The organism is Streptomyces sp. NBC_01454 (genome assembly GCF_036227565.1).
Classification (GTDB): Bacteria; Actinomycetota; Actinomycetes; order Streptomycetales; family Streptomycetaceae; genus Streptomyces.
This window is the reverse complement of the sequence record NZ_CP109460.1, coordinates 1817153-1873473: the sequence shown is the minus strand read 5'-3', so window position 1 is coordinate 1873473 and position 56321 is coordinate 1817153. Positions and strand designations below refer to the sequence as shown.

General features: G+C 72.9%; 47 protein-coding genes and 4 pseudogenes (2 of these 51 running past the window's edge). 25 read left to right on the top strand and 26 right to left on the bottom strand.

The genetic code is table 11. The features are described 5' to 3' along the window. Positions 1-3, bottom strand: the start of a protein-coding gene (locus OIU81_RS08090; RefSeq protein WP_329145349.1) for a thiolase family protein. The gene continues 1194 nt to the left of window position 1, outside the view; the window shows 3 of its 1197 coding nt (coding positions 1-3); the start codon lies at positions 1-3; its stop codon lies beyond the left edge, outside the window. Positions 4-237: 234 nt separating this feature from the next. On the opposite strand from OIU81_RS08090, the gene hemG reads away from it, so the two are divergent. Together hemG and hemQ are read left to right on the top strand one after the other, a co-directional pair. Further along, positions 238-1698: a protoporphyrinogen oxidase gene (gene hemG / locus OIU81_RS08085; RefSeq protein ID WP_329145347.1), complete on the top strand. Its 1461-nt coding sequence runs from the start codon at positions 238-240 to the stop codon at positions 1696-1698. A 2-nt stretch (positions 1699-1700) separates the two neighbouring features. Next, complete coding sequence (gene hemQ, locus OIU81_RS08080; RefSeq protein WP_443073943.1) at positions 1701-2462, top strand: hydrogen peroxide-dependent heme synthase; 762 nt, start codon at positions 1701-1703, stop codon at positions 2460-2462. Between the two features lie 73 nt (positions 2463-2535). Here hemQ and OIU81_RS08075 read toward each other — a convergent pair whose 3' ends face one another. The 4 genes and pseudogenes from OIU81_RS08075 to OIU81_RS08055 all read right to left on the bottom strand — a co-directional run bounded on the left by OIU81_RS08075 (position 2536) and on the right by OIU81_RS08055 (position 7749). After that, the gene (locus tag OIU81_RS08075) at positions 2536-4224 is read right to left on the bottom strand and encodes an alpha/beta hydrolase (RefSeq protein ID WP_443073942.1); all 1689 of its coding nucleotides are present in this window, start codon (positions 4222-4224) and stop codon (positions 2536-2538) included. Between the two features lie 84 nt (positions 4225-4308). Further along, positions 4309-5121 carry a TIGR04222 domain-containing membrane protein gene (locus OIU81_RS08070; RefSeq protein WP_329145342.1) on the bottom strand — a complete coding sequence of 271 codons (813 nt, stop codon included), beginning with the start codon at positions 5119-5121 and terminating at the stop codon, positions 4309-4311. A 138-nt stretch (positions 5122-5259) separates the two neighbouring features. Continuing rightward, a pseudogene (locus OIU81_RS42295) lies at positions 5260-6598 on the bottom strand (DUF692 domain-containing protein). A 203-nt stretch (positions 6599-6801) separates the two neighbouring features. Beyond that, positions 6802-7749: a LysR family transcriptional regulator gene (locus OIU81_RS08055; protein WP_329145335.1), complete on the bottom strand. Its 948-nt coding sequence runs from the start codon at positions 7747-7749 to the stop codon at positions 6802-6804. A gap of 113 nt (positions 7750-7862) precedes the next feature. Here OIU81_RS08055 and OIU81_RS08050 point away from each other — a divergent pair, with 113 nt between their 5' ends. The 3 genes and pseudogenes from OIU81_RS08050 to OIU81_RS42290 form a co-directional block, all read left to right on the top strand. Continuing rightward, positions 7863-8756 carry an NAD(P)H-binding protein gene (locus OIU81_RS08050; protein ID WP_329145333.1) on the top strand — a complete coding sequence of 298 codons (894 nt, stop codon included), beginning with the start codon at positions 7863-7865 and terminating at the stop codon, positions 8754-8756. 80 nt (positions 8757-8836) lie between these two features. Beyond that, positions 8837-9202, top strand: coding sequence for a darcynin family protein (locus tag OIU81_RS08045; RefSeq protein WP_329145331.1), 366 nt, complete (start codon positions 8837-8839; stop codon positions 9200-9202). A gap of 57 nt (positions 9203-9259) precedes the next feature. After that, a pseudogene (locus OIU81_RS42290) lies at positions 9260-9396 on the top strand (DNA-binding response regulator); the annotation flags it as partial. Between the two features lie 34 nt (positions 9397-9430). On the opposite strand, the gene OIU81_RS08040 reads toward OIU81_RS42290, so the two are convergent. Further along, the gene (locus OIU81_RS08040; protein WP_329145329.1) at positions 9431-10168 is read right to left on the bottom strand and encodes a peptidyl-tRNA hydrolase; all 738 of its coding nucleotides are present in this window, start codon (positions 10166-10168) and stop codon (positions 9431-9433) included. Positions 10169-10446: 278 nt separating this feature from the next. Here OIU81_RS08040 and OIU81_RS08035 point away from each other — a divergent pair, with 278 nt between their 5' ends. Together OIU81_RS08035 and OIU81_RS08030 are read left to right on the top strand one after the other, a co-directional pair. Beyond that, entirely contained in the window at positions 10447-11412 is a 966-nt protein-coding gene (locus OIU81_RS08035; RefSeq protein ID WP_329145327.1) for an ABC transporter ATP-binding protein, read from the top strand. Then, positions 11409-12077 (top strand): ABC transporter, encoded by a 669-nt coding sequence (locus OIU81_RS08030; protein ID WP_329145325.1) that lies wholly within the window; start codon positions 11409-11411, stop codon positions 12075-12077. Before OIU81_RS08035 ends, OIU81_RS08030 begins: the two co-directional genes overlap by 4 nt. A gap of 186 nt (positions 12078-12263) precedes the next feature. On the opposite strand, the gene zapE is transcribed toward OIU81_RS08030, so the two are convergent. Continuing rightward, positions 12264-13385, bottom strand: coding sequence for a cell division protein ZapE (gene zapE / locus OIU81_RS08025; RefSeq protein WP_329145323.1), 1122 nt, complete (start codon positions 13383-13385; stop codon positions 12264-12266). Between the two features lie 67 nt (positions 13386-13452). Between zapE and OIU81_RS08020 the strand changes: the two genes are divergently transcribed. Together OIU81_RS08020 and OIU81_RS08015 are read left to right on the top strand one after the other, a co-directional pair. Next, positions 13453-14277: a pyrimidine reductase family protein gene (locus tag OIU81_RS08020; protein ID WP_329145321.1), complete on the top strand. Its 825-nt coding sequence runs from the start codon at positions 13453-13455 to the stop codon at positions 14275-14277. A 139-nt stretch (positions 14278-14416) separates the two neighbouring features. Next, positions 14417-14914: an indole-3-glycerol phosphate synthase gene (locus tag OIU81_RS08015; RefSeq protein ID WP_329145319.1), complete on the top strand. Its 498-nt coding sequence runs from the start codon at positions 14417-14419 to the stop codon at positions 14912-14914. A 17-nt stretch (positions 14915-14931) separates the two neighbouring features. On the opposite strand, the gene OIU81_RS08010 is transcribed toward OIU81_RS08015, so the two are convergent. Together OIU81_RS08010 and OIU81_RS08005 are read right to left on the bottom strand one after the other, a co-directional pair. Beyond that, complete coding sequence (locus OIU81_RS08010; protein WP_329145318.1) at positions 14932-15618, bottom strand: ABC transporter ATP-binding protein; 687 nt, start codon at positions 15616-15618, stop codon at positions 14932-14934. After that, positions 15615-16715, bottom strand: coding sequence for an FtsX-like permease family protein (locus OIU81_RS08005; protein WP_329145315.1), 1101 nt, complete (start codon positions 16713-16715; stop codon positions 15615-15617). Before OIU81_RS08005 ends, OIU81_RS08010 begins: the two co-directional genes overlap by 4 nt. 205 nt (positions 16716-16920) lie before the next feature. On the opposite strand from OIU81_RS08005, the gene OIU81_RS08000 reads away from it, so the two are divergent. The 4 genes from OIU81_RS08000 (at position 16921) to msrB (ending at position 20763) form a co-directional block, all read left to right on the top strand. After that, a complete protein-coding gene (locus OIU81_RS08000; RefSeq protein WP_329145313.1) occupies positions 16921-18165 on the top strand; it encodes a sensor histidine kinase in 1245 nt (414 codons plus the stop codon). Next, complete coding sequence (locus OIU81_RS07995) at positions 18162-18803, top strand: response regulator transcription factor (RefSeq protein WP_329145311.1); 642 nt, start codon at positions 18162-18164, stop codon at positions 18801-18803. The genes OIU81_RS08000 and OIU81_RS07995 overlap by 4 nt, the downstream gene beginning before the upstream one ends. Before the next feature lie 140 nt (positions 18804-18943). Next, complete coding sequence (gene murC, locus OIU81_RS07990) at positions 18944-20341, top strand: UDP-N-acetylmuramate--L-alanine ligase (protein WP_329145309.1); 1398 nt, start codon at positions 18944-18946, stop codon at positions 20339-20341. Between the two features lie 14 nt (positions 20342-20355). Further along, positions 20356-20763, top strand: a complete 408-nt coding sequence (gene msrB, locus OIU81_RS07985; protein ID WP_329145307.1) for a peptide-methionine (R)-S-oxide reductase MsrB — start codon at positions 20356-20358, stop codon at positions 20761-20763. A 56-nt stretch (positions 20764-20819) separates the two neighbouring features. Here the strand turns inward: msrB and glpK are convergent, their stop codons facing one another. Beyond that, positions 20820-22334: a glycerol kinase GlpK gene (gene glpK / locus OIU81_RS07980; protein WP_329145305.1), complete on the bottom strand. Its 1515-nt coding sequence runs from the start codon at positions 22332-22334 to the stop codon at positions 20820-20822. A gap of 36 nt (positions 22335-22370) precedes the next feature. Beyond that, entirely contained in the window at positions 22371-23138 is a 768-nt protein-coding gene (locus tag OIU81_RS07975; protein WP_329145303.1) for an IclR family transcriptional regulator, read from the bottom strand. Between the two features lie 168 nt (positions 23139-23306). On the opposite strand from OIU81_RS07975, the gene OIU81_RS07970 reads away from it, so the two are divergent. Next, complete coding sequence (locus tag OIU81_RS07970) at positions 23307-23729, top strand: ATP-binding protein (RefSeq protein WP_329145301.1); 423 nt, start codon at positions 23307-23309, stop codon at positions 23727-23729. A gap of 23 nt (positions 23730-23752) precedes the next feature. Here the strand turns inward: OIU81_RS07970 and OIU81_RS07965 are convergent, their stop codons facing one another. From OIU81_RS07965 to OIU81_RS07950, 4 genes are all read right to left on the bottom strand, one after another. Continuing rightward, entirely contained in the window at positions 23753-25027 is a 1275-nt protein-coding gene (locus OIU81_RS07965; RefSeq protein ID WP_329145299.1) for an NPCBM/NEW2 domain-containing protein, read from the bottom strand. A gap of 320 nt (positions 25028-25347) precedes the next feature. After that, positions 25348-26007, bottom strand: a complete 660-nt coding sequence (locus OIU81_RS07960) for a 4'-phosphopantetheinyl transferase family protein (RefSeq protein WP_329145297.1) — start codon at positions 26005-26007, stop codon at positions 25348-25350. After that, positions 26004-26948 carry a metallophosphoesterase family protein gene (locus OIU81_RS07955; RefSeq protein ID WP_329145295.1) on the bottom strand — a complete coding sequence of 315 codons (945 nt, stop codon included), beginning with the start codon at positions 26946-26948 and terminating at the stop codon, positions 26004-26006. Before OIU81_RS07955 ends, OIU81_RS07960 begins: the two co-directional genes overlap by 4 nt. Before the next feature lie 61 nt (positions 26949-27009). Then, positions 27010-28620: a PucR family transcriptional regulator gene (locus OIU81_RS07950; protein WP_329145293.1), complete on the bottom strand. Its 1611-nt coding sequence runs from the start codon at positions 28618-28620 to the stop codon at positions 27010-27012. 238 nt (positions 28621-28858) lie between these two features. Between OIU81_RS07950 and OIU81_RS07945 the strand changes: the two genes are divergently transcribed. From OIU81_RS07945 to OIU81_RS07935, 3 genes are all read left to right on the top strand, one after another. Continuing rightward, positions 28859-29392 carry a type 1 glutamine amidotransferase domain-containing protein gene (locus tag OIU81_RS07945; protein ID WP_329145291.1) on the top strand — a complete coding sequence of 178 codons (534 nt, stop codon included), beginning with the start codon at positions 28859-28861 and terminating at the stop codon, positions 29390-29392. A 771-nt stretch (positions 29393-30163) separates the two neighbouring features. Then, a complete protein-coding gene (locus OIU81_RS07940; protein ID WP_329145290.1) occupies positions 30164-30955 on the top strand; it encodes an IPT/TIG domain-containing protein in 792 nt (263 codons plus the stop codon). 151 nt (positions 30956-31106) lie between these two features. Beyond that, positions 31107-32624 (top strand): IPT/TIG domain-containing protein, encoded by a 1518-nt coding sequence (locus tag OIU81_RS07935; RefSeq protein WP_329145288.1) that lies wholly within the window; start codon positions 31107-31109, stop codon positions 32622-32624. Positions 32625-32694: 70 nt separating this feature from the next. On the opposite strand, the gene OIU81_RS07930 is transcribed toward OIU81_RS07935, so the two are convergent. Continuing rightward, complete coding sequence (locus OIU81_RS07930) at positions 32695-33375, bottom strand: hypothetical protein (protein WP_329145285.1); 681 nt, start codon at positions 33373-33375, stop codon at positions 32695-32697. 262 nt (positions 33376-33637) lie between these two features. Beyond that, positions 33638-35419, bottom strand: coding sequence for a malto-oligosyltrehalose trehalohydrolase (gene treZ / locus OIU81_RS07925; protein ID WP_329145283.1), 1782 nt, complete (start codon positions 35417-35419; stop codon positions 33638-33640). A gap of 188 nt (positions 35420-35607) precedes the next feature. Between treZ and OIU81_RS07920 the strand changes: the two genes are divergently transcribed. After that, positions 35608-36153 (top strand): DUF1707 and FHA domain-containing protein, encoded by a 546-nt coding sequence (locus OIU81_RS07920; RefSeq protein ID WP_329145281.1) that lies wholly within the window; start codon positions 35608-35610, stop codon positions 36151-36153. Positions 36154-36258: 105 nt separating this feature from the next. On the opposite strand, the pseudogene OIU81_RS07915 reads toward OIU81_RS07920, so the two are convergent. The 3 genes and pseudogenes from OIU81_RS07915 to glgX form a co-directional block, all read right to left on the bottom strand. Next, a pseudogene (locus OIU81_RS07915) lies at positions 36259-36596 on the bottom strand (GTP-binding protein); the annotation flags it as partial. A 188-nt stretch (positions 36597-36784) separates the two neighbouring features. After that, positions 36785-39244: a malto-oligosyltrehalose synthase gene (treY, locus tag OIU81_RS07910; protein ID WP_329145279.1), complete on the bottom strand. Its 2460-nt coding sequence runs from the start codon at positions 39242-39244 to the stop codon at positions 36785-36787. Between the two features lie 133 nt (positions 39245-39377). After that, the gene (glgX, locus tag OIU81_RS07905; RefSeq protein ID WP_329145277.1) at positions 39378-41585 is read right to left on the bottom strand and encodes a glycogen debranching protein GlgX; all 2208 of its coding nucleotides are present in this window, start codon (positions 41583-41585) and stop codon (positions 39378-39380) included. 241 nt (positions 41586-41826) lie between these two features. On the opposite strand from glgX, the gene OIU81_RS07900 reads away from it, so the two are divergent. From OIU81_RS07900 to OIU81_RS07890, 3 genes are all read left to right on the top strand, one after another. Further along, the gene (locus OIU81_RS07900; protein WP_329145274.1) at positions 41827-42642 is read left to right on the top strand and encodes a Tat pathway signal sequence domain protein; all 816 of its coding nucleotides are present in this window, start codon (positions 41827-41829) and stop codon (positions 42640-42642) included. Between the two features lie 40 nt (positions 42643-42682). After that, positions 42683-44014, top strand: coding sequence for a copper amine oxidase (locus OIU81_RS07895; RefSeq protein ID WP_329145272.1), 1332 nt, complete (start codon positions 42683-42685; stop codon positions 44012-44014). A gap of 100 nt (positions 44015-44114) precedes the next feature. Then, positions 44115-45365 (top strand): SAV2148 family HEPN domain-containing protein, encoded by a 1251-nt coding sequence (locus tag OIU81_RS07890; RefSeq protein WP_329145271.1) that lies wholly within the window; start codon positions 44115-44117, stop codon positions 45363-45365. A 70-nt stretch (positions 45366-45435) separates the two neighbouring features. On the opposite strand, the gene OIU81_RS07885 is transcribed toward OIU81_RS07890, so the two are convergent. Then, entirely contained in the window at positions 45436-46236 is an 801-nt protein-coding gene (locus tag OIU81_RS07885) for an SDR family NAD(P)-dependent oxidoreductase (protein ID WP_329145268.1), read from the bottom strand. 199 nt (positions 46237-46435) lie between these two features. Here OIU81_RS07885 and OIU81_RS07880 point away from each other — a divergent pair, with 199 nt between their 5' ends. Next, the gene (locus OIU81_RS07880) at positions 46436-47155 is read left to right on the top strand and encodes an exonuclease domain-containing protein (protein ID WP_329145266.1); all 720 of its coding nucleotides are present in this window, start codon (positions 46436-46438) and stop codon (positions 47153-47155) included. A gap of 98 nt (positions 47156-47253) precedes the next feature. On the opposite strand, the gene OIU81_RS07875 is transcribed toward OIU81_RS07880, so the two are convergent. Together OIU81_RS07875 and OIU81_RS07870 are read right to left on the bottom strand one after the other, a co-directional pair. Then, positions 47254-48144, bottom strand: a complete 891-nt coding sequence (locus OIU81_RS07875; protein ID WP_329145264.1) for an aminoglycoside phosphotransferase family protein — start codon at positions 48142-48144, stop codon at positions 47254-47256. Between the two features lie 373 nt (positions 48145-48517). Continuing rightward, a complete protein-coding gene (locus OIU81_RS07870; RefSeq protein ID WP_329145263.1) occupies positions 48518-49114 on the bottom strand; it encodes a TetR/AcrR family transcriptional regulator in 597 nt (198 codons plus the stop codon). A gap of 168 nt (positions 49115-49282) precedes the next feature. Here OIU81_RS07870 and OIU81_RS07865 point away from each other — a divergent pair, with 168 nt between their 5' ends. The 3 genes and pseudogenes from OIU81_RS07865 (at position 49283) to OIU81_RS07855 (ending at position 52804) form a co-directional block, all read left to right on the top strand. After that, a complete protein-coding gene (locus tag OIU81_RS07865) occupies positions 49283-50242 on the top strand; it encodes an alpha/beta hydrolase family protein (protein WP_329145261.1) in 960 nt (319 codons plus the stop codon). Between the two features lie 286 nt (positions 50243-50528). Continuing rightward, positions 50529-51173 (top strand): annotated as a pseudogene (locus OIU81_RS07860) (carbohydrate ABC transporter permease); the annotation flags it as partial. A 425-nt stretch (positions 51174-51598) separates the two neighbouring features. Next, entirely contained in the window at positions 51599-52804 is a 1206-nt protein-coding gene (locus tag OIU81_RS07855) for a S8 family peptidase (RefSeq protein WP_329145259.1), read from the top strand. A gap of 287 nt (positions 52805-53091) precedes the next feature. On the opposite strand, the gene OIU81_RS07850 is transcribed toward OIU81_RS07855, so the two are convergent. The 3 genes in view from OIU81_RS07850 to OIU81_RS07840 are tightly spaced (at most 3 nt apart) and all read right to left on the bottom strand, a layout consistent with a single transcriptional unit that may run on beyond the window. Continuing rightward, entirely contained in the window at positions 53092-54996 is a 1905-nt protein-coding gene (locus tag OIU81_RS07850) for a TniQ family protein (protein WP_329145257.1), read from the bottom strand. A gap of 3 nt (positions 54997-54999) precedes the next feature. Next, the gene (locus tag OIU81_RS07845) at positions 55000-56289 is read right to left on the bottom strand and encodes a TniB family NTP-binding protein (RefSeq protein WP_329145255.1); all 1290 of its coding nucleotides are present in this window, start codon (positions 56287-56289) and stop codon (positions 55000-55002) included. Further along, a protein-coding gene (locus OIU81_RS07840) for a transposase (protein WP_329145253.1) crosses the window boundary here: on the bottom strand, positions 56286-56321 show its 3' portion. The gene runs 2232 nt beyond the window's last position; only the last 36 of its 2268 coding nucleotides appear in the window; its start codon lies off the right edge, out of view — the gene reads right to left on this strand; its stop codon occupies positions 56286-56288. Before OIU81_RS07840 ends, OIU81_RS07845 begins: the two co-directional genes overlap by 4 nt.

Below are 56321 nucleotides of genomic sequence, written 5' to 3'. Positions count from 1 at the left end.
CATCAGGCGCTGTCCTCGCTGTCCCGGGCTCGGCGTGCGGCGGGCGCCACGAAGATCGCCACCCACCGCCCCCGAGTCTTTGCCCGCCGCTGCCCGCTGTCAACGGGGGCTCTCGGACACCTTGCCGGCCCGCGGCGGATGTCCGGGTGGCGGCCGCGAACGGCACCGGCGCCCCGGGGCGTTGCCGCCCGCGGGCCGCCCGGCGGCCGCGGCGCACGGCTCTGAGAGAGTGGAGGCATGAGCGCAGCGCACACCCCCGCGGGCCGCGGGCCCGGTCATGCCGTCGTCATCGGTGGAGGCATCTCCGGGCTGGCGGCCGCGCACCGGCTGCTCGAAGGCGGCGCCCGGGTGACCGTCCTGGAGGCCTCCGGCCGGCTCGGGGGCAAGCTGCACGCGGGCGGGATCGCGGGCGTCCCCGTCGACCTCGGCGCCGAGTCGATGCTGGCCAGGCGCCCGGAGGCGGTGCAGCTGGCCCATGCCGTCGGGATCGGCGGCCGGCTCCAGCCGCCGGCCACCGCCACCGCGGCCCTGTGGACCCGCGACGCGCTGCGCCCGATGCCCAAGGGCCATGTCATGGGCGTGCCCGGGGACCTCGGTCCGCTCGCCGCCTCCGGTGTGATCTCTCCGGAGGGCATGGCGCGGATCGCCCAGGACGAGACCCTGGCCCGCACGGAGACCGGCGAGGACGTCGCGGTCGGCGAGTACGTCGCCGCGCGGCTCGGCCGGGAGGTCGTCGACCGGCTCGTCGAGCCGCTGCTCGGCGGGGTCTACGCGGGAGACGCCTACCGCATCTCGATGCGCGCCGCCGTCCCGCAGCTCTTCGAGGTCGCCCGCACCCGGCGTTCCCTGACCGAGGGCGTACGGGACCTCCAGGCACGCGCCGCCGCCACCGCACCGCAGAACGGGCAGGCCGGCGCCGCGCCGGTCTTCATGGGCATCGACGGCGGGATCGGGACCCTGCCGGGCGCCGTCGCCGAGGCCGTGCGCCGGGCCGGCGGCGAGATCCGCTCCGGGGCCGCCGTGGACGAGTTGCACTGGGCCGGGGAGGACGGCTGGCGGATCCGCGTCGGCGGCCGGACGCTCACCGCGGACGCGGTCGTCCTGGCCGCCCCCGCGGGCGCCGCCGCACACCTCCTGAGCCGGGGCTGCCCCGCCGCGGCCACCGAGCTGGCCACCGTCGACTACGCCTCGATGGCGCTGGTCACCATGGCCTTCCGCCGCGCCGACCTGGACCGGGTGCCCGGCGGCAGCGGCTTCCTCGTACCGCCCGTCGACGGCCGCCGGATCAAGGCCTCCACCTTCTCCAGCCACAAATGGGGCTGGATCGGCGACGCCGACCCGGACCTGTTCGTGCTGCGCACCTCCGTCGGCCGCTACCAGGACGACGCCGACCTCGGGCGCGACGACTCCGAGCTGGTCGCGCTCTCGCTCGCCGACCTCGGCGCGGCGGTCGGCCTGTCCGCCCGCCCGGTGGCGTCCGCCGTCACCCGCTGGGAGGGCGGACTGCCGCAGTACGCGGTCGGCCATCTGGAGCGGGTCGCCAGGATCCGCGCCGCGGTCGCCGGGATGCCGGGCGCGCTGCGGGTGTGCGGCGCGGTCTACGACGGCGTCGGGATCCCGGCCTGCATCGGCTCGGCGCAGCGCGCCGCCGACGAGATCCTCGGGACCCTGACGGCGGACCGGGCCCCGGGCGAGTGAGAATGGACGACATGACAGACGCTTCCACCCCCGCTTCCGCGCCGCAGACCCCCGCGGCGCCCGAGAAGACCCCGAACGCCGGCAAGAAGGCCAAGGACCTCAACGAGGTCGTCCGCTACACCCTCTGGTCGGTCTTCAAGCTGCGTGCGGTCCTCCCGGAGGACCGCAGCGGCTACGCCGACGAGGTCGAAGAGCTGTTCGCGCAGCTCGCGGCCAAGGACGTGGTGGTCCGCGGCACGTACGACGTGTCCGGCCTGCGCGCCGACGCCGACCTCATGATCTGGTGGCACTCGGAGAGCTCGGACGCCCTGCAGGAGGCGTACAACCTCTTCCGCCGTACCCGTCTGGGCCGTGCGCTGGAGCCGGTGTGGTCGAACATGGCGCTGCACCGCCCCGCCGAGTTCAACAAGTCGCACATCCCGGCCTTCATGGCCGATGAGCAGCCGCGCGCCTACGTGAGCGTCTACCCCTTCGTGCGCTCCTACGAGTGGTACCTCCTGCCGGACGAGGACCGCCGCCGGATGCTGGCCGACCACGGCAAGATGGCCCGCGGCTTCCCGGACGTGCGCGCCAACACCGTGCCGTCGTTCTCGCTCGGCGACTACGAGTGGGTGCTGGCCTTCGAGGCCGACGAGCTCTACCGCATCGTCGACCTGATGCGGCATCTGCGCGGCTCCGAGGCGCGGATGCATGTCCGCGAGGAGGTCCCGTTCTACACCGGGCGCCGTAAGCCGGTCTCCGAGCTGGTCGCCGGCCTGGCCTGAGCCCTGGGGCGCCGCCGCCGCACAGCACCGCGGGCCGCCCCCTCGGGGACGGCCCGCGGCGGCTGCTCCCCGGCTACTTGCCCGGCAGCGCGTGCTGCGATCGCACCATCTGCTGGCCGGGCACCGGCTCCGGGCGCGGCGCGCAGTAGACGCGGCGCGCCGGGACCTTGCCGTGCAGCAGATACGCCTCGGCGTAGGCGTTCACACAGGCGTTGTCGTTGAAGGCGATGCCGTGGGTGCCCGCCCCGTTCTCGGTGACCAGCGAGGAGCCGGGCAGCCGCTGCTGCAGCTCCACCGCGCCCCGGTACGGCGTCGCCGCGTCCCGCTCGGCGGCCAGCAGCAGCACCGGCGGCAGCGCCCCCGGCTCGGTGTGGACGTCCAGCGGACGGCGCGGGCCGTGGAGCGCGCCGTCGACCTCGGTCTCGGCGGTACGGCCGGCGGCGTTCACCAGATCCTGCGCGGCCCCGGAGCCGTCCGCCCGGTGCGCCGCGGCGTCCAGCTCGGCGTCGGCCGACTCCGCCCGGTCGGGCCAGAAGGCGCACGGCAGATTCATCCAGGCGTTGTCCCAGGTCTCGAACGGTGCGGTCCGTGCGATCTCGGTGTTGTCGCGGTTCCAGGTCTGCCAGCTGCGCGGCCAGCGGGCGTCGTTGCACTCGACGGCGGTGTACACGGCGGCGCTGTTCTCGTCGGCGGCCGCGCCCGCGGCCTGGGGCAGGGCCTGGGCGATCAGCGGCTTGGGGTCGCCGTGCAGATAGGCCGAGAGCGCCTCGGCGCGCAGTGGCCAGAAGGCGTCGTTGTAGCCGTTCTTGAGGAAGGCCGACTGCAGCTGTCCCGCGCCGATCTTTCCCTCGAGGGGGGCGCGGCGCAGCTTCGTGACGGCGGTGTCGTAGCGGCGCTGCACCGCCTGCCGGGTGGTGCCCAGGTGGTACTGGCCGTTGTGCCGGGCCACCCAGCGCAGCCAGTCGCCCCAGCGGCGTTCGAAGGCGATGTCCTGGTCGAGGTTGTTGCGGTACCAGATCTGCCGGGGAGCGGGGTTGACCACGCTGTCGAAGATCATCCGCCGGACGTGGCCGGGGAAGAGCGTCGCATAGACCGCGCCGAAGTACGTCCCGTACGAGGCACCCATGAAGGTCAGCCGCCGCTCGCCGAGCGCGGCCCGCAGCATGTCCAGGTCACGGGCGTTGTTGACGGAGTTGTAGAAGGGCAGCGCGGCCCCGGCCCGGCGGACGCAGCCACGGGCGTAGGCCCTGGCCTCCGCCACCTTCTTGCGCTTGAAGGCCGCATCGGGGTGCACCTGGCTGTCGGTGGGCACCTTGGCGAACTTCTTGGGGTCCTGGCACGACAGCGGCGCCGAGCGGCCGACGCCGCGCGGCGCATAGCCCACGAAGTCATAGGCGCGCGCCAACCTGCTCCACTTGGGCAGCCCGCCGTACAGCGGGAACTCCATGCTGGACGCACCCGGCCCGCCGGGGTTGAAGACCAGGGAACCCTGCCGCTCGCCGCGCGCGGTGGCCCGGGCCCGGCTGACGGTGAGGTGGATCTTCCTGCCGTCGGGGTGCGCGTAGTCGAGGGGAACGGTGAGGGTGCCGCACTCCACGGACGACGGCAGATGCTCCACCGGTGCGCAGCGGCCGAATTCGAGGCGGTGCGCGACCGGCGCGGGTGGCGCACCGACGGCCCCCGTGGCGCCGCCTGCCGGGGCAGTGGCGAGGGCGGTCACCATCAGCGACCCGATGGTGCCGTACAACGCAAGTGCTCTCACTGGCCGTCCCTTCGTGTGTGCATACAAAAGGGATAGTTGGGGCGCGCATTGTCGATGTAAAGCACCTGGGTCCGGTGTCGGAGGCTATGCCCCGGAAGAGTGGAGCGCGGCGCGCAAGGAGGGGTCGGTGAGGGCGGTGGGGCCACGGAGGGCGAGCGTGATCAGCGAGCCGGCGGGGGTGGCAGGGGCGTCGGGGGCGCCGCGCGAGCCGGTCGTCCCGGGCAGCCGCCGCTCGCCCGCCACGGTGGCCCAGTCGCTGTACGGGTGGAGCTCGAAGCGCGCCACCGCCCAGAGGCCGAGGGTGAGGATCTGCGGCAGCGTGAACCAGATCAGGACCGCCCCGTTGTCCGCGCCGGGCGCCGCCATCCAGTAGGTCGCGACGGCGGACAGCAGCACCACGAGGGCGGCGCCCTGCACCAGGCGGACGGCGCTGCCGATGCCCGGCCGGACCGCGGCCGGCTGTGCCAGCCCCTGCGTCTCCAGCCGGTCGGCCACCCGCCGCACCGCCTCGTCGCTCACCAGGGCGTCCCGCACGGCCGGTATGCGGCGCTGCCCCTCGGGGCCTATCGCGGTGAGGGCGGCGCGCTCGACGGCGTCCGTGCCGACCGGGTCGACGACGGTGGCCCAGCCGGTGTCGGCGAGCAGCAGCCGCCGCTTCTGCGCCATCAGCACCAGCACCACATCGGCGAGCCGGTGCGGTCCGCCGGACAGATAGGCCATCTCGTACAGGGTCAGCCCGGAGGCGTGGCGTTCCGCGGCGGCCGGATCCGGGACGGTCCCCGCGGCCGGCTTCGGGGCCGGCGGGAGGGCGCGGGCGGCGGCGAGGGCGGCGCGGCACAGCAGTGCGCAGGAGAGCACCGCCGCCGACCAGGCGACAAGGAGGAAGAGCAGCGACATAGCCGGTTTTCTACGGTACGGCCCGGTCCGTCGCCACACGGTTTCTCACCATGTGAGCAGCCCCACGCGAGACCGCACGTTCCGCCACCGCGGCCCGAACCGCCCCCGCCCCGCACCTGGGTGTGCGGAGCGCCGCGGTCACCCCGGCGACAGCCGCTGCCGCACCGCGCGCACCAGCCGGGCCGGCGGCCACGCGGACGGCGGCCGCCGGCCCGCGCGATCCCGCCACCAGCGCCGCAACTCCCGCCGTGCCGCCGGGTCCTCGGGACGCCCCCGGTCCAGCAGATACGCCGCGAACTCCATGGCGTCCTGGCGGTAGCCGCCGCCCATGGGACGGTGACGGGCATAGCCGAGGAACGCCTCCCGGTAGTCCGGGCCGAGGATGCCGGGCAGCTCCGGCGCGACCTTGGCGACGACATCGGCCCGCTTGGCGGTCAGCGCCCGGCTCTGCACCCGCAGCCGGGCGCGGTCGAAGCCCTCGGGGTCCGGCGTCCCGGCGACCAGCGCCGACAGCAGGGCGGTCTGCGCCAGCGCCAGGCGCTGCCGCGCCGCGTCGGTCGTGGTGTCCGCGCCGGGGGGAACGGCCGGGGCCGGCGGCCCGGTGCGGGCCGGCGCCACCGGGCCGGCCTCCGGCTCAGGCCGCTCCGGCATGGCAGGCCTCCTTCAGCACGAGGCGGATCGCGTCGAGTTCACCGGCCAGCTCCCCGTACCCGGGGAAGTCCTCGTCCCGCTCCAGCAGCACACCGGGCGGGGTGGTCCGGGCGCACAGCTCGGCCAGCACGTCCAGCACCGGCCGCGTCACCGGGTGGGCGTGGCTGTCGTGCCACACCCCGTCCCGCTCCACCCCGCCCGCGACATGGACGTAGGCGAGGGCCTCCAGCGGCAGCCCGTCCAGGGCCACCGCCGGGTCCTCGCCCCGGTTGACGTGGTTGGTATGGAGGTTGGCGACATCGATGAGCAGCCGCACCCCGGTCCGTTCGGCCAGCTCGGTCAGGAACTGGCCCTCGGTCAGCTCCTCGCCCGGCCAGTTGATCAGCGCGGCGATGTTCTCCAGCGCCAGTGGCACCGGCAGCGCGTCCTGGGCGATCCGCACGTTCTCGCACAGCACGTCCAGCGCGTCACGGGTGCGGGGCACGGGCAGCAGATGCCCCGCCTCCATCCGTGGCGAGGCGGTCAGCGGCCCGCCGGCCCGGACGAAAGCGAGGTGCTCGCTGACCATCGGGGCGTCCAGCGCCGCGGCGCGCTCGGCGAGCGCGGTCAGCCGGCCGGCATCCGGACGGTCGGCGCCGCCCAGGCCGAGCGAGACGCCGTGCGGGATGACGGTGGTGCCCCGGGCACGCAGCTCCCGCAGGGCGTCCGGCAGATGGCCGGGGCAGATGTTCTCCGCCACCACCTCGACCCAGTCCACCCCCGGCAGCTCGGCTATCCCGTCGGCGATCTCCGGCCGCCACCCGATCCCCGTACCCAGGCGCTGCATGGCTCCCCCTCTTTCGTGTGGGGGTCTCCTGACCCGACACGGCGGCCCGAATCCTGTACCGGCCGGATTCAGAGGTTGATTTGAGCTTCCCCGGCGGGCCCGGCGGGCCCGGCGGGCCCGGCGGGCCCGGCGGACGGCCCGGCGCGCCGGCGGACGGCCTCGCAGGCGCGCGGCCCGGCGCCTCGGCGGACCCGCCCGCCGCCTCAACCGGCCGAGATCCCGGGTGCCTGAAGCGTCCGGCGCACGGCGCCGCGGAGCCAGTGGTGGCCGCCGTCGGCCGCGTGGCGGGGGTGCCACGCCATGCCGACGGTCAGCGGCGGCAGGGGCAGCGGAATGTCCAGGACGCGCAGGCCGAGGGTGGTGGCGGCGTCGGTGAGGGGGGAGGGGGCGTCGCCGCGGGGCGCGGTGGGGATGAGGCAGACGGCATCGCTGCCGGCGGCGAGGGCCAACGCGGCCAGGTGGCTGGGGAGGACGACAGCGACCCGCCGGTGGAGGCCCCGCTCGGCCAGGGCGGTGTCCAGGGGGCCGGTGAACCGGCCGCGGCGGCTCACCACGACGTGTTCGGCGGCAGCGAGCCGTTCCGGGGTCAGGGTCCCTTCGGCGAGGGGGTGGCCGGGCCGGACCGCCGCCGCCATCCGGAGGGTGACCAGTTCTTCGACCTGGGTCTCGGGATCGACGTGGTCGATGGATCCCACCTCCAGGTCGATCCGGCCCTCGCGCAGGGCCGGTCCGGCCTCCCACTCCTCGGCCCGGAACCGCAGCGAAACCCCCGGCGCCTCCTGCCGGACCAGCCGCAGCAGCCCGGGGGCCAGTGCCGCGCCGACCAGGTCGGCCGCTTGGAGGGTGAAGGTGCTGCGCAAGGTGGCGGGGTCGACGCCCGTGCCGGGAGTGAGCAGTGTGCCGAGGCGGCGCACCACCGCGGCGGCCTCGTCGCGCAGGGCCTGGGCGCGGGGAGTGGGGACCATGGTCTGGCCGGCCCGGACCAGGAGGGGGTCCTGGAGGACGCGGCGGAGTCGGCCGAGGGTGCGGCTCATGGCGGCGGGGGACGTGTGCAGGCGGGCGGCGGCGCGGGTGACGCTCTGCTCGGCCAGCAGGGCGTCCAGGGCGACGGCGAGATTGGCGTCGAGGACAGGGGAGGGACTGCTGCTCATGGGCGTCATTCCATTTCAGGCAATGATTGCTTGCTCAAGTTCCCATTGTGGCAACACGGTTGACCTCCGCAGGATGAGGGACGTACCGATCCGGCACGACCCACGAGGTTTTCATGATCGCCATCACCGCTCCCACCGGGAACATCGGCCGCCATCTGCTGCCCCTGCTCCTGGAGTCCGCCCCCGGCCACGGCGAGGAACTGCGCGTGGTCGTGCGCGACCCCGCCCGGCTTCCCGACGCGGTGCGCGAACGCGTCGAGGTGATCACCGGCTCGCACGGCGACGCCGGGGTCGTCGACCGGGCCTTCGAGGGTGCGGACGCCGTCTTCTGGCTCGTCCCCCCGGACGCCTCCCTGGCTCCCGAGGACGCCTACTGCGGCTTCACCCGCCCCGCCGCGAAGGCCCTCGCCGCGCACGGCGTCGGCCACGTCGTCGGCGTCTCCGCGCTCGGCCGCGGCACCCCGGTCGCCGACCGCGCCGGCCTCGTCACCACCTCCCTCGCCGTGGACGACCTCCTCGCCGGCACCGGTGTCGCCTACCGGGCCCTGGCCAACCCGTCCTTCTTCGAGAACCTCCTGGAGGAGGCCGACTCGATCCGCGAGAAGGGCGTCTTCACCGACGCCGTCGACGGCGACCGCAGAGCTCCCCTCGTCGCCGTCGCCGACATCGCGGCCGTCGCCGCGGGCCTGCTGCTGGACCGCTCGTGGACCGGCACCGACAGCGTCCCGGTCCTCGGGCCGCAGGACCTGTCCCCCCACGACCTGGCCCGCATCATGACCGAGCAGCTCGGCCGCCCCGTCCGCTACGCACGCCGGCCGCTCGACGAGCTGTACACCACCCTCGTCGGCCACGGCCTCCACGAGGCGTTCGCCCAGGGCATCGCCGAGATGAAGCGGGCCAAGGACGAGGGCCTCGACGCCGGCGTCGCCCGCACCCCGGACACCGCGTCCCCCACCACCTTCGAGCAGTGGTGCGCCCGGACCCTCAAGCCCGCCGTCCTCTCCTGACGGCCCACCACCCCCGCACCCTCACCGGAACCCACATGCCCGCCGCACCACCACCATCCGCCCCTCCGGAGGAGCCCGTCATGCCCGCTGCGGAAACCGCACCGCCCGTCACCGCGTTCATGCTCATCAAGACCACACCTGAGTGGCTCGCCATGACCCCCCAGGAACGGGTGAACGCCTTCGCCACCCAGGTCATCCCCGCGATCAAGGCCAAGACCACGGGGGTCCGGTCACGCTTCTACGACACGGAGTTCTACTCCACCCGCGTCACCGACGTCTGGGTCTGGGAAGCCGACGACCACGACGCCTACCAGCTCCTCATCGACGCGCTGCGCGAAACCCCGTTCTGGGACCGCTACTTCGAGATCGTCGACCTCCTCGTCGGCACCGAGAACGGCTACGCCCGCACCTACGGCCTCGACCCCGTCGCCACGATCACCACCTGATACCCGGCCCGAACGCGCCGCCCGACGTGCGCGATGCCGGTGCCCGCCGACCCTCAGAGGCCGGCGGGCACCAGGCGGGCCGAGGTTCCCGGGTTGCCGGTGCCCGTGCTCTCGCAGTACGTCGAGGAGACCTACGCCCGCCGAGCTGCTGGGGGGCGGCGCCGGCGGGGGTGGGTTATCTGCTGAAGGCTCGGGGCGATCCCGCTCCCCCCTCCGGCCGCATGACCCTTACACGTGAGCTGTGGGCGGCCGCCACTCGGCCACGAGCGTCGGGCCGGGCGCGATCTCCGTGAACCCGGCATCGTGCACCACGGGCAGGCCGCTGCGGGTGAGCGCCTCCCACTCCGCGGTCGGCGCGGCCCGCACGGACAGGGGGAATCCGGCCGCGCGCCAGGCTGCCCGCTCCTCGGCGGACAGTTCCCACCACGCCAACTGCGCCGCGTGTCCCGCCTGCGCCATCTCCTTGCCCGCCGTCATCTCCAGCCCGGGATTGAGCCACAGCACCGGACGGCCGGGGGCGGGCGGCCCGGGGGGCTCCGGGTCGTCCAGCTCCGTGCCCGAGACCTGGAGGCGCGCCAGCTCCTTCGGCCAGCCGTCCAGCGGCACCGGCGGGAAGACCCGCACCTCGGCGCGGGCGCCGGTGACCGTGATGCCCGGCAGCGCAGCGGCGCGCCGCCACTCCGCGCCGCGCGCCCGCCGCACCACCTTCCGGATCCGGGCGTCCTGCCAGTCCCGCACCGCCGCGGCCCATTCGCCGTCCCCGGCCGACCGCTCGTCCGACAGCAGCACCAGCACCGCCCGCGCCGCCGTCTCCAGCGCGTCGGTGCGCGCCGGCGGGGCGTCCTTCTCGATCCGTGCGACGAGCGGCAGCACGAACTGCGGTGCCTCGTCCCGGTCGTTCGCGGCCTCGGTGAAGGGGCTGGCGGAGCTGTTGCCGGGCTGCCCGGCGGTCTCGGTGCTGGTCACCCGCCCAGTCTGCCAGCCGCCACCGACAGCGCCCCCGGCCACCGCTCCGGCCGGAATTCCACCGGTCGCGGCCACCAGCCGTCCGACCCGGCCGCCCGCCCGGCCGGAGCGCGCGGCTCCGGTCACGCGGCCCGCGAACCCCGTTCGCCCCGCGGCGGGTTGTGGCGCGCGGGACGGTGCGGAGTGCGTCCCCGCGAGGGTGCCGGACGGCCGGATTGGCTACCGTCGGGGCGGTGGAGCGGCGGGACCGCGGGGGAACGGCGGAGGCGGAGGAGCGCATGAGGCTGGACGGGGTGGGGCGGCGCTACGGGGTGCGGGGCCCCTGGGTGCTGCGGGAGGTGCGGCTCGACGTGCCCGCCGGGGCACTGCTGCGCATCGAGGGGACCAACGGCAGCGGGAAGTCCACCCTGCTGCGGCTGCTGGCCGGGATCGACCGGCCCAGCACCGGACGGATCACCGGCCGCCCGCGCAGCGCGTATGTGCCCGAACGGTTCCCCGTCGCCCTGCCTTTCACCGCCGCCGGCTACCTCACCCACCTCGGCCGCATCCACGGCCTGCGCGACCCCGAAGCGGGCCGCCGCGCCACCGAGTGGCTCGAACGTTTCGGGGCGGCCGGGCACGCACGGACCCCGATGGCCGAGCTGTCCAAGGGGACGAGCCAGAAGGTCGCGGTCGCCCAGGCGCTGCTCGCCGAGCCTTCGCTCCTGGTGTTGGACGAGGCATGGACGGGGCTGGACCACGGCGCGCGCGAGGTGCTCGACCGGGCGGTCGCCGAACGGGTCGCCGACGGCGGCACCGTTGTGTTCGTCGACCATGACCCGCAACGGCTGGCGGGCGCGGCCGACGCCCTCTACCGGGTCGAGGACGGGCGGTTGCTCACCCAGGACGTGCACCTGCCGACGCCGGGCCCGCGGACCGTGACCGGCCCCAGGGTGACCATCGAGGCCGAGGGCCCACCCGGCAGTGCGCCGACCGCCGGACCGGACCGGGCACCCGCGGGGGCACCACCGCTGCCCGGCACAACGGAGATCGCGCCGGGACCGGACGGCACGACGCTGCTCACGGTCCCGGCCGCCCACTCCGACACCGTGCTGCGCGCCCTGCTCACCGCGCGCCCGCCCTGGCACATCCGCGCGGTCACCGCCGCCCCGGGTCCGGACGAGGCCGACGGCCCCGCAGCCGCCGGGACCCGCGGTACCGCCGCACACCCCACCCCCGCACCCGACGAGGCGCCCCTCCCGTGACCGCTCTCCTCCGCTACCAGACGGCCCTGCTCATCGGCTCACACCGCGGGCTGCCGCCGGTCATCCTCTACGCCGCATGGCTGGCCGTCGGTGTGCAGATCGGCAATCCTCTCCTCGCCACACTCGGCTATGCCGCCGGCGGGCTGTTGCCGGCCGCCGCCTGGCTGACCCGGATCTGTGTCACCAACGAACCGCCGGCCGCCCGTAGTTGCGCCGCCGCGGCCGCCGGCCCCGAACGCGCCCACCTCGCCGCGGTGCTGACCGCGGCCGGCGCCGCGCTGCTGCTCGCGCTGCCCGGCGTGCTGCTGGTCACGCTGCTGTCCGAACCGCGCTCCAACGACCACCAGGTGGCCGTCCCGGTCCTGCCCGCGGCCGTGGCCGGGCTGCTCACCGCGCTCACCTGCCTGCTGATGGGTATCGCGCTCGGCGCGCTGAGCAACTGGCCGGTGCTGCGCAGTGCCGCCTGGGGCGTCCCGGTGAGTCTGACCGCCACCGTGCTGCTGCTCGCACTGGGCGCCTCGCCCGTCAACACCGCTCTGTCGGGCATGGTCACCGGCTCCGTCCACGGCACGGTCCGCACCCCCTGGCTGCCGCTCGCCGCCACGCTTCTGATCGCGGCCGCCGCCACCGCCGCCGCCTGCGCCCTCACCTCCCGCCGCAGCTGAACGAGGCGGGGTGGTGGGGCGGTTCCCGTGGCCACGGCTTTCTCCCCCGCCCCCTCCCCCCTCTCCCCCTTCGGGGGAGGGGGCGGGGGTGGGTTCGGGGGTGGGGGGATGCAGACGTGCGCTCGCCCCATGCCCGGCCGCCGGGAACCGTGCGATGGGCGCCCGCCGGATCGCGCCGCTCGCCCCCTACCGGGAGCCGTCGGCCACCAAAGCGCCCGCGTCCCGCGCCAGCGCCGTCAGCCGGGAGATCGCCCGGAAGTACTTCTTGCGGTAGCCGCCGCGCAGCATCTCCTCGCTGAACAGCTCGTCGAAGGCCTTGCCGGAGGTCAGCACCGGGACCTCGCGGTCGTAGAGCCGGTCCGCGAGGACGACCAGGCGCAGCGCCGTCGACTGGTCGGGCACCGCCTGGACGTCGGTGAGGCAGACCGCTTCGATGCCGTCGCACATCGCGCCGTAGCGGCTGGGGTGCACCGTGGACAGATGTTCCAGCAGGGAGGGGAAGTCGTCGAGTGAGGCACCGGGCGTGCGGTACGCCGTACGGGTGACCGTCTCGTCGTCGAACGGGGCGGGCGCCTCGGGCAGTCCGCGGTGGCGGTAGTCCTCGCCGTCGATGCGCAGCGGACGGAACTGGGCGCTCAGCCCCTGGATCTCGCGCAGGAAGTCGGCGGCGGCGAACCGGCCCTCGCCGAGCTTGCCGGGCAGCGTGTTGGACGTGGCGGCCAGTGCCACCCCGGCGTCCACCAGCTTGCCGAGCAGGGTGGAGACCAGGACGGTGTCACCGGGATCGTCCAGCTCGAACTCGTCGATGCACAGCAGCCGGTGCTCGCCGAGCGTGCGCACGGTCTGCTGGAAGCCGAGCGCGCCGACGAGGTTCGTCAGCTCGACGAAGGTGCCGAAGGCCTTGCGCTCCGCCGGGGCGGAGGCGGCGTGCCACAGGGAGGCGAGCAGATGGGTCTTGCCGACGCCGTAGCCGCCGTCCAGATAGACGCCGCGCGGGCCGGTGGGGGCCGCCGGCTTCCTGGCGAACCAGCGCCGCTTTCCGCCGCCCGCCGGGGCGTCGCCGATGCCGTCCGCGAAGTCGCTCAGGACCTGGACGGCCTCGGACTGGCTGGGCTGCTTCGGGTCCGGGAGGTAGGTGTCGAAGCGGGCGCCCTGGAAGCGCGGCGGCGGCACCATCTCGGCCACCAGGCGGTCGGCCGGGACGTGCGGGGCGCGGGCGGTCAGCGCGGCGGGGGTCGCGTCGTCACCGTCGGCCGGGGGACCGGCTGTCGGGTCGGGCTGCGCGGAAGAGGGCTGGGAAGATGACACAGCCGTCCAGCCTATCTCCTGTGCGGTGTCCGCCGGTCCGGTGAGCGAGGCATGTCACACTGCCGCCATGCGACGCCTGTTCCCCCTCCCCGCCCCGCCCGCGCCGACCCCCGACACCGCGAAGACCGAGGTGGGAGCGGTCGACCCGGTGGACCGGCCGTGGACGCCGGACGAGCTGGCGCAGGCCTACGCGTACCCGGCGGCGGACGACCCGGTGCGTGCGGGGCGCACCGGCTGGCTGCGCGCGAACATGGTGTCCTCCTTGGACGGGGCGGCCCATCACGAGGGCCGCTCGCAGCCGCTCTCCGGCCAGGCCGACATGCGGATCTTCGGGGTGCTGCGGGGGCTCGCGGACGCCGTGGTGGTGGGGGCGGAAACGGTGCGGCAGGAGGGCTACCGCCCGGCCCGCGCCCGGGAGGTGTTCGCCGCCCGCCGGGCCGCTGCCGGCCAGGGCCCGGCCCCGGCCATCGCCGTGGTCACCGCAGGTCTGGCGCTGGACTTCACGCTGCCCCTGTTCAGCGCGCCGCTGGTGCCCACCCTCGTACTGACCGGCGCCGGCGCCCCGGCGGACCGGGTGGAGACGGCCCGGGCGGCGGGCGTCGAGGTGCTGTTCGCCGGGGAGGGCACCGGCGTCGATCCGGCGCGGGTGGCCGGGGTGCTGGCCGGACGGGGCCACACCCGGCTGCTGACGGAGGGCGGGCCCAGGCTGCTGGGACAGTTCGCCGCGGCCGGCGCGCTGGACGAGATGTGTCTGTCGCTGGCTCCGGTGGTGGCTGTGGGGGATGCTCAGAGGATCATGAACGGTCCTGCCGTCCCGGTTCCCGAGCGCTTCGCCCTGGCATCGGTGTTGGAGGAGGAGGGATTCCTGTTCACTCGCTACCGCCGGGCGTGACAAACAGCGGAATTACCTGTTCCGCTTAGCTTCCGTTGGGCACACTAAAGGCCAGCAGGCCCTGTGTGGCGACGGGGCAGGATGGTTTCTGTGGGGCACCGTGCGATGCGGTGTCCCGAGGAGAAGAAGGGCGTCCGTCGTGTTCACGAGCGTATTGATGATCGAGAAGCCTCTGACGCCTGCCGACGTGGAGTTCGTGACCACGCTGCATGGCGACGACCGGATCTCGTTCGTCGTGCTCATGCAGCCGCGCGGCAAGCAGGACGTGCTGCTGCGGGCCATCGACGACGTCGCTCTCGGCGAGTTCGACGACGCCGTACGGGAGGGCGAGGAGCCGGGCGGCGCCCAGGCGGAGGCACCCGCCGAGGTGGCCCTGGCGCACACCCTGGGGGCCCTGCGCGCCACCGGTGCGGAGGCGGTCGGCCAGGTGGTCGAGGACCATCCGCTGGACCTGCTGCGGTCCATCGTCGAGGAGACCGGAGCGGACGAGGTGATCGTGCTGACCACCCCGCACTTCGTCGAGGAGTTCTTCCACCGCGACTGGGCCTCCCGGGCCCGCCACATGGTCGGCGTCCCGGTCCTCAAACTCTTCTCGCACGCGGCGGACGACCAGCCCCAGAGCTCCCCCGGGAGCTGAGCGGCCGCGCGGCGGGATCAGGGACGGGCGCCGGTCCGCAGGCGCAGCCGGCCGTCCCGCACCTCGGCGACCTCGTCGGCCGCGTCCAGATGCGCCGGGTCGTGGGTGACCAGCACCGTCGCCGTGGCGCGCTGATGGGTGAGGGAGAGCAGCAGATCGAGCACCGCGGCGCCCCGCTCGCGGTCCAGGGCGCTGGTCGGCTCGTCCACCAGCAGCACCGCCGGTTCGTTCATCAGCGCCCGCGCGATGTTGACCCGCTGCCGCTGGCCGCCCGACAGCTGGTGCGGCCGCCGCCCGGCCAGCCGTTCCAGGCCGACCGCGGCCAGCAGTTCCGGTGCCCGGCCGCGTGCCTTACGGGGCGAGCGGCCGTCCAGATGGGCCATTACCTGGAGCTGCTCGGCGGCGGTCAGCGACGGGAGCAGGTTCGGCTGCTGGAAGACCGTGCCGACGGTGGTGCGGCGCAGCGCCGTCAGCTCCGCGCGGCCGAGCCCGGTGGTGTCCGTGCCGTCGAGCACCACCCGTCCGCGCTCCGGGCGGATCAGCGTGGCGGCGACCGCGAGCAGGCTGGACTTGCCGGAGCCGGACGGCCCGATCACCGCCGTCAGACAGCCGGGCGCCACGGTCAGCGAGACCTCGTCCAGCGCGGTCAAGCGGGCGTCGCCGTCGGGGTAGGTGAGGGTGACATCGGTCAGTTCGAGGCTCATCGGGCACTTCCCAGGGCGGTCAGCGGGTCGACGGAGGTGATGCGGCGGACGGCCAGCGCGGCGCCGGCGGCGCCCAGCGCGGTCATGATCAGGGCCGGCGTCAGCACGGTGGACGGGTCGAGCACGAAGGGCACCGCGGAGCCGAGGCCGGCGCCCACCGCGGCCACCACGGCGCTGCCCAGGCCGGTCCCGAGCAGCAGCAGGACGACGGCCTGGCCGAGCGCGTCCCGCAGCAGCGAGCCGGTCGAGGCACCCAGTGCCTTCAGCACCGCCACATCACCGCTGCGCTGGATCGTCCACACCGTGAAGAACGCCCCGATGACCAGCGCGGAGATCGCGAAGAGGAAACCGCGCATCAGCTGGAGGGAGCCGTTCTCCGCGCGGTAGGAGCCGATGGCCGACAGCGCGTCGCCGGTGCCGAGGGTCCGGGTGCCCAGCCGCGCGTCGGCGGCGGCCAGGTCGGCCGACCCCGTGGTGGACAGGGCGAGCACGGTGGCGCCCGGCCCGGGAGCGGGCCCGCCGGACCCGCCGGCCGCCCCGGGGCCGCCCGCCAGCCGTCGCCAGTCGTGCAGCGCCATCCAGACCACCGGCGTATGGCTGTACATCGCCGTGCCCGACACCGCGGCGACGGTGCGGGGCCGGTCGCCCAGCGTCAGCGTCTCGCCGGCCCGTACGCCCAGCGCGGCGGCGGCCTTCTTGGACAGCACCACCGCCCCTTCCCGGACCCCCGCAGGTGCCGGCCGGGACCCCGGCCGCACCCCGAACGCCGACACCGCGGCGCTCCGGCCGCCCGCCCCGGCCTTCGCCGGCGCGATCCCCAGCGGCTCGGCGCCCCGTACGCCCGGCACCCGCTCCCAGGCCGCCACGGTCCGCGCGGACAGCCGCGAATCGGTGAACGTGGGGCCGCTGGCGCCGGCGGGCGCCGAGAACACCAGATGGTCGGCGGGCAGCCCGGTGATCGCCGAGGTGTTCTCCCGTCCCAGGCCCGCCGTCAGGCCCGACAGCAGCCCCACCAGCACCGTGATCAGCGCGATGACGGTGCCCATCAGGGCGAACCGTCCCCTGGCGAATCCCAGGTCCCTCCAGGCCACGAACACAGGCGGTGCCCTCCTTGCTTCCGGTTGCTTCCGGTTGCTTCCGGACGCCGGACCCACTGCCCGGCGGCCACCACCCACCGTCGTCTCCCGGGCGGGGTCCGGGCATCGCGCGGGGGAGTGGTCCGCCGGGCGCCCAAAGGTGCGCCCGGCGGTCAACCCTTCGGTTGATGCCGCAGGTGAGGAGGGCCCTTAGCCTGAGGGGGCCATGACCGAAGAAGCCATGACCGCCGCCCCCTCCCTCACCCCCGTCCTGCGGGTCCTGCGCAGCTGCCTGCATCTGCTGGTGGCCGGGCTGCTCGCGCTCGTCGCCGTACGGGCGGTGGCCGGGCACGCCCCCAACGCCCCGGCCGTCCTCGCCACCGCCGCCGCGCTGCTCGCCCTCTACGCCCTCGGGCCGCGGCTGCCCCGCGTGGGCAGCTCACCGCGTGCCGCGGCCCTGTGGCTCGCGGCCGTCGCCCTGGTGTGGCTGGCGCTGCTCGCGCTCACCCCGGACGGCGTCTGGCTGGCGTTCCCGCTGTTCTTCGTCCAGCTGCATCTGCTGCCGCCGCGCCGGTCGCTGCCCGCCGTCGCGGCCACCACCCTCGCCGCCATCGCGGGATTCCGCTGGCACACCCACACCCTCGGCGTCGGCACGGTCATCGGGCCCGCCCTCGGCGCCGCCGTCGCGGTCGCCGTGGTCCTCGGCTACCAGGCCCTCTACCGGGAGAGCGAGCAGCGCCGCCGCCTCATCGAGGAACTCACCGCCACCCGCGGCGAACTGGCCGCCGCGGAGCGCGCCGCCGGCCGGCTCGCCGAACGCGAGCGGCTGGCCCGCGAGATCCACGACACCCTCGCGCAGGGGCTGTCCAGCATCCAGCTGCTGCTGCGGGCCGCCGAACGCGTGCTGCCCCAGCAGCCCGAAGCGGCCCTCGGGCACGTCCGGCAGGCCCGCACCACCGCCGTCGACAACCTCGCCGAGGCGCGCCGCTTCGTGCAGGCGCTCAGCCCGCCCGCCCTGGAGGCGGGGTCGCTGCCCGCAGCCCTGGAGCGGCTCTGCGCCACCACGGCTCGCAGCTCCGGTCTCACCGTGCACTGCCAGGTCTCCGGCACGCCCCTCGCGCTGCCCACCCCGCACGAGGTCGCCCTGCTGCGCATCGCCCAGTCCGCGCTCGCCAACACCGTCCGGCACGCCTGCGCCGGCCGCGTCGAGCTGACCCTCAGCTACATGGACACCGAGGTCGCGCTGGACGTCGTCGACGACGGGGCCGGGTTCCGGCCCGCCGAGGTGCCCGCACCCGGCTCCGCCGCGGCCGGCGGCACCGGCTTCGGCCTCGCCGCGATGCACGCCCGGGCCCGCGCCCTCCAGGGGACGCTGGCCGTCGAGTCCGCCCCCGGGGAGGGCACCGCGGTCGCCGTCACCCTGCCCTGCCCCGCCACCGCACCCGACGCAGCCGCGGAGGCCGCCCCGTGACCGCCCCGGACACCCCCGTCCGGCTGCTGCTCGCCGACGACCACCCCGTCGTACGCGCCGGGCTGCGCGCCGTGCTGGAGACCGAACCGGACTTCGCGATCGTCGCCGACGTCCCCACCGCCGAAGAGGCGGTCCGCCTCGCCGCGCGGTGCGACGTCGACGTGGTCCTCATGGACCTCCAGTTCGGCGGCCGGATGCTGGGCTCGCAGGCCACCGCCGAGATCACCGCCCGCCCCGGCGGCCCCCGCGTCCTCATCCTGACCACGTACGACACCGACGCCGACATCCTCGCCGCCATCGAGGCCGGCGCCACCGGCTACCTCCTCAAGGACGCCCCGCCCCAGGAGCTGGCCGCCGCGGTCCGCACCGCCGCCGCCGGACGGTCCGCGCTCGCCCCCACCGTCGCGCTGCGCCTGATGGACCGGCTGCGCACCCCCGCCAGCGCGCTCTCCCGGCGTGAGACGGAGGTCCTCCAGCTCGTCGCCGAGGGCCTGTCGAACGCGGCGGTCAGCAAGCGGCTCTTCCTCAGCCAGGCCACCGTCAAGTCCCACCTCGTCCACATCTACGCCAAGCTGGGCGTGGACTCCCGTACCTCCGCGGTCGCCGCCGCCACCGCCCGGGGCCTGATCCGCCGCTGACCACCGGCCGCCGGGCCGGGGAGCCAGGCCCGCCGGGGTCCGTGGGCCGGGGCTGTCGGTGCCGGGTGCGAGAATCATCGACAGCACGACCGAACGGCAGCACCACCGCTCGCGATGATCGACGATCAGGGAGACGCACCATGGCACCCGCCATCCCAGCCTCGATGGACCGACCGCACTTCATCGGCATCGGCGGAGCCGGCATGTCGGGCATCGCCAAGATCCTCGCGCAGCGCGGGGCCCGGGTCGCGGGCAGTGACGCCAAGGACTCCGCGACCGCCCAGGCCCTGCGCGCCCTCGGCGTCACGGTCCACCTCGGCCATGCCGCCGGGCATCTCGCCGAGGACGCCACCAGCGTCGTCGTCTCCTCCGCGATCCGCCCCGACAACCCCGAGCTGGCCGCCGCCCATGAGCGCGGCATCCCGGTCGTCCACCGCTCCGACGCGCTCGCCTCCCTCATGGACGGCCTGCGCCCCGTGGCCGTCGCCGGCACGCACGGCAAGACGACGACGACCTCCATGCTCGCCGTCTCCCTCGGCGCCCTCGGCCTCACGCCGTCCTACGCCATCGGCGGCGACCTCGACGCCCCGGGATCCAACGCCGAGCACGGCGCCGGCGAGATCTTCGTCGCCGAGGCAGACGAGAGCGACCGCAGCTTCCACAAGTACGCCCCCGAGGTCGCCATCGTCCTCAACGTGGAGCTGGACCACCACGCCAACTACGCCTCGATGGACGAGATCTACGAGTCCTTCGAAACCTTCGTCGGCCGCATCCGCCCCGGCGGCACCCTGGTCATCTCCGCCGACCACCCCGGCGCCCGCGAGCTGACCGCCAAGATCGCCGGCCGCCATGACATCGAGGTCGTCACCTACGGCGAGTCCGCGGACGCCGACGTCCGCATCCTCAAGGTCAACCCCCGCGGCCTGACCAGCGATGTCACCGTCACCCTCAGCAGCGGCAAGATCCTCACCTTCACGGTCTCCGTCCCGGGCCGGCACTACGCCCACAACGCCGTCGCCGCCCTGGCCGCCGGCATCGCCCTGGGCATCCCGCCGCACAACCTCGCCTCCGCCCTCGGCAAGTACACCGGCGTCAAGCGCCGCCTCCAGCTCAAGGGCGAGGCGGCCGGCGTCCAGGTCATCGACTCCTACGCCCACCACCCCTCGGAGATGAGCGCCGATCTGGACGCCATCCGCGGCGCCGCCGACGGCGCCCGGGTGCTGGTCGTCTTCCAGCCGCACCTCTTCTCCCGCACCCAGGAACTGGGCACGGAGATGGGCCAGGCACTCGCCCTCGCCGACGCCTCCGTGGTCCTGGACATCTACCCGGCCCGCGAGGACCCGATCCCGGGCGTCACCAGCGCCCTGATCATCGATGCCGCGCGCGCCGCGGGCGCCGATGTCACCCCCGAGAGCGACCAGGCGGCCGTCCCGGATGTCGTCGCAGGAATGGCCAAGCCCGGTGACCTTGTTCTCACCATGGGCGCCGGCGATGTGACCGACCTCGGCCCCGCGATCCTGTCCCGCCTGGGCAGCTGAGCCAAGGAGCCCCGATGCCGTACGAGATCGACAAGCCCGACGAGCAGTGGCGCGCCGAGCTGACGCCCGCGGAGTACCGCGTCCTGCGGGAGGCCGGCACCGAGCCCGCCTTCGTCGGCGAGTACACCGACACCACCGCCGAGGGCGTCTACTCCTGCCGCGCCTGCGGCGCCGAGCTCTTCCGCTCCGACACCAAGTTCGCCAGCCATTGCGGCTGGCCGAGCTTCTACGACCCCAAGGACTCCGACGCGGTCGAACTCATCGAGGACCGCACCCACGGCATGGTGCGCACGGAGGTCCGCTGCGCGAAGTGCGGCTCCCATCTCGGCCACGTCTTCGAGGGCGAGGGGTACCCGACCCCCACCGACCAGCGGTACTGCATCAACTCGATCTCGTTGCGGTGGGCTCCGGACGGGGGCTGAGAGGCGGGACGCCGAGCCCGTGCCGGGTGCCGCATTCCCGGCACGGGAGCGGGCCGTCAGGGCGGGTTCGGCGGCCGGATCCAGCCGAGCGAGCGCTCGACGGCGCGCTTCCAGTTCTCGTACTCCGACTGCCGCCGCCGGGGGTCCATGTCCGGCAGCCACTGCGCGGCCCGGTGCCAGTTGCGGCGCAGGACCTCCAGGTCGGGCCAGTAGCCGGCGGCGAGCCCGGCGGCGTAGGCGGCGCCCAGGGACACCGTCTCGACGGCCATGGGGCGCACCACGGGCACGTCGAGCACATCGGCCAGGAACTGCATGAGCAGGTTGTCGGACGTCATGCCGCCGTCCACCTTGAGCACCTTCAGGGCGAGCGAGGAGTCGGCGTTCATGGCGTCCACCACCTCCCGGGTCTGCCAGCCGGTGGCCTCCAGCACGGCCCGGGCCAGGTGCTCCTTCGTGATGTACGAGGTGAGGCCGACGATGACCCCGCGGGCATCGCTGCGCCAGTACGGCGCGTACAGGCCGGAGAACGCCGGGACGATGTAGCAGCCGCCGTTGTCCTCGACGGCGCGCGCGAGGGTCTCGATCTCGGGGGCGCTGCCGATCAGCCCCAGCCGGTCGCGGAACCACTGGACCAGCGCGCCCGTGACGGCGATCGGGCCCTCGAGTGCGTAGACCGCGGGCTGGTCCTCGATCTTGTAGGCAACGGTGGTCAGCAGTCCGTGCCGGGACCGCACGAGGTCGGTGCCGGTGTTGAGCAGCAGGAAGCTCCCGGTCCCGTAGGTGCACTTCGCCTCGCCGGGGGCGAAGCAGGTCTGTCCGAACAACGCCGCCTGCTGGTCACCGAGCGCCGCGGTGATCCGGACGCCCGGGAGCACGGAACGGGCGGTTCCGTAGGTCTCGGCCGACGAGCGGATCTCTGGGAGCATCGCGCGGGGGACCCCGAAGAACTCCAGCAGCTCCGCGTCCCAGTCGAGAGTGCTGATGTTCATGAGCATGGTGCGGCTCGCGTTGGTGACGTCGGTGAGGTGCAGGCCGCCGGCCGGCCCGCCGGTGAGGTTCCAGATCAGCCAGCTCTCCATCGTGCCGAACAGCACCTCACCGTCCTCGGCGCGCTGCCGCAGCCCGTCGACGTGGTCGAACAGCCAGCGGATCCGGGGAGCGGAGAAGTACGTGGAAGGGGGCAGGCAGCAACGCCGGAGAAAGAACTCGTCCCCGGGCCGGCTTCGGAGGTCCTCGACCAGCGGGGACGTACGGGTGTCCTGCCAGACGATCGCCCTGCCCAGTGGGGTGCCCGTACGCCGGTCCCACAGCACGGTCGTCTCGCGCTGGTTGGCGATGCCGATGGCGGCGACCTCATCGGGCCTGACGTCGGCGTCCGTGAGCGCCTGCGGCACCACGCGCTCCAGGGTGTGCCAGATCTCGACGGCGTCGTGCTCCACCCACCCGGGCCGGGGAAAATGCTGCTGGTGCTCCCGCTGGGCGACCGACACCAGCCGCCCCTGATGGTCGAACAGGATGCATCGGGTCGAGGTGGTGCCCTGGTCGATGGACATCACATACCGCTCAACCATGATCAGCCTTCCGTTGCGGTGCACGAGGGCGGGGGCTCACCAGCGGGTGGCCCCCAGATCTCTGGAGATCGCCCGGGCGGCATGGCGGACCTGGGTGACCAGGCCCGGCAGCGGGACCCCTAGGGAGTCGCAGATCCGCTCGACGGTGCCGGAGAGGCCGACGGCGCCCACCACGAGGCCGCCGTGGCCCCGGATCGGCGCGGCGATACCGGCCTCGCCAGTGATCATCTCTTGGACTTCGGCGGCCCACCCGAGCTCGCGGACCTCGGCGAGTGCCTGGGTGAGGCGCTCCGGGGTGACCAGGGTGTGCCGGGTGTACGCCTCCAGCCCCGCCTCCACGGCCGGCTCCACGGGCACGCTGCCGAAGGCCAGCAGTACCTTGCCGAGGGAGGAGGCGTGCGGGGGCAGCAGCGCGCCCACGTCCAGGGTCTGGAGGGTGTCGTCGGGGCGGAAGACGTGGTGGACGATGAGCACCCTGCCCTCCAGGGGGGCGCCCAGACGGACCGCCTCCCCGCTGCGGGCGGCCAGGGCGTCGGCCCAGTTGATGGAGCGGGAGCGCAGCTCGTTCACGTCGAGGTAGCTGGTGCCCAAGTGCAGCAGCGCCGCCCCGAGCTGGTACTTTCCGGTCGCCGGGTCCTGCTCGACGAAGTCGATGTGCTGCAGGGTGCGCAGAATGCCGTGCGTGGTGCCCTTCGCCAGGCCGAGTGAGGCGGCCACCTCACCCAGTCCGAGCCGACGGGGCCCGCTGGCGAGCAGACGGAGAATTGCCGCCGCCCGCTCGATCGACTGGACCGGGCCGGCCATGAGGCCATCGTAGTCCCGAGGTCGGCATCTGCCCGAGGCGATGACCTCCGCGCTGCTCGCGTTCGATAATGCCGACCGCTGTTCATTGACCGCCTTCGCCATTCCCCCATAGCGTCCATTTCAAGCCCGGTGTCCTGCCGGCTGGGGGCCTGCCTCCGAGGAGGAGACATGACGGCACAGCTTGACGCGGTGGTTCCGGGGGCGGACGACCATGTCTGTCCGCTGTCGCACATCCCCGAGGCCGTCTCCGTCCTACGCCGGCGGGTGCGCACGATCCTGGCCGACTGGAACCTGGCCCCCGAGCTCGCCGAGGACGCGCTCCTCGTGGTCTCGGAGCTGACCACCAACGCCGTCGTCCACGCTCTGCCGCCGGCGGTGCTGCGGCTCTCACGGGTCGGGGCCGAAGGACGCAACGCCCTGCGCGTCGAGGTCACCGACGCGGGACCGGCGGCGCACGGCCGGCCGGCCGTCGAACCCTGCGCGGACGAGCACGGCCGCGGACTCGGCATCGTCACCGCCCTGGCGGCCGAGTGCGGCACACACGTCCACGCGGGCGGCATCACACGCTGGGCGGAACTCCCCGCCGCATGAGCCGGCGGGTCCCGGCCGGCCGCTCAGCTACAACTGATCAGGGGCCGGCCCCAGTCGGCATGATCGGAGTTGTTCCCGTTGCCGCCGTCGGTGACCACGAGCCGCAGCTCGCTGCCGCCGGTGAGGTCCGCGGTGAGGTGCTTCGCGGGCCGGCCGACCGTCATCAGCCCGCTGTCGGCGGCCTTCGCGCCGTCCCGGTAGATCTGGAAGACCACCGAGCCGTTCGCGCCCACCTCGTCGTCGATCCCCACGTCCACGCTGAGACGCGAGCAGGTACCCCCCAGCTGATAGGCGATCTCGCTGGGCGCGTGGGCCCCCAACCCCTCGGGGTAACCGGCCCCCGCGATGGTGAGGGGACGTCCGTCGACGCTGCGGTTCTGCCCCACCGGCCCCCAGCCGTTCGAGCTGGAGCTCCACGGCCGGGCACTCAACGCGGTGGTCCGGGTGGGCGGCGGCTTGCCCTTCGGCCCGGGGGACGACGACCTGGCCGACGACGAAGGCCGGGAACTCGGCTGCTTCGACGGCTTGGTGGGGCCGGCGGACGGGGTGCCCGACGCCGAGCTGGAGGCGCTCGCCGAGCTCCTGGCGGATGCCGTCGGCGACCGGTGCGCGGTGGGAGACGGAGGGGAACCGGAGTGTCCGGGGCCGGTGGCCGAGGTGTCGTGCTGCGCCGGGCCGCGCAGAGAGCCGACGGAGAAGGCCACGCCGGCCAGGACGGCCACGGCAGCAGCGGTGAGCAGGGCGAGGCGCGCGGGCCGGGAGCCCCGGGACGTCTGTGGTGCGGCGGACGCGTGCGGCTCCACGGGGCGTACGGAGGCGGCGGTCTCGCCACCGGTGGAGGCCCCCTGTCCGACCCCGGAGGTGCCGGGCCCGTCCCCCGTGTGCCGGTCGGCAGGGCGGTCCGCGAACCCCTCGCGCAGCTCGGTCCGTCGTGAACCCTGGTGCCACACGGCGGCGGTGCGGCGCACCGCCGCCAACAAGCTCTCCCGCCAGGCCACATCGGGACCCTCCCCCGGGTCGGGGGAGTACAGAACGCTCTCGATGGCCTCCGCCGCCAGATCCGCCGCGGCCTGGGAGGACCCGCAGCAGGCACGGGCGTAAGCAAGGACGGCGGCGTAATGCCGACGGTGGAACTCGTCGAGGGCGGCACCGGCTGCCTCGGCTGCGGCGTCCGGCGCCGGCGCGCCGCCCGGACCGGCCGCCGCCCGGCCGTCGGGCCGAGCGGCCGCACGGATGCGCCGGACCAGCTCGGTGTCGGGCAGGTGCGTCCCACCGATGGGGTCGAATTGCTGGTGCATAAGTGCGCTGCTGACCCTTCCACGTCCTGACGGTTCATGAAATTACCGCAAGGCGTGGGCGGTTCCGGTGGCCGGGCCCTCGTTTGTCACCTACTGGCGCGTAACACATGGCGCCGCGTCGGGACGTGGAAGGACGTCCGCGAGGCGCCATCTTCCCGCGCTCCAGGGGCGGTTGATGCCGGCCCCGGGGAGGGCGGATCGGATCGTGGGCGCCGGACCGGCGCCGGCGGTCCGGACCGCCGGGCGAACAGGGCTGCCACGGCGGGCCGATGACGCCTTCCGGGCCGCCGGCCCCGTGCACAGCCCCCGCCCCGCCGCCCTCAGGCCATCATCGCGATCGCCGTCACCACCAGTCCCGAGCCGATCAGCCAGCGGCCGTGGAATTCGGTGACTTCGCGGCCGTCGAGCACGGGGCCCGGGACGAGGAGGCGGGCGGTGAAGGTGGCGTTGGTGGGGTCGAAGGTGAGCTCGGCCTCCTGGAAGTCGAGCCAGCGGCGGGTGAGGGGGTACCACGCCTTGTAGACGCTCTCCTTCGCGCTGAAGATCAGGCGGTCCCAGCAGACCTCGGGCTGCACCGCGGCCAGCCGGGTGAGCTGGGCGCGTTCCGCGGGGCGGGTGACCAGATCGACCACGCCCGGGTCGTTCACGGGCAGATGGGGCTCGGCGTCCAGGCCGATGGTCCGGACCTCCGCCGAACGGGCCACCGCGGCGGCGCGGTAGCCGGTGCAGTGCGTCATCGCGCCGACGATGCCGGCCGGCCACTGCGGCTCCCGGCGGGGGCCCGGCAGCAGGGGCGCGGGGGCGAACCCCAGCTCGGCCAAGGCGTTGCGGGCGCAGCCGCGTACGGTGCCGAACTCCTTCTGCCGCTGGGGGACGGCCTTGGCCACCAGCTCCCACTCCTCGGGGAACATCTGCGACAACGGGGCGTCCTGGAAGGCCTCGGCGGTCACGACCGGGGCCGGCAGCAGTTTGTCGATCATGCGCGGGTCCCCGTGGTGTCGCCGGCCGCGGCCGGCACGGGGAGGATCTGGACCGGCCGGCCCGGGACGCGGGAGCGGCGCTGCCACTCGCGCGGGTAGCCGAGTGACACCTCCTGATGCGGGACGCCGTCGCAGACCAGCAGCCGCGGGATGTGGAGATGGCCGTAGACCACGGTCGCGGCCCGGAACCGCACGGGCCAGTCCGCGGTCGCCTCCGTACCGCACCACAGCGCGAAATCCGGGTACCACAGCGGGTCGGTGGGCTCGCGCACCACCGGCCAGTGGTTGATCAGCACCGTCGGCAGGTCCTCGGGCACGGCGGCGAGCCGGGCCTCGGTGGCGGCCACCCGCGCCCGGCACCACGCCTGCCGCGTCGGATACGGGTCCGGGTGCAGGAAGTGCTCGTCGGTGCACACCACTCCGGCCTTCTCGGCCCGGGCCAGCGCCTCGTGCGTGGACGTCACGCCGGGCTGCCGGAAGGTGTAGTCGTAGAGGAGGAAGAGCGGTGCGATGACGACCGGGCCGCCGTCGCCCTCCCAGACCGGATAGGGGTCCTCGGGGGTGAGGACCCCCAGTTCCCGGCAGATGCCGACCAGATGCTCATAGCGCGCCACCCCGCGCAGCTGTACCGGGTCGTCGGCCGTCGTCCACAGCTCATGATTGCCGGGCACCCACACCACCTTGGCGAACCGGCTGCTGAGCAGTTCCAGTGCCCAGCGGATGTCGGAGACCCGCTCGCCGATGTCGCCGGCCACCAGCAGCCAGTCGTCCTCGGACTGCGGTTTCAGCCCCTCGACGATGTCGCGGTTCTCCTGGTAGCGGACGTGCAGATCGCTGACGGCCACCAGGGCGCCGCGTCCGCTGCCCCGTGCGGAGCCGACAGGGGGCGCGGTGGCGGGGGCGGCGGTGCCGGGCGGGAGGGGGCGGATCTCGTAGGTCATCCTCGAAGTAAAAACGGTCCCGGGGGGAGAGCGAAAGCCAAAAAGGACATGCGGGGCGGTGTCACGGGCCCGGAGGCGGGGGAGCGGGCCGGCCGCCGGGGCCTGTGACGGGGGCGCCGCCGCGGCGGATGCGGGTGGCCAGCCAGAGGTCGAAGCGGTCGTCGGGGTCGTCGAGACGGCGGCCGGTGAGCTCCATGACCTTGTCCAGGCGGTTGCGGACGGTGTGCCGGTGGACGCCGAGCCGCCGGCTGGTGGCGTCCCAGGCGCCGCCGGTCTCCAGCCAGGCCGCGAGTGTGGCGGTCAGCTCCTCCCCGTGGTCCGCGAGGTCGAGCGGGCCCAGGACCGTGTCGGCATAGCCGTGCAGCGTGCGGCGGTCACCCAGGTCGAGCAGGAGCCGGCTGGCCTGACTCTGCCGGGCCTGGGCGGGCTCCCCGCTCGCCCGGCTGAGGGCGAGCAGACCGGCCGCCTGGTGCAGCGACACCCGGACCGCTTCGGGGCTGGTGGCGGGGCCGATACCGGCCGGGCGGTGCGGGGCGAAGCGGGCGAGTATCTCCCGGACGTCCAGGTCGTCACCGGCCACCGCCTCGATGACCGGGCCCGCCGCCCCGTCCACGACCCGGACCAGGCCGCCGGGCAGCGCCAGCGCCAGATCGGCGGCCATCTCCTGCGCGGCGCCCTCCGCGCTCCCGTCGTCCTGCGGGGGGTCCGCCGCCGTCCGGGCCCCCGCACCGCCCGGGGCCTCCACCACGACGCCCCGCACCCGCTCGGCGGTCAGCCCCGCCGACCGCAGCACGTCCCGGGCCCGCTCGGCGGACGGGTCCTCGTCCGCCAGCAGCTCCGACAGCAGCGCCGACCTGCGGCGCCGCTCCGGCTCATCGCGCAGATGACGGCGCTCCAGCTCCAGGGAGAGCAGCGAGACCAGGCCGGGTACGACCGAGCGGGCGGCGTCGTCCGGGCGGCCGGTGAGCAGCAGCAGCCCGCGCAGCCGCCGCGCCCCCAGCGGCTGCACCTCCAGCTGCTGCCCGGCGGCCGTGCTGGCGGCGCTGCCGCGCAGGCCGTGCGCGGCGACCCGGGCGAGCAGCTCCTGCGCCTGCGGGGGAGGCGTGCGCTGCTCCGGCCCGCCCGCCGCCAGCACTCGCCCCAGCGGGTCGAGCACCGCCGCGCCCACACCGGTGGCGGCCGTCCACTCCGCCAGCATCGGCCGCAGCCCGTCGGCCGCCGCCGCGGCCGTCAGCCGCCGCTGCGTCGCGAAGGCCCGCTGCAGCAGTTCGCGCTGCTCCTGGGCCCGCGCGTCGAAGACCGCCTTGGTGACGGCGATGAACGGCACCCCGTCCGGCACCGTCAGCAGCGGCAGCCCCGCCTCCTCCGCCGCCGTCACCAGCGGCTCGGGCGCCTGCTGGTACGGCAGCCCCTGCCCCAGCCCGAGCGCCAGACACGCCGCTCCACCCCCGGCCACATCCCGGACGTACGCGCGGCACGCGGCCGGCTCCTTCGGCAGCAACAGTCCGATGGTCATGAGGAGTTCGCCGCCCTGCAGCCACTTCCCCGGCGCCGGCAGATCCGAGACCGCCGCCGCCTCGACCGTGCGCGCCAGCAGCCGCGGCGGCACGTCGTAGGCGACGGACAGACCGAGGTCGCGCCGGGCCAGGAGGTCGGAGAGATGCAGCGGCATGTACACAGTGTCCAGCACAACGGCGGGGAGTGGACGATCGGGCGAGCGGGGCTCCGGTGATCATGCCGGATCACGCGGCCGACGGACGGGGCTCCCGGCGTCCCCGGGAGGGCTCAACAGGCCCGGTCCGCGGGGCCCGGCCCGGCAAAGAAGTGTCCGGCGCCCCGGGCCGTTATGGTCGGACGTGGGAGCGTGGGCTTCCTCGCTCCCCGACCCGACGAAGGGACGTGAGCGCAGTATGCAGGCGGCGTTTCTGGTGGCCCCGGAGGGCACCGAAGAGGTGGAGCTGACCCAGCCCTGGCAGGCGGTGGTCGCCGCGGGCGGTGGTCCGAGCCTGGTCTCCACCCACGCGGGAAAGGTGCAGGCGTTCCACCACCTGGACAAGGCGGCCACCTTCCCCGTCGATCTGACGGTGGACGAGGCCACCGCGGCGGACTTCGACGGTCTGGTGCTGCCCGGCGGCGTGGCCAACCCGGATGCCCTGCGCCTGGACCCGCGGGCCGTGGCGTTCATCAAGTCGTTCTTCGACGCCGGCAGGCCGGTGGCCGCCATCTGTCATGCCCCGTGGACGCTCATCGAGGCCGATGTGGTGCGCGGCCGCACCCTGACCTCCTGGCCGAGCCTGCGGACCGACATCCGCAACGCGGGCGGCACCTGGGTCGACGAACAGGTCGCGATCTGCACCGCCGGACCCAACACCCTGATCACCAGCCGCAGGCCCGCGGACCTGGACGCCTTCTGCGCGGCGTTCGTGTCGGAGTTCGCGCACTAGGGCTGGGGGTTCGGCCGGTGTGAAGACCGGCCCGGCCTCGGTATCGGACGGCTCCGGCCCCGGCAGCTGCCTCGGCCCCGGTCTCGAAGTGGGCTGGCCGGCCGCCGATTTGGCCGGGGCTCGCCGCCGCCGATCCGTCCTGCCGGTACCTCGACAGTTCATGGCCGAGGAGGCGTCTGCCCACGCGGCCGGGGTCGCCCCATCGAGGGGCCTCCACTGCTTCGACCCCCGGGCACGGAAGCTCCGGCCGGCCCTACGAGGGACGCACCTTCTGCCGCACGTCATGCGACGTCCGAAGAGTCCCCGCCGTGATCCCGCCGGCCCCAACAGGACGTCCCTGTAACGGATTTCGTGTCGCCATGGTGCCGTGCCGCGACCCCCATGATGCCGCCCCGCGGGAACATGACGCCGCGCACGCCAACACGGGCGGTTGTCAGTGGGATTGAGCGGTACCCACCGGGGGCGCGCAACGGCGGAAGGGGTCGGCCAACGGCCTTTCAGCCTATTTACCTATCAAACTCTCGCTGCGTCAATTCCACCTGCCGCCTCCTTCATCCCTTGGCTTTAATCAACTCACACGAGATTGACGGCGCCCTGTGTGCGGCGCCGCGTCAGTGCACACGGGACGACCCGCGCCAGGTGCCCGCCCAACGGGTCTTCACACGACCTTCCCGCCCCGCCGGGACATCTCCCTGCGATTGCGGACAGGGTCAGCCACCCGCCTGCTCCTGCCCACCCCCGGCAGAGCGGCACATTCGAAGGAGAGAGCTCATGGCAACCATCACCTCGTTGGTGGACACCACGACCACCACCAATCAGGGCAAACCCGGGGACACCGTCCAGATCAACGGAACCGGTCTGGCCACCACCACGAGGGTGAACTTCGGTTCGGCGGCTGTCACCCCGACAAGCGTCACCGCCACCCTGGTCACCTTCGTGGTGCCCAGTACGGCGCCGTGCTCCGGCCAGGTATCCGTCAGCGTCACCAGCAGCGCCGGCGCCACCAGCAACGCGCTGCCGTTCTTCGTCATCGCCACCCCGACCACCACAGGGCTGAGCGTGGCCTGCGTATCGGCCGCCACCGGCGGCTCGGTGACGCTGTTCGGCACCAACTTCCTCTCCGGGACACAGGTCGGGGTGGGCAGCGTCGGCAACGTGGCCGTCAGCCCCACCCAGTCCAGCCAGGTCACCTTCACCGCGCCGGCCAACCCGGGCCAGGTCGGTACCGTCTCGACCCAGCCGGTGACCATCACCACCGCCGGCGGCACCAGCGCCTCGGGCACCACGCTGGTCGACTACTACCTCGCGCCGGCCGTCACCTCGGTGCTTCCCACGTCGGGTACGGCGGGGGACGACATCACCGTCAACGGAACCGGCTTCGTCGGCGTCGACAGCGTCACGTTCACCGACAGTGCCACCGCCACCGCCCTCGCGGTCTTCACGCCCGTGAGTGGCACCCAACTCGTCGCCACCGTGCCCGGCGGACTCGCCGCCGGCGCCGGGACCATCACGGTCCACACCTGCGGCGGCAACTCCAACGCCCAGGCCTTCACCATCATCTGACCGCCGGCTCCACCGGCACCGACTGTACGACCACCACGTCGCCGCCCGTCCGCAGCGCATGACGCGGACGGGCGGCGACGCCTCCGCCCCGGCCGGCAACCGCGCGCCGGGGCGCGACCGTTCCCGGCGGTACGAGAAGGAGACGAGCGTCATGGCCCCCGTAGTGACCGGCGTCAGCCCCAACCAAGGTGCTCCTGAAGGCAATACCAGTGTCACTATCGCCGGCTCCGGCTTCACCGGCGCCACCCTGGTCAAGTTCGGTCCCAACCCCGCCAGCTTCCTCCTCGTGAGCGATACGCAGATCACGGCCGGCACGCCCGCAGGGACCGGCACGGTCACCGTCACGGTCACCGCACCGACCGGGACCAGCACCCAGAACGTCCTCTTCACCTACACCTCGGTCGCGGCCCCCGTACTCACCGCCCTCAATCCCACTTCGGGGCCCACCTCGGGCGGAAATGCCGTCATCTTGAACGGGGCGAATCTTTCGGGTGCGACGTCGGTGAAGTTCGGTGTCACTCCGGCGGCTGTGGTGAGTAATACGGCTTCTCAGGTGGTGGTGATTGCGCCGGCGGGGGTGGTGTCGTCGGTGGGGGTGACGGTGACGACGGCGGGGGGTACGAGCAATGCGCTGGTGTATTCGTATGTGGCCGCTGCTGTGCCGGTGCTCACGAGTCTCAGTCCGTCCTCGGGGCCTACGGCGGGCGGCAATACCGTCACCCTGAGCGGGGCGAATCTTTCGGGTGCGACGTCGGTGAAGTTCGGTGTCACTCCGGCGGTTGTGGTGAGTAATACGGCTTCTCAGGTGGTGGTGATCGCGCCGGCGGGGGTGGTGTCGTCGGTGGGGGTGACGGTGACGACGGCGGGGGGTACGAGCAATGCGCTGGTGTATTCGTATGTGGCCGCTGCTGTGCCGGTGCTCACGAGTCTCATTCCGACCGCGGGGCCTACGTCGGGCGGAAATGCCGTCATCTTGAGCGGGGCGAATCTTTCGGCCGCCACGTCGGTGAAGTTCGCGAACAATCCGGCGGCCGTGCTCAGCAACACCGCTTCTCAGATCGTCGTCAGTGCACCCACGGGGCCGCCGTCCACGGTGAATGTCACGGTCACCACCGCCGGGGGCACCAGCAATCCGCTGCCGTACTTCTACCTCGCCGCGCCCACGGTCAACGACCTGTCCCCGCACCTCGGTCCGGTCACCGGAGGCAACACCGTCTCCATTTTCGGCAGCAGTCTGACCTTGACCAGCGCGGTGAGCTTCGGGGGGAATCCGGCCACTGCGATCACCGTGGTCTCCGACAGTCAGCTGACGGTGACCGCGCCGGCCGGTTCGGGCACCGTCACCGTCACCGTGACCACACCGGGCGGGACCAGTACCGAGGCCACCGGGAACCCGCACTACATGTACCTCGGCGCGCCGGTCCTGACCAGCCTCACTCCCTCCCACGGCTCCGGTCTCGGGGGCGACGCGATCGTGCTGGGCGGCAGCAACCTCACCTACACCGACGCGGTGACCTTCGGCGGCGGCCAGGCCACGTCGTTCGCGGCGATCTCCGACACCCAGGTCGTCGCGACCTCGCCGGGCGGCGCGCCCGGCACGGTGAATGTCGTGGCGCACACCCCGGCCGGGAACAGCAACGCCCTGCCCTACGTCTACGACCCGTCCTGAGCCCCCGCGGCAGCACTCGCACGCAACTGCGGCCCGGGAAGCCGTAGTTGCGTGCGGCGCCGGGCCGTCTTCAGCAGGAGGGGACGGCAGGCGGCGGGGCATCGCAGTCGGTCGGCTGGTTGCCGAAGACCGGACTGGCGGTCAAGGTCGCCGTCCCGGCGTTGGTGAAGATGCCGCCGCCGGCGACGCCCGCGGTGTTCCCGTTGACGGTGCCGCTGGTGAGCGTCAGTGCGCCGTCGGTGTAGATGCCGCCGCCGTAGGACGCCTTGCTGTTGCTGACCGTGCTGCTGGTGAGCGTCACCGCGCCGCCGAGGTTGGCGATGCCCCCGCCCACACCGAGGCCGGCGTCACCACCGCTGACCGTCACGGTGGTCAGGCTGAGCCGGCCGTTGGCACCCGGGACCTGGGGCGGGCCGTCGACCTCGAAGATCCGGAAAGCCGGTGCGCCCGGTGCCCGGGTGATCTGTGTGACGAGGCCGGTCATGGAGATCGGGGTGGTGATGTTCGGCAACCCCGCCGGGTGCCCCGATCCGCCCGCACTGTGGGCGCTGGTCAGGGTGTACGTGCACAGGGGAGCGAGGGTCAGGCTGCCGCCTCCGGCGGCGTTGGCGTGGTTGATCGCATCGACCAGCGCCGACTCGCCGCACGCCACCTGAACCGGGAGCGCGGCGTGGGCGGTGGGAGCGGAAACCAAGGCCAGCGGAAGCACACCGGCCGCCAGCAGGGCGCGCACAACATGGATGGCTCGCAAGACGTCCTCCTCGGACGGAATGGAGCCACCCACCAGCCGACACCCGTGTCGGCGCCGACTGGCGGAACCCTCCGCCGGGCGACGCCATGCTGATGCCAGCCGAGCCCGCTCACCCGTGGACCGACCGCCGCCTCTCCCCAGCGGAGGGACGGGCGGCCCACCTGGTAGGAGCACCAGTAACCCATCCGGGGGATGGCCGCACAAGGGAGGCTGACAGCCATTCACCTTTTCAGCCGAGCGCCCCACCGTGCTGCCGCCCGCGCTACGGCCCCAGCACCACCGCCGACTCCGGCGGCAGCCGCAGCACCCCGTCCGCGCCGGGGAGCACCGCGCCGGGCCAGCCCGCGAGCGCCCGCAGCCCGGCCCCGCCCCGCCCCGCGCCGTCGACGGGGACGGCGGCCGTGGCGTCCCGCGCGAGGTGGACCGCCACCCGGAGCGGGCCCCGCCGCAGCAGCAGCCAGCGGGCCTGCTCGTCGAAGCGGACGGCGGTGTGGCGCGGATCCGGATCGGTCAGCGGGGGCAGTTCACGGCGCAGCGCCAGCAGCGTGCGGTGCCAGGCCAGCAGTGTGGCGTGCGGCTCCCGGGCCGGCTGGGCCCAGTCCAGGACGCAGCGGTCGCGGGTCGCCGGGTCCTGCGGATCGGGCCAGTCCCCGGCCCGGCCGGCCCACTCGTGCGCCGCGAACTCGCGCCGCCGCCCGGCCCGTACCGCCTCCGCCAGCTCCGGATCCGTGTGCGAGGTGAAGTACTGCCACGGTGTGGTCGCCCCCCACTCCTCGCCCATGAACAGCATCGGGGTGAACGGCGCACACAGCACGAGGGCGGCGGCGCAGGCCAGCAGGCCGGGGGAGAGCCCGGCGGCGAGCCGGTCGCCGAGTGCGCGATTGCCGACCTGATCGTGTGTCTGGGCGTAGGCCAGCAGCCGGTACGCGGGTGTCACCCGCAGGTCGAGGGGTGCGCCGTGGGCCCGGCCGCGGAAGCCGGAGGGGGTCCCGTCGTGGAAGAAGCCACCGGTGAGCGTCTTGGCGAGGGCGGCGAGCGGGGCGCGCGCGAAGTCGGCGTAGTAGCCCTGGGATTCGCCGGTCAGCGCGGTGTGCAGACTGTGGTGGAAGTCGTCGTTCCACTGGGCGTGCAGCCCGAGACCGCCGTCCGTCCGCGGTGCGGTGGTCCCCGGATCGTTGAGGTCGGACTCGGCGACGAGGAACATCGGCCGCCCCAGCTGCCCGGCCAGCGCATCGACGGCGGCGGACAGTTCGGCCAGGAAATGCGGGGTGCCGTCGTCGTGCAGGGCGTGGACGGCGTCCAGCCGCAGTCCGTCGAGCCGGAAGTCCCGCAGCCAGGAGAGCGCGCTGCCCAGGAAGTAGCCGCGCACCTCGGCGGACCCGGGGGCGTCGAGATTGACCGCCGCGCCCCAGGGGGTGTGGTGGGTCTCGGTGAAGTACGGCCCGAACGCCGGGAGGGGGTTGCCGGACGGGCCGAGGTGGTTGTGCACCACGTCGAGCAGCACGCCCAGACCGTGACCGTGCGCGGCGTCCACGAACCCCTTGAGGCCGTCCGGCCCGCCGTACGGCTCGTGCACCGCCCAGGGCGCGACCCCGTCGTACCCCCAGCCGTGCTCGCCGGGGAAGGGGCAGACCGGCATCAGGGAGACATGGGTGATGCCCAGGTCGGCGAGGTGGCGCAGCCGTGCGGCGGCGGCACGGAAGGTGCCCTCGGGTGTGAAGGTGCCGACGTGCAGCTCGTAGAGCACCGCGCCGGGCAGCGGGCGGCCGGGCCAGGGGTGCCGCCACCGGAACCGGTCGTGCTCGACGACCGCACCCGGCCCGCCGGGGCCGTCCGGCAGCCGGACGGCCCGCGGATCGGGGAGCGGTGGCCCGTCGTCGAGCCGGAAGGCATAGCGGTCACCGTCGCGGGCCGGGGCCTCGGTGCGCCACCACCCCGCGCGGCCGGGGTCGCGCTCCAGCACGACGGCCGGCTCCCCGGCGCGGTCCCCCGCCCACTGGAGAGCGACCCGTCCGGCACCCGGCGCCCACACCTCGAACAGCACGGCCGTCCTCCTTCGTTCGCGGTCCCGACGAAGAAAGCATGCCCGCGCACCGCCGGCCGGCCCCGCGCGTCGACACCGGCCATCTCGCGCCATCCCGCGGCCCGCTGCTTCGACCCGCCCGCCCACCTGCACCGTCCGCGCGGCCACATCGCCTGGACAGCGGCTCGCGGGAGCCCGAGAATCGCGGTATGACTTCGCTCGAGTTCCCCGCGCGTCCGGCGCGCCCGTCGGATGCGGACCGGGAACGCGCTCTTGATCTGCTGCGTGACGGCGCGGCGCAGGGACGCCTGTCCCAGGACACCTTTCTGCGGCGACTGGAACTCGTGCTCACCGCCCAGCAACAGTCCGAAATCGATGTGGCCACCGCCGATTTGGCCAGCCGCGGCAAGGTCCAGGGCACCGTCCTGCGGATGGTGGGCCGGGCCTCGGCCTTCCACATCCGGGTGCGCCGGGCCTGGAGCAGGGAGCGGCTGCCGAAGCTGCTGCTGCCCGCGCCGGGCCCGCTCCCGCTGCTCATCGGGCGGGCGCCCGGCGTGGGCCTGCGCCTCAACCACGACACGGTCTCCCGGGCCCACGCCGAACTCCGCAGCGCCGGCAAGGGCTGGGTGCTGCGCGACCTCGGTTCCACCAACGGCACCTGCGTCAACGGCCGCCGGGTGGTGGGCGAGGTGCCCGTCGGCCCCGGCGACCACATCACCTTCGGTCAGGTGGATTACGTCCTGACGGAGCGCTGAGCGGGCGGCGCGGCGGGCCCGCGCCGGTCTCCCGCACCCGGCCGGCCGCGCCGCACCCCGGGGTGCGGCCGCCGCCTCAGCTCACCCGCCCCGTGCTCCGCCGCACCGGCCGGTCGCGTGCACGCCCTCCACCGCGGACAGCAGCAGCACGGCGCCGTCGAGCACCCCCAGGGCGCGTTCGACCTCGGCGATGAAGTCGGCGTGGCCGGGGGTGTCGATGAGGTTGATCCGGACCCCGCCGACGGTGAAGGAGACGACGGCCGAGCGGATGGTGATGCCGCGCAGCCGCTCCAGCTCGCCGGTGTCCGTACGGGTGTCACCGGCGTCGACACTGCCGAGCCGGCCGATGGCGCCGGCGTCGAACAGCAGCCGCTCGGTGAGGCTGGTCTACCGGCGTCGACGTGGGCGAGAATCCCGATGTTCAGGGTGTGCGAAGGAAGCATGGAAGGTGAAGTCCTCAAGAACTGTCGTCCGGTGGGGGCGATGAGTAGTTCCGAGGAATCCGCGCATTCCGTTGCTCCTTGCTGAAGGGAAATCGGTCGTACGCGGCCATGCTGCCGGCCCTGCGCGGACCCGCAACCGCATTTCAGGGCGCGGGCCGGAGCATGGCTGCGCCCCGCCCCACCAGCCCTCACCCCCGCACGAACAGCGCCACCGGTGACTCGTCCAGCAGCTCGTTCAGGCCCACGACGGCGCCCTCCGGGAGGGTGCGGCCGGTCAGGAGTTCGTGCCAGGGGCCGCCCGGGGGGAGGCGCAGCAGGGTGTCCCACCAGCCGCCGGTCTCGACCAGGCGCAGCGCGAGGCGGGTCACCACCGTCAGGGCCCGGCCGCTGCGGCAGAAGGCCACACAGTGCTCGGCCGCCGGGCCCTCCGCGTACACCGGTTCGTAGGTCGCCGTGGCGCCGAACCACTGCGGATGGTCGCGGCGCAGGCGCAGGGCCGTGGCGGTCAGCCGGAGTTTGTCGCCCGAGAGGTCGTGCGGAGCTGCTCCGCCGTCCAGCGCGTCGAGCAGCTCGGGGCGGAAGCGGGCCGGGCGCCGGTTGTCCGGGTCGACCAGTTCCGGCTGCACGTGTTCGGTGCCCTGGTAGAGGTCGGGCACGCCGGGCATGGTCAGCTGCAGCAGCGCCGCACCCAGGACGTTCGCGCGGATGAACGGCGCGAGCTCATCCCCCAGCGTGGTGAGCGGGGCGGCCGCGGGACCGCACGGGCCGTTGCGGACGAACTCCTCGACCGCCTCCTCGTAGCCGGTGTCCGGCTCCGTCCACGTGGTGCGCAGCCCGGCCTCCCGCACCGCCTTGAGGACCGCGGGCGCCACCCGGTCCGCCGCCGGTCCGCCGGCCGGTGTCCCGAGGCCGAACGCGGTCTGCCATGCCAGCCACGACACCATCGGATCCCTGGGGCCGGCACCGCCCGCCCGGTCGCCGCCGATCTCGCACACCGCCGTGCCGGGCATCGCCCCCAGCACGTCCCGCCACCGGTCGGGGCACTCCGACAGCACCGCGATCCGCGCCCGTACATCGGCACTGCGTTTGGTGTCGTGCGTGGAGAGCACGGTGCCGGATTCCGGCCGCTCCCGCTGCATCCGCGCGCAGTACGCGTGGAACGCCGCGGGGGCGAGCGCCGGCGTGCCGGGGTCGCCGCCGACCTCGCAGGCCGACAGCAGCACCGGATAGCGGTAGAAGGCGGTGTCCTCCACGGATTTGGCGCGCAGCGCGGACGCGGTCTGGGCGAACCGGGCGGTGAAGTCGGCGCAGTCCGCGCTGTCGTGGTCCGGGTCGTCGGTGAGACGGCCGAGCGCCAGATCGTGGACGAGGTCCACCGCCCGTGCCTCCTCGGGCACCCGGAAGGCGGTGCGTGCCCGCGCGGCCACCGCGCCCAGCATCGCCGCGTCGTGCGCGGCCTGCCCCGGCTCGGCGGCGTAGGGGCGGTAGACCGGCAGCCGCACCAGCAGTTCGCGCAGGGCCTGGCGCAGCGCCCACGGTGCGTGGTCGCCCGGCGCGGGGACGCGCGCGCTGATCCGGGCCGCGGTCCGCACCAGCCGTTCGACCTCCGCGGCCAGGTCGTGGGTGACGACCTCGTACGCGGCCCGGCGCACCGTCTCCTCCCAGTCGCCGCCCTCGTCGGCCAGCGGCGTGACGAAGTCCCGGTAGTGGGAGAACAGCCGCCCCGCGCCCTGCGGGCAGACGAACAGCCCGTCGATGTGCCGCAGCGCGTCATAACCCGTCGTGCCCGCGCAGGCCCAGCCCGCCGGCAGCCGCTCGTCACCGCTGAGGATCTTCTCCACCACCGTCCAGCGGCCGCCGGTCCGCTCGTGCAGCCGGGCCAGATAGCCGCCGGGGTCCACCAGCCCGTCCGGGTGGTCGACGCGCAGCCCGTCGATGACGCCCTCGTGCAGCAGCCGCAGCACCGTGCCATGGGTGGCCTCGAAGACCTCGGGGTCCTCGGCACGGATCCCGATCAGCTCCGAAATGGTGAAGAAGCGGCGGTAGTTCAGCTCGCTGCGGGCCAGCCGCCACCAGGCGAGGCGGTACCACTGGGCGTCCAGGAGGCGGGGCAGCGGCAGCCCCTTGGTACCGGGACGCAGCGGAAAGGCGTGCCCGTGATACCGCAGCACCTCGCTGTCGACGCGCAGCTGCCGGGTCTCCTCGCCGAGCCGGCCGCCGAGCAGCGGCAGCAGCAGCCGGCCGCCGTGTCCCGCGTCCCAGTCGATGTCGAACCACCGCGCGTACGGGGACGCCGGGCCGTCGCGCAGCACCTGCCACAGCGGCCCGTTCAGCGACAGCGGCTCCGGCACGGCCATGTGGTTCGGCACGATGTCGACGACCAGCCCGAGGCCGTGCGACCGGGCCGTGGCCGCCAGCGCCCGCAGCCCCGCCTCGCCGCCCAGTTCGGCCCGGACCGTCGCATGATCGACCACGTCATAGCCGTGCGTGGACCCCGGCACCGCCTCCAGCACCGGCGAGAGATGCAGGTGGGAGACGCCGAGGGCGGCAAGATGCGGGACCGCCCGCTCCGCGGCGGCGAACGGGAAGTCCGGCTGGAGCTGCAGCCGGTAGGTGGCGGTCGGCGACGGACTCGATGGCTGCGTCATGGGAACACCCGTACCCCGCAAGCGGCCCGTTGTGTCATCCGCTTCCGGCATTGGTGTCGGGCCGTCCGGCGCGTCGGCGCGCCGTGGGGCACCCGCGGCCACGGGCGCTCCGCCGGCGCACCTGGGGCGTGCCCTACGCCGGCCGCCGCAGCACCAGCAGGCTCCGGCCGATGAGCGTCAGCCGGTCGCCGGCCTTGACCTTGGCGCCCCCGCCGTCCGCCACCGCCCGCGGCCGGTCGGTGTCCACGACGACCTGCCACTGCCGGCCCAGATGCTCCGGCACGATGAACTCCTTCTCCTGGTCGTGGGCGTGGAACATCAGCAGGAACGAGTCGTCGGTGACCGGCTCACCCCGCGGGCCCGGCTCGGAGAGGGAGCTGCCGTTGAGGAACACCGTCAGCGACTTGGCGTGCACCGACTGCCAGTCGCGCGGCCCCATCTCCTGGCCGTCCGCCGTGAACCAGGCGATGTCGGACAGCTCGTCGGAGGTGCCCTCCCTCGGATGGCCCTGGAAGAACCGCCGCCGCCGGAAGACCGGATGGTCGCGCCGCAGCCACACCATCTGCCGGACGAACGCCAGCAGCGCCAGCTCCTCCGCGTCCCCGTCCGCCTCCTCCGCCCGGTCCGCGTCCGCCGCCGTCTCGCCGGCCTCGCCCACTTCGTCGGCCCCCTCGGCCCCGCCCGGACCCCGGCGCTCCGGCCAGCGCACCCACGACAGCTCGTTGTCCTGGCAGTACGCGTTGTTGTTGCCGCCCTGACTGCGCCCGAACTCGTCCCCCTGGCTGAGCATCGGCACGCCCTGCGACAGCATCAGCGTCGCCAGGAAGTTGCGCATCTGCCGGGCCCGCAGCCGCCGGACCCCGGGGTCGTCGGTCGGTCCTTCGGCGCCGCAGTTCCAGGACCGGTTGAAGCGCTCGCCGTCGCGGTTGTCCTCGCCGTTGGCCTCGTTGTGCTTGTCGTTGTACGAGACGAGATCGCGCAGGGTGAAGCCGTCGTGGCAGGTCACGAAGTTCACCGAGGCCAGCGGCCGCCGGCCGTCCTCCTGGTAGAGGTCGGAGGAGCCGGTCAGCCGGGAGCCGAACTCCGCCAGGGTGCGCGGTTCGCCCCGCCACAGATCCCGCACGGTGTCGCGGTACTTCCCGTTCCACTCGGTCCACAGCGGCGGGAAGTTGCCCACCTGATAGCCGCCCTCACCGACGTCCCACGGCTCGGCGATCAGCTTCACCCGGCTGACGACCGGGTCCTGGTGCACCAGGTCGAAGAACGACGACAGCCGGTCCACCTCGTGGAACTGCCGGGCCAGCGTCGCCGCCAGATCGAAGCGGAAGCCGTCCACCCGCATCTCCTGCACCCAGTAGCGCAGTGAGTCCATCACCAGTTGCAGCACATGGGGGCTGCGCATCAGCAGCGAATTACCGGTGCCCGTGGTGTCCATGTAGTACTGCCGATCCTCGCACAGCCGGTAGTACGAGGCGTTGTCCAGCCCCCGGAACGACAGCGTCGGGCCCAGATGGCTGCCCTCGGCCGTGTGGTTGTAGACCACATCGAGGATCACCTCGATACCGGCCTGGTGCAGCGCCCGTACCGCCGTCTTGAACTCCAGCACCTGCTGTCCGCGGTCGCCCCAGGACGCGTAGGCGTTGTGCGGGGCGAAGAATCCGATGGTGTTGTAGCCCCAGTAGTTCGTCAGCCCCGCGTCCACCAGCCGGTGGTCCTGGACGAACTGGTGCACCGGCATCAGCTCCAGGGCGGTGACCCCGAGCTTCGTCAGATGGTCGATGATCGCCGGATGCGCCAGCGCGGCATAGGTGCCGCGCAGCTCCTCGGGGAGCTCCGGATGGCGCATCGTCAGGCCCTTCACATGGGCCTCGTAGAGCACCGTTTCGTGATACGCGGTGCGCGGCGGGCGGTCGTCACCCCAGTCGAAGTACGGGTTGACCACCACCGACGCCATGGTGTGCGGCGCCGAGTCCAGGTCGTTGCGCACCTCGGGGCGCCCGAAGTGGTAGCCGTAGACGGCCTCGTCCCAGTCGATCCGGCCGCTCATGGCCCGGGCGTACGGGTCGAGCAGCAGCTTCGCCGAGTTGCAGCGCTGCCCCCGCTCCGGTTCGTAGGGGCCGTGCGCCCGGAAGCCGTAGCGCTGCCCCGGCATCACGCCCGGAAGATAGGCGTGCCGCACAAAGGCGTCGCTCTCGCGCAGCTCGACGGCGGTCTCCGAACCGTCGTCGTGCAGCAGACACAGTTCGATGCGCTTCGCGGCTTCGGAGAACACCGCGAAGTTGGTGCCCGCCCCGTCATAGGTGGCACCCAGCGGATACATCTGTCCCGGCCAGACCTGCATGGGGTAGACCCTTCCACTTTCTCGGCGGGCGCTGCGGCGACGCCACGACACACCTCAGCGGAACAAGACGCAATCCTTGCCCAACTTTTCGCAACTTGTCGCACAGAGAGGGCTTTTCGCGAGATCTCCGCTGAATGGTGGGCAACCTGTCGCGATGTCGGATCGTCCTATCAGTCGTCCTACTGGAGGACCGACGGGGGACCGACATGCGTGTCACGGATCGTGACAGCAGGGGGGAACTGTGCACCACCTGATGCACCGCCACCTCGGCAAGATCGTCGCGGGCGCCGCACTCGCGCTCACGGGTACCGCCGCCATGGCCGCGATCACCTTGCCCTCCGACGCCGGAGCCGCCGCCGGCAGCGGGAACGGCAGCCGCCCCGCCGCGGCCGGCGCCCCCGCCCCGGGGCGCGACGGCGGACTGCCACCGCCCGGCGTCGTCGAAAAGGCCCCCGCCCAGGGGGAGCGCGGGACGGGACGGGACCCGCTCACCGACGACGAACTCCGGCGCGCCCAGGACCTGGCGCTGCCGCGTACGCGCCACGGCGCCACCGCGGACGTCACCGGGAAGCCGGGGCTCGAGCGCCTCACCACCGACCTGGTCGAACTCACCCCCGCGGAGAACCGGCTCGCCGACCCGCCGCGCCGGGCGAGGGTCTCGTTCTACGACTACCGCAGCGACAGCTACCTCACCACGACCGTCAATCTCACCACCTCGGCGGTGGAGTCGGCCGACACCCAGCACGGCGTCCAGCCGCCGCCCGGGCACGACGAGGCCGTCGAGGCGGCCCGGCTGCTGATCGCCGCCCCGCTGGGGGCCGGTCTGCGCCAGGACTACCGCGACGCCACCGGGCACGACCTCACCGGCCCGGGCCCGCTGTCCGTCACCGGCTTCGTCTACCGCGGCCGGGCGGAGGGCGCGGCCCCCGGAGCCCTCGGCGACTGCGGGAAACACCGCTGCGTCCGTCTCTTCACCAAGATCAAGAACGGTCAGTGGATCGACACCCGCCGCTTCGTCATCGACCTCAGCGCCCGCACCGTCGCCCGCCTGGGCTGAGCGCGTCCCCACCGTCACTCCTTCGCACAGGAGCCCCGTCATGCCCGAAAGCCGCCCCACCGGTGCCCGCTCCCGCGGCCCGCGCCGCCGCACCACGGCACTCGCCGCGGCCGCACTGCTGTGTGCCGCGCCCGCCCTCCTGACCGGCCCGGCAGCCCAGGCCGCGCCCACGGCTCCCGCCGCACCCGCTCCCCGGTGCAGCCCCGCCTACCGCCTCACCCAGACGCTCGACGGCGGCACCGTCTGGCGCATGTGCTGGCACTACGAGGGCAACGCCGGCCTCGTCCTGGACGACATCTCCTACCAGCCCAAGGGCGAACGCGCCCCGGTCAAGGTGCTCACCACCGCCAAGCTCGCCCAGATCCACGTCCCCTACGACGACGGCACCAACGAGTACGACGACCTCACCGGCCAGGGCTTCGCACAGGGGCTGCAGAAGCTCGACCCGGCCGAATGCCCCGGCGGCACGATCAAGACCGTCCGGGTGCCCGGCGCCTGGGACCCCGCGCACCCCGACGTCAGCGGTCTGTGCGCCACCACCCGCGCCCGCGGCCACGCCTACCGCAAGGGCCCCTACCCGGGCGAGAGCGCCCGGACCTACCAGCTCCAGGGCAAGGACCTGCTGGTCTACACCGTTAACAAGGTCGGCTGGTACGAGTACATCACCGAGTGGCGGTTCGCCGGCGACGGCACCATGACCATGCAGGTCGGCGCCACCGGCACCGTCTCCCCGGGTGACTACGACGCCGGCGACGGCCGAGGGATGCCCCTCGGCAAGGGCGCCAAGGACTACGCCACCAGCCACAGCCACAACGTCTTCTGGCGGTTGAACTTCGGCCTGGACGGCTCCACCACCAACAAGGTCGAGCAGTTCGACTCCGCGCTCACGGCCCGGTCCGGCGGCCGCACCCCCACCATCCGCACCACCCGCACCCCCGTCACCAAGGAGCTGGCCGGCGACGCCGGGCCGCTGCGCTGGTGGCGGGTGGTGAGCGACACCGGAAAGAACAAGGACGGCCATCCGCGCTCGTACGAGATCGTCCCGGGCCGCTCCACCAAATACACCGGCCGCGGATACACCCGGCACGACATCTATGTCACCGACTACAAGGCATGTGAGCAGTTCGCCAGCAACAACCTGGCCAACTGTGGGGAGGGAGCCGGCCGGAGCGTGGACACCTGGGTCAACGGCCAGCCGCTGAAACACCCCATCGCGTGGGTCAACATCGGATTCCACCACATCGCCAGGGATGAGGACCAGGAGCCGATGCCCGTGCACTGGCAGGGCTTCCAGCTGGTGCCCCGCGATGTGACCGCTATGAATCCGCTCACTCCGCCCGCGTTGGCCGGGCACAACGGGCACTATGGATAAGGGGAGTTGCTGACCGACTCGACCCATCCTGCTGCACCGCCTCCCGCACCGCAGTAGTCTGCCTTGATCGTTGGCACGGGGGTTCGGAAGGCGGTGGCAGGTGAGCGGCGGGCTGGAGTTGCCCCCTGGTGACGAGAGTCATGAGGGCCATGAGGGCGGCTCCGTCGACGCACCGCCCGGCGCGGTGTCCCTGGCGCGACCGCTGGAGATCGGCGCTGAGCTGGACTGGGGCGCCGATGCCTGGAGCGAGGTGCGCACCCGGGCCCGCCGGGCCGGGCGCGCCTACATCTGGCTGAATCTCGTAGAGCAGCGACTGCGGGCCGTCGTCGCGGCCGTCCTGCGGCCCATCTACGAGCCGGTGCACGGCGACGAATGGGTGATCGCCGCGGCCGGCCCGGCCGGACAGGAGTGGGTGCAGCGCGCGGTCGCCGTGCGCGAGGTCAGCCGCCGCAAGGGCTACCTCCTCGACCCCGCCGACGACAACATCGTCAGCTTTCTGACCCTGCCGCAACTCCGCGAACTGATGGTCCAGCACTGGCCCTGCTTCGAGCCCTACTTCGACGACCGCCGCGATGTCGAGCTGGCCCTCGACGAACTCGAGGTCGCCCGCAATATCGTCTCCCGCAACCGCGCGCTGTCCGAGACGGTGCTCGCCCAGGCCGAGCGGGCCTCCGCCCGCCTGCTGGACATACTCGGCTCCGGTGTCGGCACCCGTATCTCCGGACGGCTGCCGATCGACGCGGTGGAGGACCTGGTCGGCGACCGCTACGCCGATGTCATCGGGGTGCACCCCGACCGGGTGCGGCTGCAGCGCCAGCTGCCCGCCGAGGACCTCTTCGGCGGCGCCCGCCGCCTGGACGCCGTGGGCATAGGGCTGAACCTCCTGGTCCAGAACTACTCGGGCCGGCGGCTGGTCCGGCTCGCCGAATCCGGCTGCCGGGTGCGGCTGCTCTTCCTCAACCCGGCCAGCAGTGCGGTCCGCCGCCGGGAGCGCGAAATCGGCCTGAAGAAGGGCGAGATGAGCCGCTCCATCGAGATGAACATCCTCCATATGCGACGGGTGCGCGCCCGGCTGCGCGACCCCGGCGCCTTCGAGATCCAGGTCTTCGACGAGACCCCGCGCTTCACCGCCTACCTGGTCGACGGCGACGGGCCGGACGGCGTGGCCGTCGTCCAGCCCTACCTCCGTAAGAGCCGCGGGATGGAGTCCCCGGTCCTGGTCCTCCGCGGCGGCGGCCGCGAGGTCGTCCGCCAGGACGCCCGGGAGGGGCGCGACGGCGACCACGGCCTCTTCGAGACCTACCGGGAGGAATTCGAGAGCATGTGGGCGGATTCGCGGCCGGTCTCCTGACCGGGCCGCGGAAGGTCTGCTGCGCACGGAGAAGCGGAAGGGCGGGGCGCCCCGGAGGGAACGGCGGCCGCTACGGCGTTCCCGTGATGCCTCCGTCGACCCGTAGTTCGATCCCGTTGACGTAATCCGCCAGCGGGCTCGCGAGATAGGCGACCGCGGCCGCGATGTCCTGCGGCCGCCCCAGCCGTCCGCTCGGGTTCGGCGCGTACTCCGCGACGATGTCCGCCTCGTCCCGGCCGGCCCCCTCGTCCCCCTCGTCCCCTTCGGCGGCCGCGCGCTCCTCGATCATCCGGTACATGGAGGGGGTGACGATCACCCCCGGGCTCACACAGTTCGCGGTGACGCCCGTCCCGGCGAGATGGCGGGCCAGGCTGGTGGTCATGTTCACCACGGCGGCCTTGGCCGCGGAGTACGTCACCATGTGGGGCAGCGGCGTCCGCACGGCACGGCTGCCGATGGTGATCACCCGGCCCCAGCCGTGCGCGCGCAGCGAGGGCAGCAGCGTCTGGCTGACCCGTACCGTCGGCAGCACGTTCCCCTCGAAGGCGGCCCGCCAGTCGGACGGCTGGGAGCTGTCCCAGTCGTGTTCGGCGAACGGACCGGCGTTGTTGACGAGGATGCGGGCCCCGAAGTCCCGTGCGGTGAGCGCGACCTGCTCGGCGACGCCCGGTTCCGTCAGATCCCCCAGCACCACCTCGGCCCGCACGCCGCGGGCGGCGACCCGCTCGGCGACGGCGGCGGCGGCCCCCGGATTACGCCCGTGCACGAGGACCTCGCACCCCTCGTCCGCCAGCATCTCGGCGATCGTCGCACCGATGCCCGAACTGCTGCCCGTCACCAGCGCGCCCTGTCCTGCCAGCCGTAGGTCCATGACGGCCAGCCTAGTGTCCCGGGCGGGGCGGGAGGGGGCGGGAACGGAGGAGGAAAGGTTACGTGCCGGGTGCGGGTGCGGGTGCGGGTGCGGGGGCCGGGGTGGCGGGGCCGCTGCGCGCGTCGGGTGGCCGGTCGGTTGTCAGTGGTGCGTGCGAGAGTGGGCGGGCAACGGGGGAAGTACCACCGAAGGAGGCCACATGAGCTGGCATCAGGAGCTGTTGGTCAGCTTCGACCTGGAGACCACCGGCACCGACGTCGAGCAGGACCGCATCGTCACCGCGGCCCTGCTCCGGCTGGAGGGGGACGGCCGGGCCGCCGCACAGCGGACCTGGCTGCTCGATCCGGGCGTGCCGATTCCCGAGGAAGCCGCGGCCATTCACGGCATTTCGACCGCTTATGTCCAAGAACACGGGCGCCCGCCGGCGGAGACCATAGAGGACATCACCGAGGCGCTGGCCGATGCCCTGCGCGCGGACATCCCACTGGTGGTGATGAACGCCCGCTATGACCTCTCGCTGCTGGACCGTGAGTGCCGGCGCCACGGCCTGCGGACCCTGACCGAGCGGCTCGGGCATGCCCCCGCCCCGGTCATCGACCCCCTCGTCCTGGACAAGCACGTGGACCGCTACCGCAAGGGGAAGCGCGCACTGCAGGCGCTCTGCGGCCACTACGGCGTCCGGCTCGACGGCGCACACGAAGCGGGCGCCGACGCCGCGGCCGCTGCCGGGGTCGCCCGGCGGATCGGGGAGAAGTATCCGGCCGTCGCCCTCCCGTCGCCCCGTGCGCTGCACGCACTCCAGGAGCAGGCCGCCGCCGAACAAGCCGCGTCGTTCCAGGAGTATTTGCGGCGCTCCGGAGATCCCCGGGCGATAGTCGAGCCGGCCTGGCCGCTGATCCCCTACCAGGCCGGCGTCTGAGCACCGCGGCTCCCGCTGCGTTCCGGTTCCGCCGGAGCTGCCGTTCCGCTACCGCCGCTGCCCCGGCCGGAAGCGCCCGGATGCCCCGGCCGCCCGGCTCAGAAGGGATACCACCGCACGGTCGCGTCCTTCTCGCGCAACGAGGCGATCCGGCGCCGGAATTCCGTGCGCGCCGCCGGGTTCCCGGGCGCGTGCTGGGACACCCAGGCACAGCTCGCCGTCTCCCGCGCCCCGCGCAGCACGGCGCAGCCCTCCCAGTCCCGTACGTCCCAGCCGTAGACGGTCACGAAGGTGTCGTAGGCCGCCGGGGACAGGCCGTAGCGGTCCCGGCTCAGCGCCATCACGACCAGGTCGTGTTCCCGCAGATCCGAGGAGAAGGTCTCCAGGTCGACCAGCACCGGCCCGTCCGGCCCGATGTGCACATTGCGGGGCAGCGCGTCGCCGTGGAGGGGGCCGCGGGGCAGCCGCGGCTCCAGGGCCGAGGCGGCGGCCGCGAAGGCGTCCCGCCGCCCGCGCAGATAGTCCGCGTCCGCGGCCGGCACGGCGTCGCCGGCCAGCCGCAGCCAGCGCTCGACGCCGCCGAGCAGTTCGCGGCGGGGGAGTGCGAACGGCGGCTCCGGCAGCGAGTGGACCAGCTTCAGCAGCGTGGCGAGATCCTCGGGCGAGGCGGGGCGCTCGGCCGCCGGCAGCCGCTGCCAGTAGGTGACTGGATGCCCGTCGAGCAGCGTGGCCACGGGCTCCGCGGCCCGTACGGCCGGTACGCCCTCGGCCGCCAGCCACCGCGCCACCTCCAGTTCCCGCTCGGCCCGCTCCAGGAGTTCGGCGCTGCGGCCCACCCGCACGACCGGCCCGTGGTCACCGAGGGCGAAGACGGCGTTCTCGCCGAGCGAGAGCAGCTCGGCGCCGGCCGCCGCATCGGGCCGTCCGGCCGCGGCCAGTACGTCCCGGGCGCGCGCCTCCGTGAAGGCGGCGGAGCTCGGTGCGGTCATCGGATGCCTCCTGCGGTGCGGGAACGCGACCAGTGTCGCAGGTCCGCCCGGCGGATTCCGGGGCCTTCCCGGGCGGACGGCTCGCCCCCGTGGCCCACCCGTTGATCCGCCTGGTGATCCCCTTGCCGATCTGCCTGTTGATCTGCCCTTGGATCTGCACGCCGCTCCACCGCGGCTTTGTTCACGAGTGACGACAGTGGATGTTCACGACGTCGAGCGGCGTCCTGATGATGCCGTGTTCGATGTTCATGAGGAGTGACAGCACCGGCTCAGGGGGCGCTGTTGCGTGCCGGTGTCTCCGGCTGTGGTGCGGCGGCCGTTCGGATCGCGTGGAATTCGGGGAGGGGCGTGGCCGCGATGTCGCTCGTCGGCATCAGGACGTCTGCGGTCGCTGAAGCCCCCGGAGGAGGAGAGCGATCAGGCGTCGGGGGTCGTATCGGGGGTCATTGTCGCGTCCGATGCACAGGTTGCCGATGCCGCGCATCAGCTCGTAGGGCTGGGTGCCGGGCTCGATGTCGCCGGCCTCGACCGCGGCATCGAGCAGTTGGGCGCAGACGGGCAGCAGGCGGTCGAGGAAGTCGGCGTGCAGCGCGGCGAAGCGGTCGCTGTCGGACTGCAGGGCGTCGGCGAGGCCGTGCTTGGTGACGAGGAAGTCGACGAAGAGGTCGATCCATTGGTGCAGCGCGTCGAGCGGCGAGTCGACGCCGGCCAGCAGGCTCGGGCCGGCTTCGGCGCATGCCTCGATCTGGTGCCGGTACACGGCGGTGACGAGGTCCGCCCTGGTCGGGAAGTGGCGGTAGATCGTGGCCATCCCGACGCCCGCCTGGGCCGCGATCCGGCGGATCGGCGCGTCGACGCCGGAGGTGACGAACACCGCGGCTGCGGCGGTGAGCACGGTCTCCCGGTTGCGCTGAGCGTCGGCCCGCTTGCTTCGAGACGGCGAATCCCCTGCGGGGCCCTCGGCGGCCATCACGTTCTCCTTCGATACCGATTGACAAAGCGGAGCAGTGCTCCAGATACTAAATGGAGCAGCGTTCCGTTTCAGCTTAGCCGAAGCGGGACGCCCCTGCCCGCCTGCTCGCCCGCCGGCCGCAGAAGACCGGCGGGCGGCAGGCGCCACCGAAAGGGAACCCACACCGTGAGCACATCCACTACCGCCGACGTCTTGGGCACGCCCGTGCCGGTCCTGTCGTTCAGCCCCGTAGTCATGTCCGTGCCCGGACGTCCCGTGGATCTCCAGGTACGCGTCTCCGCACCGGCGACCGGAACCGGCCTCCCCGTCATCCTCCTCTCCCATGGCCACGGCTCCTCGAACAACCTCTCCTCGCTCAACGGCTACGCGCCGCTCGCCAACTTCTGGGCGGCACACGGATTCGTCGTCGTCCAACCCACCCACCTCACCTCCAGCACACTGACCCACCTGGTCGCCGACGCCCCTGGCGCACCCGACTTCTGGCGCTCCCGCGCCGAGGACATGTCCCACATCCTCGACCGGCTCGACGCGATCGAGAACGCCGTGCCGCAGCTTGCCCGACGGATCGACCACACCAAGGTCGCCCTCGCCGGGCACTCGCTCGGCGGCTTCACCGCAGCCCTCCTCCTGGGTGCCGGGCTCACCGACCCCGAGACCGGGAGAGTGGCGCACCTCGTCGAGCCCCGGATCAAGGCGGGCGTACTGCTCGCCGCGCCCGGCAGGGGCGGTGACGTCCTCAACGGGCCCATGGCCGAGTTGTGGCCGATCATCGGGGCCATTGACTTCTCCACCATGACCGCACCCGCCCTGGTCGTCGCCGGCGACAAGGACGACTCCCGGCACTTCACGGACATGGGGCCGGACTGGCACACCGACCCCTACACCCTCGCCCCCGGCCCCAAGACCCTGCTCACCCTGTTCGGCGCGGAACACGGACTCGGGGGGATCGCCGGATACGACGCCGCCGAGACCACCGACGAGAATCCCGAGCGAGTCGCCGCACTTGCCCGGCTCACCGCGGCCTACCTCCACACCCAACTCCGCCCCGGCGCCCCTGCCTGGCAGACCACCTGCGAGGCACTGACGACCGGACCCGACCCAGTAGGACACGTCGAATCCAAGTAGCCCCGCGGTCACGTCCCGCATCTGAAGGGGCGCACAGGTTCCAGCAGCCCGGTAGTCGACGCTGCTGTCCGGGCAGCCGACCGCCACGGTGTGAAGTGGCTCGGCAACCCAGGAACTTCAGCCGAAATCGGCTGCCTCGGCGCTGCCCGGACTCCTGCACCGTTCGCATCGCAGCACACCGCGGACACTGCGACGCGGGCAGCGCTGGGGCAGCCGGGGGAGGGCTCAGCGGCCCGCCGCCGCACCGAACCGCGCCCGAGGAGTCGGTGCCGTGACCCGTGCGACCGTGCCCCGGCGGTCCGCCGCAGCCGTGGACCGCGCCGCCCGGCTGCGGCGTGACCACGGCGCCTGGTTCCTGGTGCTGCCCGCGCTCCTGCCGATCCTGCTGCTGAGCGTCGGGCCACTGCTGTACGGCATCGGGCTGGCCTTCACCGACGCCCAGTCGGGCCGGACCCGGGCCACCCGGTTCATCGGGCTGCTGAACTACTCCGATCTGTTCCACGACGCGCTGTTCTGGGACTCCTTCCGGATCGGCCTCTTATGGGCCTTCGGCGTCACCGTCCCGCAGTTCGTCCTCGCGCTCGGTCTCGCCCTGATGCTCCACAGCGATCTGCGGCTGCGCCGGCTCGCCCGGGCACTGGCGATCATTCCGTGGGCGATGCCCGAGGTCGTCGTCGGCATCATGTGGCGGCTGGTCTACCACCCCGACGCCGGCCTCCTGAACGAGACCCTGCGTCACCTCGGCCTGTTCGGCGCCGGCGACGGACGGGACTGGCTGGGCGGGCCGGCCACCGCCCTGCCCGCGGTCCTCGTCGTCGGCGTCTGGGCCGGGATGCCGCAGACCACCGTGACCCTGCTGGCCGGCCTGCAGATTGTGCCGGGCGAACTCCACGAGGCCGCCGCGATGGACGGTGCGGGCCCCTGGCGCCGCACTCCCGGACTCCAGGAGTACTACAGCGGGGCCATCGACCTGGACACCCTGCGGAAGCGGCTCGTCAACGACGGCAATCTGGTGCTGGCCCGCTACCAGCGCTGAGGGTGGCGACGGCCGCCCGGCCCCACGGGAGGCCAACTCGGGTCCCTCCAGGCACCGTTCACGGTCACCGAAACTCCGCCCATTGCATTCATGTAAACGGAGTTGAGTCACCTGGCTTCAACTCCTTGGTCTTTTTGACCACTTCTGAAACCTTTCCCTTTTCGCGGAGCTTGTTGCTTATCTCACACGCCGTGGCTGGTCTTGAAATCGGACTGAGCAATCAGACAGGGTTTCGAGCCAGTCCGACGGAGATCTTCCGGTCTCCTCGGGCTATTGCGCAACGCTTTCCCCCCACACCACGAACGAGGAGAACCCTCGCAATGGCTCACCAGCGTTCCAGCAAGAAGCGGCTGGTCACGGCGATAGGCGCCGCGGTTGCCGCTACTGGTATCGCCACCGTCACCGCGGTCACCGCGGGGGCGTCCCCCGCCGCCGAAGGCAAGATCTACGGAGCCCAGGCCAAGGGCGCCGTCAACGGCAGCTACATCGTCATGCTGAAGAAGTCGATCCGTACCGCGGAGAGCGGCGACCTCGCCGCCAAGTACGGCGGCCAGGTCAAGCGGAAGTTTTCGTCCGCCATCGACGGCTTCTCCACGACCGGGCTGAACGACGAGGAGGCCAAGCGCCTCGCCGCCGACCCGGCCGTCGACAAGGTCGTACAGAACAAGAAGTTCCACATCACCGCCAGTCAGGCCAACCCGCCGTCGTGGGGCCTGGACCGCATCGACCAGACGGACACCAAGGGCGACAAGAAGTACACCTACCCCGCCGGCGCGGGTCAGGGCGTCACCGCCTACGTGATCGACACCGGCATCCACATCAGCCACAAGGACTTCGGCGGTCGCGCCTCGTACGGCTTCAACGCCATCGGCAAGAGCGACAAGGCCGAGGACGACAACGGCCACGGCACGCACGTCGCGGGCACCATCGCCGGTACCGAGCACGGCGTCGCCAAGAAGGCCAAGGTCGTCGCCGTCAAGGTCCTCGACGGCCAGGGCTCCGGCACCACCGAGCAGGTCGTCGCGGGCATCGACTGGGTCACCAAGAACCACAAGGGCCCCTCGGTCGCCAACATGTCGCTCGGCGGCGGCGTGGACGAGGCGCTGGATTCGGCCGTGAAGAAGGCCATCGACGCCGGCGTCACCTTCGGCGTCGCGGCGGGTAACGACGGCGCCGACGCGGGCCAGAGCTCCCCGGCGCGGGTCAAGGAAGCCATCACCGTGGCCTCCAGCACCAAGGACGACCAGCAGTCCGACTTCTCCAACCACGGCAGCGCGGTGGACCTCTACGCGCCCGGCTCCGACATCACCTCGGACTGGAACACCGGCGACGACGCCACGAAGACCATCTCCGGCACCTCCATGGCGACCCCCCACGTCGTCGGCGCCGCCGCGGTCTACCTGGCCGGCCACAAGGACGCCAAGCCCGCAGACGTGGAGAAGGCCCTCACCGACGGCGCCACCGCCGACAAGATCACCAACCCCACCGAGGGAACCCCCAACAAGCTGCTGAAGGTCGTCGAGTAACCACCTCGCCACCTCAGCTCCGCCTGCCGCCCGCCGCGCTCGCCCCCACGGGGCGCGGCGGGCGGTGGTGTGTTGAGGGGTTCCCCGGCCCCTGGGCCTCCGCCCTCGCCTGGCCGCGCCGCCCCGCCCCACCCCGCCCCACCCCGCTCGGGATGCACTGATTCCGGCTGTGACCGAGGAGCGTAGTTTGCGAATCTTCCTGGGGGCTGAGCAGCTCAAGACAGTGACAGAGAAGTTAGTTTGCGAATCTTGAGAGCGTTATTTTGCGAATCATGGCAGTGGTGGGATCACGGTGCGTGAGTGGGGGCTTCGATGATCTGAAGGGCGAGTGCTTCGAGGGCTTCGAGGACGTCAGGGAACGGCGGGTTTTCGTGGTCCCAGCGCCAGAGAAACATCATCGCTGGTGATGCGGCGTCCAGTTGCCGGTTCAGTGGGGAGATTGGTGGCTGGAAGATGGGTGCGAGGGAGTACTCGCTGCCGGTGACGCGGCTCCAGACGAGAGCGGACGCGCATTCACGGGTCAGGGCGCCCGGACGCGGGCCCGTTAGCCGTCTGTGCTGTCGGCAGATCCGGTTCCAGGTCTGGTCGTCGAGGTGCCAGCCTGTGAGCAGGGTCCGCCTGGCCTGGTAATCGAACTTCCTCTGCCGGGCGATGTGTTGTGCGAGTCGTTCCAGGGCGTCGCGGGCGCCTTGGCCCCTCAGGTGGTCGGGGGGTTGACGGGTGTTGAGCCGTGGGCGTCGTCCGGTACTCCAGGACAGGGGGACGCCGAGGAACTCGGCAGCTTCCAGGAGATTCAGGTTGCTGACGGCCTGAATCAGGTGGATGGGGAGCATACGCCGCAGGAGGCGGCTGCGCGGAGTCCGACGGTCGAAGCTGTCCGAGAAGACTGCGAGCCAGGACTCGGGAAGGAATTGCGGGATGTGCTCGGCTGCGAAGCCGTGGTCCTTGAGGGTTAGGAGGGGAGCGAAGAGTCTATGAACGGAGCGAGCTTTGGTGATGCTCTGTGTGGGTGCCCCTTGCCGGATCCAGTCGAAGTGGAGCCTGAGCTGGTAGACCTTTTCGACCTGGTGGCGGAATGAAGGCGAGGCATCGTGCGCCAGCATGCGCCAAGTCGTGCCCCACCGGGGGTCCTGCCGCGTGGGGAGGTATCGAAGCAGCTGAGGCAGCGCGCTGCGCGACTCAAAGGGATCTTGTGTAACCAGTTGCTCGGATGCAGCCAGAAGCGCTGCGGTGGCGACCGCGTCGCCGGGCGGTGTGCTCCAGGCGGTCGTGACAGGGCGGCCGGAGGACGGGAGTGGCTGCTGAGGGCTCGGAGCGGGGTGAGCTTGGGGTGCATTGTGTGCGGCCAAAGCGGGCTGAGCTTCGGACGGAGCAAGGTTTGCCGCTGCCGGCCAACCTGCCTGGATGAGGGCAGCAGCGACTTGCAGGTCGGCGAATCGCTGAAACGCGCGCTCCGGCTGGCCCTCGGACGTTAGGAGGCCCATAAGCCTGCGCTGCAGCTCTGCGAGAGCTGGTGAGAGGCTCACTTCCGGTGGTTCGGCGCTGTCCAGCCGGTGACCACAGATGCCGGAGCCTGCGGGTGAGGATTCGGATGGAGGGTTGCGGCACTGAGCGGGGTGAAGCCCTGGCGTGTGCTGCGCGGGTAGCAGGGTGAGTCGGCTGCCCCGGCCGCCGAACACCGGAAGCCGGCAGCGTGGGCAGTCGTTGCGCAGGAACACCTGGTGATCGAGGCAAGCGAACGTGATGGCCAGCCGCCATTCCCGCTTCCAAGGGCCGCCGTGGCGGCGCTGGATGGGTGTGTCGTCTCCAGCAAGGCAGGTGGGGCAGTAGCGCGAATAGGCCATCAGCAGCCAGAGAGGGAAGACGCTGCGAGGACGGGGTGTGCTTCCCTCTCGGACCAGCGCGTGCGTGAGGGCTGGGTAGCGGTCGGTGTAGGGACGCAGGGTCAGCGAGTCCGCAGCAGCCGGCGTGACCCTGGCCGAGCGGGCGAAGAGATTCAACGGTGTGGACTCCAGCATCAGCAGACTGGAGGCCGGAGCCAGCCCGGTGGGTGAGTGTGCGAGGCCAGTCCGCCGGGCCACTTGGCCAGGCGACAGGTCGAGGCGGTGGGCCAAACGGAGGAGGAATCCCGGCAGGCTCTCGTCGGGCAGAGGGATCAAGCTCCTGGGCAGCGGGTCCTTGGCGACGTTCACGGATCAGCCTGTCTGGTCTTCAGCGGCGCGAGGGCCGCGGTCGTCGAAGACGGTGTTGCGGGGCCGGCGCTTTGTGCGCGACGAACGCCGCGTGGTGGGCTGGCGCTTGGGGACGGCCGGCTCATCGGGGGCGTCGGCCATGTCGTCTCGTCGCAGGACGATCTCGTCCAGGAGGTTCTCGTCGAGAGCTTCCCTGCCGCTGTCCATTGCCTCTTGGGTGCCGTCCTCGATGAGCCGCCCGAGCAGCCCGACGACGCCGCCGGTGCGGCGCATCAAATACTCGGGCATGGCACCGTCGGTGAGCATGCCCTTCTTCGCCTTCAGCAGCCGGAGGTGGACCTCGATCCCTCGAAGATGGTTGAGGAATGTAGTGATCTGCTCGGCGGTGGTGTAGCGGAACCGGTCGAGCTCGACCAGTTCGAAGCGGTGCTCGGTCTGGGTGACCTCCAGGCCGTGGATGCGGGTCGATTCCAACTGCGGCATAAGCCACTGGGCTGTTGCCTTGTCCCATTTCGCCTCGCGCAGCAGCCCGGTCGCGGGGATGTTGACTCCGGTGAGGATCAAGGTGACGTCCAGACTCATGAAGGCCCGCATGAGGTCCAGGACGTCCTGGTCGTCAGCGCGGTGCATGCGCAACCGGCTGATGTCGTCCAGGACCAAGACCTTGACGCCGTGATCCCTGAGTGAGTCGGCGACGAGGCGGACCAGTTCAGGGAGCGTCGCTGACCTGCGGAAGTCGGCCCGGAAGAAGTTCAGGATCGACACACAGGTGCTCTTGGGGGTCGCGGTGACCGGAGTCGAGACGTAGACAACCGGAGCGTGTAGATCCGAGGTCCCCGGGATGGCGCCCGGAAGCAGGTAGCTGTGCAGTTGCAGCCATTGGTCTTCGAAGGCGGCTGCGGCTGAGCAGACGGTCGCGGTCTTCCCGTAGTTGCCCCAGCCGCTGACCATGACCCCGGCCAGGGTTGGATCGTCCTGCTTCAGGGTATTGCCATTCAGCCGACGCCGGATGAGCCGGGTGACTTTCTCCTGCATCGGAGTCCGCTGCAGCGGCAGATTGACGTTCGTGATCCTGCGATAGAGATCGTAGTCGGTCCGGCGGGCCGTGGGGGCGGTCCGCCACTGGTTCGCTGTCAGTGGTGGCGGCGGAATGAGCTGACCGCGGTGGGTGCGGTAATGCTGCCAGCCAGCGTAGGTGTCGCGGTGCGGGCGCCCTTGCAGGATCAGCTTGGCGATCCGGGCTCGTGAGGGCAGATCGGCCAGCGGATCGTTGACGGAGGGGGACTGGCTCACGCGTTCTCCTCCAGGGGCTGGTCAATATGGTC

What these genes read in the sequence shown, in the direction of transcription:
- OIU81_RS07880 (WP_329145266.1), top strand. Translation starts at nt 46,436, where the DNA reads ATGAGCTGGCATCAGGAGCTGTTGGTCAGCTTCGACCTGGAGACCACC.
- OIU81_RS07870 (WP_329145263.1), bottom strand. Translation starts at nt 49,114, where the DNA reads ATGGCCGCCGAGGGCCCCGCAGGGGATTCGCCGTCTCGAAGCAAGCGG.
- OIU81_RS07885 (WP_329145268.1), bottom strand. Translation starts at nt 46,236, where the DNA reads ATGGACCTACGGCTGGCAGGACAGGGCGCGCTGGTGACGGGCAGCAGT.
- OIU81_RS07965 (WP_329145299.1), bottom strand. Translation starts at nt 25,027, where the DNA reads ATGCACCAGCAATTCGACCCCATCGGTGGGACGCACCTGCCCGACACC.
- OIU81_RS08035 (WP_329145327.1), top strand. Translation starts at nt 10,447, where the DNA reads ATGAGGCTGGACGGGGTGGGGCGGCGCTACGGGGTGCGGGGCCCCTGG.
- OIU81_RS08055 (WP_329145335.1), bottom strand. Translation starts at nt 7,749, where the DNA reads ATGAGCAGCAGTCCCTCCCCTGTCCTCGACGCCAATCTCGCCGTCGCC.
- hemQ (WP_443073943.1), top strand. Translation starts at nt 1,701, where the DNA reads ATGGACGACATGACAGACGCTTCCACCCCCGCTTCCGCGCCGCAGACC.
- OIU81_RS07855 (WP_329145259.1), top strand. Translation starts at nt 51,599, where the DNA reads ATGGCTCACCAGCGTTCCAGCAAGAAGCGGCTGGTCACGGCGATAGGC.
- OIU81_RS07920 (WP_329145281.1), top strand. Translation starts at nt 35,608, where the DNA reads ATGACTTCGCTCGAGTTCCCCGCGCGTCCGGCGCGCCCGTCGGATGCG.
- murC (WP_329145309.1), top strand. Translation starts at nt 18,944, where the DNA reads ATGGCACCCGCCATCCCAGCCTCGATGGACCGACCGCACTTCATCGGC.
- OIU81_RS07975 (WP_329145303.1), bottom strand. Translation starts at nt 23,138, where the DNA reads ATGGCCGGCCCGGTCCAGTCGATCGAGCGGGCGGCGGCAATTCTCCGT.
- OIU81_RS07960 (WP_329145297.1), bottom strand. Translation starts at nt 26,007, where the DNA reads ATGATCGACAAACTGCTGCCGGCCCCGGTCGTGACCGCCGAGGCCTTC.
- OIU81_RS07955 (WP_329145295.1), bottom strand. Translation starts at nt 26,948, where the DNA reads ATGACCTACGAGATCCGCCCCCTCCCGCCCGGCACCGCCGCCCCCGCC.
- OIU81_RS07950 (WP_329145293.1), bottom strand. Translation starts at nt 28,620, where the DNA reads ATGCCGCTGCATCTCTCCGACCTCCTGGCCCGGCGCGACCTCGGTCTG.
- OIU81_RS08070 (WP_329145342.1), bottom strand. Translation starts at nt 5,121, where the DNA reads ATGTCGCTGCTCTTCCTCCTTGTCGCCTGGTCGGCGGCGGTGCTCTCC.
- OIU81_RS08045 (WP_329145331.1), top strand. Translation starts at nt 8,837, where the DNA reads ATGCCCGCTGCGGAAACCGCACCGCCCGTCACCGCGTTCATGCTCATC.
- OIU81_RS07945 (WP_329145291.1), top strand. Translation starts at nt 28,859, where the DNA reads ATGCAGGCGGCGTTTCTGGTGGCCCCGGAGGGCACCGAAGAGGTGGAG.
- msrB (WP_329145307.1), top strand. Translation starts at nt 20,356, where the DNA reads ATGCCGTACGAGATCGACAAGCCCGACGAGCAGTGGCGCGCCGAGCTG.
- OIU81_RS08000 (WP_329145313.1), top strand. Translation starts at nt 16,921, where the DNA reads ATGACCGAAGAAGCCATGACCGCCGCCCCCTCCCTCACCCCCGTCCTG.
- OIU81_RS07940 (WP_329145290.1), top strand. Translation starts at nt 30,164, where the DNA reads ATGGCAACCATCACCTCGTTGGTGGACACCACGACCACCACCAATCAG.
- treY (WP_329145279.1), bottom strand. Translation starts at nt 39,244, where the DNA reads ATGACGCAGCCATCGAGTCCGTCGCCGACCGCCACCTACCGGCTGCAG.
- OIU81_RS08050 (WP_329145333.1), top strand. Translation starts at nt 7,863, where the DNA reads ATGATCGCCATCACCGCTCCCACCGGGAACATCGGCCGCCATCTGCTG.
- OIU81_RS07895 (WP_329145272.1), top strand. Translation starts at nt 42,683, where the DNA reads ATGCCCGAAAGCCGCCCCACCGGTGCCCGCTCCCGCGGCCCGCGCCGC.
- OIU81_RS08010 (WP_329145318.1), bottom strand. Translation starts at nt 15,618, where the DNA reads ATGAGCCTCGAACTGACCGATGTCACCCTCACCTACCCCGACGGCGAC.
- hemG (WP_329145347.1), top strand. Translation starts at nt 238, where the DNA reads ATGAGCGCAGCGCACACCCCCGCGGGCCGCGGGCCCGGTCATGCCGTC.
- glpK (WP_329145305.1), bottom strand. Translation starts at nt 22,334, where the DNA reads ATGGTTGAGCGGTATGTGATGTCCATCGACCAGGGCACCACCTCGACC.
- OIU81_RS08020 (WP_329145321.1), top strand. Translation starts at nt 13,453, where the DNA reads ATGCGACGCCTGTTCCCCCTCCCCGCCCCGCCCGCGCCGACCCCCGAC.
- OIU81_RS07935 (WP_329145288.1), top strand. Translation starts at nt 31,107, where the DNA reads ATGGCCCCCGTAGTGACCGGCGTCAGCCCCAACCAAGGTGCTCCTGAA.
- glgX (WP_329145277.1), bottom strand. Translation starts at nt 41,585, where the DNA reads ATGCAGGTCTGGCCGGGACAGATGTATCCGCTGGGTGCCACCTATGAC.
- OIU81_RS07970 (WP_329145301.1), top strand. Translation starts at nt 23,307, where the DNA reads ATGACGGCACAGCTTGACGCGGTGGTTCCGGGGGCGGACGACCATGTC.
- OIU81_RS07875 (WP_329145264.1), bottom strand. Translation starts at nt 48,144, where the DNA reads ATGACCGCACCGAGCTCCGCCGCCTTCACGGAGGCGCGCGCCCGGGAC.